Raw genomic sequence first — 57,671 nt, forward strand, 5'->3', positions numbered from 1 at the left:
CGATCCCAAACGGGCTATTGCAATTGCTCTAACTTTAGAGGGTCACTTACGGCCTGTGTCAAAAGATAAATTCAATCAGCCATTGGATAACGGAGCTGAAGACTTTTTAGCGATCAGACGAGCAGCCAGATTGCTGGCACTGGGGAATAGAGGGCAGGCTTTTTTTCCACCGGTCACTATAAATAAGACGCAGCTTGAAAAATTGCGCACGCTGACCAAAAAAGACTGCAGCGAGTTTGACCCTGAAATTCAAAATTATCAGCAGCAGGAGCTTTTAATAAAAATTGCGCAACATTGTGGAAATGGTTATTTAGAAGAGGAGGTCACTTATCATGTTGCTGGTGATGTTTTCAAAAAGTAAAGAGGGGGTGTAGTAGCTCCCCATTAAAATTTGCCTGTTTAAGTTTATTAAGTTATAGAAAATCATCATTTTTTTCTAGCCAAATCATAACCGTTTTTTTTGTATCTTCTACGACAGCAATTAATTGATGATAGAGTTTATCAAGTAATTCGCTGTTCCCAGCTTTTTGATAGCGCTCCAAGTATTGGCAAGCATATTTAAGACGTGAAGTGCCGCAATAGGCTGCTCCACCCTTTAATTTATGAGCAAGACTCTTAATATGCGTCCAGTCTTTATTTAAATAAGCGGTTTTTAGTTCTTCCAATTCTACGGGTAATTCTTTATTAACCATAGATTTTAAAATATCTTTTAAAATTACTGCATTACCCAAGGTACTAATACCGATTTCTGCATCAAGAAGAGGAAACTCATCAAGTTTGAATAAATCTTCCTCAGCTTGAGAGAAATCACTATTATTAACTGTGAGAATAGCTGGGGAATTTTTCTGGGGGGGTGAATATTTCTTGAGGATATTCTGCAATAAATTCATCTGTAGAGGCTTTGCGAATAAATCATTCATCCCTGCTTCCAGAGATTCAGTTTTGGCATCTTTAGAGGCATGAGCGGTTAATCCAACGATAGGCACAGCCGCAACATTATTTTCCTCTTCCCATCGTCTAATTTCTTTTGTAAGCTCATTGCCTGATATTCCTGGCAATCCAATGTCGGTGATGATTAAGTTAAATTTTTCTTTTTTTGCCAGTTGCAAAGCAGTTTCTCCATCGACTGCTTTAGTCACTTGGCAATTTTGTTGTAGACATAGAGTTTCGGCTATGCGTAAGGCAATGTTATTATCTTCCACGATTAAAAGGTTATAATGCGCATCAGGTGTCGTGTTTAATGGTAAATAAGTAGGGGCAGTGGGTTGTTGCTCATGATTTATTGACAACTTGTAATCTGCTTTGTTTACTGCTTCCTGAGAATTCTCTATCGGAATAAAAGGGATAGTAAAAATAAACTCTGTGCCGACATTTTCAATGGAGTTTACCTTAATAGAACCTCCTAGTAAGGCAATAAATTTTTCTACAATATGTAAACCTAAACCATGTCCTGTATAGTCTCCTTTGTATGAAGGAGATACGCGGTAAAAACGTTCAAATATCTTGGGTAGCAAAGCTTTGGGGATGCCTTTTCCGGTATCAGAAATATGACACTCAAGCCTATCAGGAATGCCAGAAATTTTTTTCACTCGAATAGTTATAGAGCCATTCTCGGTAAATTTTATTGCATTTCCCACGAGGTTTAGAATAATGCGGCTCAATTTAAAACGATCAGTTTGAATTTGCACAGGCACTTCCTGGTCAATCGTGAGATGACACTGAAGGTTTTTATGAAACAGGGTTGGTTTCTCAAGAAAAATAATATCTTCAATGGCTTCACGAAGGTCAAATACATCTTTATGAATGTCATCTTCTTTTGCTTGTTCTGCGGATACCAAGTCCAAAACCCCATTTAACAGTTTTAACAATTGCTGTCCACTTTCATAAATCCAACTTGCAAATTGTCTTTCTTCATGGGTTTGTACTTTGTTTTCCAAAAGCTGAGCCATGCCTATAATACCGGTCAAAGGAGTTCTAATATCATGGCTCATATTTGCTATAAAATTAGCTTTGGCAATTTCAGCTTTTTTTACACCAGTGACATCAACAGTAATACCTAGAAGACCAATAATTTCACCTAAATGATTTTTAAGGGGCATCTTGTTTACAAGAGTGTGGTAAACGCGGCCATTTTTATCAATTAATTTTTCTTCTAAATTTAAAATAGGTTCGCCTGTGGTAATAATTTTTTTGTCAGTAGCACGATAAGTATCAACTAATGCTTTGTCCCAACCAAAATCATAATCTGTTTTACCTATAGCGTGTTTTGCCGAAGGCAGTCCCATAATTTCTGCAGTGATGTCATTACAAAAGATGTAACGAAATTCTTTGTCTTTCCAATATACATAACAGGGCATTTGGCGAATCACATTTTCCAAACAACCTCGAATCTCATCCATATATTCTTGAGCTGAAAGTCTTTTGGCAAAAACTTGTCCGGTAACTTCACTAGCAGAACGAGTGAGAATCTCATACATTTCTTCTTGCTCAGTCACATCCTTATCAAAGAGGAAAAGAGACTGCTTTTTATCGACTTTACCACGTAAAAGCTCCCATTTTTTTTGTGCTTTTTAATTTTTATAGGTTCTTCATTAAGAGTAAAATTTTCCTGATCGATAAAAAGAGGAGGAAGTTTATGTTTTTCTAGAAGCTCGTTAAAAGAAACAGCTTCATTGATTTCTTGTTCTGTAAAGCCAAAAAGTTTTTTAGCGTAATTATTTATATAAGTGACCTTAAAATCTTTATTTAATACGATGAATGAATGCTTTAGTGCGTCATAAGCTTTACTTAAAATAACCATTTCTTTCTTAGACAACTTCATTGATGGTCCTTCACTATAGCGGCTCTAAAGACCACAATATTGTTGAATACATTTTACAATATGCTTGCTATTTTTAGCATTTAAAATAGTTTCGTGATTCGCATCTAGCAAATGGCAAGTAATTTTCCCCTTGTTGAAATTTGACCACCCATTTGAAGGATCATTGATAGACTTATAATCCTCAAAAAGATCACTTGCTTTAAATAATAGCATATCCTGATTGAGTGTTGTGGGTGTATGGGATAGCAGCAGCTGCATTCTTGCCCAGGCTAATTGAACCAAATTAGGAGGTAAATCCGGATGAGAAACACGTAATAGACTTTTAAAGTGAGATTCATCACTTTGTTTTGGTGAAAATGCAGCCCAACTATCAATAAGACCTAGCAAGTTAATTTGATTATTTTCTTTTTTTAATAGAGCAGCCACCTCATAAAGTAAACTGCCTCCAAATGAGTAGCCTAATAAATAATAGGGGCCATGAGGTTGAATAGATTTAATAGCAGCCAAGTAGGCTTTTGCCATCGATGGAATATCACTATAAAGTAAACAATCAGTGCTTATGCTTGGGTCTTGGAGTCCATAAATAGAAAGAGGAGGACTAAATGCTTTAGTTAAAGAATCAAAACAGTACACTAAACCACTTATGGGATGACAGACAAAAAGATTGGGTGTATTGGCTGTATGATTTAAGGGCACAAGAATATCTAGTGATTCTATATTATCTTGACCGGATATAATTTCACTCAATTGAGCAATAGTAGGTGTTTGATAAAGCTGAGTAACGGCTAACGAACGATGAAAAGTATGATTAATTTTTTCTATTAATTTCAAGGCTTTTAGTGAGTGTCCACCCAAATCAAAAAAATTATCGTGTATACCAATGCTCTCTATTCCTAGATCTTCCTGCCAGAGCTGAGCAAGCTGAGTTTCTATGAGGTTTCGAGGTTGGTGATAGTCATTGTCAATATTTAAATCAGTTCTTGATACTTTAATATCAGGGGATTCAAAAAGTTTATTATTTTCAGCTACCAGTGTTTTGTAGGTTGTTATATCAAAATTAGACACTGCAAGATTTGTGAAATTGGTTTGTAGAGCTTGCAAAAATAATCCCTTTCCTTGCTCGGGAGAAATATCATTACCACGATTAAACCAGTTCATATCACCAGAATGTTTAGTTTCCACTGCCATACCAACCTCTCGCCAGGTATTCCAGTTTAAACTTAAAACAAAATTGGAATTAAAATAATTACTTATAGCAAAGGTATCTAAACAAGAGTTTGCTGCACAATAATCGATTTGTCCTGGCTCTCCTGACAGCGCTGCGATAGAGGACATCAATACAACAAAATCCAGTGGCATATCGGCAAATGCTCTTATTAAATTGAAAGTTCCATGAATTTTGGGGTGTAAAACCTTATCGGCCATTTCTCGCGTTTTTAATTGAGCAAGTCCGCCCCCCGCAACGCCAGCACAATGAATTAGACCATGAATAGAGCCAAATTGGTCTTTGCATTGATTGATGATTTTAGATAAAGCCACATAATCAGTGATGTCTACCTGATAAAAATGCAAAGAAGCTCCTTTTTGCTGCAGTAGGCTAAAAGTTTTTACTTTTTGATGGAACTTATGAGTGGGATCAGCAAGCGCCTCCTTCCAAGCCGATTCTTGGGGTATAGGGGTTCTTGAAAGAAAAATAAGTGTAGGATGAGTAACGTGTTCCACTATAGCTTCACTGAGAGCTAAGCCTATTCCACCTAATCCCCCTGTTATTAGATAAACACCTTTATTTCTAAAACGATTGTAAATTAGTGTAGAGTCAGCTGGTGAATAAGATAAATTCCACTGGTAACCATTTCTATAAGCTGTAATTGTATCTTGCTTGAACCAGACATCACTCACTGACATATTTATTAAATAGAGTAAACAATAAGTTTCAAGAGAAGAATGATCGGTTGAGTTAATGTCAAATATTCTACAAGTAATTGAAGGGTGCTCTTGAGAAATCACACGACAGGCACCAATTACGCTGGCATTAAGTGGTGAAATGACTTCGGTTCCTAAAATGCGTTGTGTACCTTGCGTCAGAACTCCATAACGTAAGGGAATATGCTCTCCAATTATTTCAAGATAAGCTTGTGTTATATATAGCAAACTAAAAAAACTTAAATTTAACAGCGAATCTATATCTTTATTAGACAGTTCAATCGTTAAGGGCTGGCAGGAAATAGTATGGAAAATAATAGGATTCTCAAGTTCGGTTTTTAGCTTCTTAAATAATTTTAAATAATGATTTTTGACCGCGAAATTAATTTTAAATGTACGCGAATCGACTTCACTATAATTTTCTCCGGTCTCAACGACAAATAATTTGGCATTGTATCTCTTTAATAATGAGATTAATTGACTACTAGCCTCCGTTTTCTCATGAAATAGGATCCATGTGTGCTCACCTATTTTTCCGGCGTCAACTAACGGTTGATTAAGATAGGCTAATTGGTGCGCCCATACCTGTTTATACAGAGAAGGTAAATTGATAGTTTCACTGAATTTATCTGGTTTTATCCAATAACTTTGTCTTTGAAAAGAGTAAGTAGGTAGAGCAACACGCTGAAGTGGTTTATTATGATGCAATGCAAGCCAATTTATAACCATTCCTTCTTGCCATAATCTCCCTACAGCATGCAGTAATGTCTGTATATCTTCTGTTTTTCGATGATGGTTCGGTAAGGTTTGGATAACCGGTGAAGCTATCGTATTAGCTGTCATTTTAAGGAAAGTGCATAAACCGCGACCAGGTCCTACTTCTATAAAAAGGGAATGCTTATTTTGTAGCAGATTGCCGAAGCCTTCACTGAGTAAAACTGTATTACGTAAATGACGATACCAATAACAAGGATCCACGGCCTCTTCGGCTGTAAGCCAATTGCCGGTGACGTTTGAAATTATAGGTATAGCAGGTGGATTTAATGTGATGTTTCTAAAAATTTCCTTAAAAGGTATTTCGATGGTTTCCATCAAACTACTGTGAAAAGCGTGGCTAACCTTTAAACGCTGATAGGGAAGATCCAGTTGAGATAAATAATTCTCTAAAGTTTCGACAAATTCAGATTTACATGAGGCAACGCAGTGATTTGTTGCATTGTGCACAGCAAACTCAATTTCAGGAAGTTGCTTTTGAATATCTCTAAATTCATCGGCGCTGCACTCAATCGCTAACATTGCTCCTATTGGAGCACTAGACATCAAAAGTCCCCGTTCGCAAACTAAGGCAATAGCATCCTCATAAGAAAAAACACCAGCAAGAGTAGCAGCAACATACTCACCCAGGCTGTGCCCGATAAGAGCTTGCGGTTTAATACCCAATTCAATTAGTAGTTGAGCCAATGCATATTCAATAATAAATAGGGCAGGTTGAGCATATTGGGTTTGGTGTAGTCGTGGATCCTCAGGATTATTAAGAATGGTTTCCAAATCACAGTTAAGATAGGATTTAGCAATTTGAAAACCTTTTGTAACCAAGTCCCCGAATAAAGGAAATTCCTGCATTAGTTGAGCAGCCATTTGATGGTATTGCATTCCCTGTCCCGGAAACATAAATATGATGCTATGGGGAGGTTGCTCTGTATATTGATGTAATTTCGATTGAGAAAAACTCTTCTGAATCTCTGCAAACGTTTTGCCTACTGCTATACGTCGCCATTGAAAGTCTTCTCTTCCTGTTTGCAGGGTATAAGCCACTTTAGGAAGATAAGAGGGCAGGGTTGATTCGTCGTAGAGAGATAAATGCTTTAAAAACTTCTCCGTATTTTCTTCCAACGCAGCGGAAGTTTTTGCTGAAAGTATAAAGAGCTGGTCAGAGGTTGAGGCGATGGCTTTTTCTTTAGGAATATATTCTCCTAAAATCATATGAGTGTTTGTGCCGCCGACGCCGAATGCACTGACCCCTGCATGTCGTTTTGAAGAATTGGTTTTTTTCCATTCAATTGGTTGGGTATTGATGTAAAAGGGGCTGTTTTCCAGGGCAATATTGGGATTGGATTTTTGGAAATTTATCATCGGCGGTATTATGCGATGGTAGAGGCTTAAACTAACCTTGATTAGTCCGGCCATACCTGCTGCAACATCTGTGTGACCAATATTCCCTTTTACCGAGCCTAAGGCACAAAATTGAGTTTGATCTGTCTGTTCTTTATAAACGGTATTTAAAACGTTAAATTCAATTGCGTCACCGAGTGTTGTTGCTGTTCCATGGGCTTCAACAAAACTTACTTCTGCGGCACTAAGTTTGGCAGTCCCTAAAGCTTCACGAATACATGCCGATTGACCACTAGTACTTGGGGCTGTAAATCCAAGTTTATCTGCACCATCATTATTTATTCCTCTGCCTTTAATAACGGCATAAATAGTATCTTTATCAGCAATGGCATCTTTTAATCGTTTAAGGATGACGATCCCGACGCCATTGGAAAAGACAGTGCCATTTGCCATCTCGTCAAAAGGACGACATTTTCCATCAGGTGATTCAATACTTCCTTCAGTATAAAGATAACCATCTTCTTCTGGTACAACAATAGATACCGCACCAGCAATAGAAATGTCTGATTCTCCTGAAATTAAATCATGACAAGCTTCATTGACTGTTACTAATCCAGTAGAGCAAGCGGTATTTACATTAAGGCTTTTCCCTCTAAGATTAAGTCTGTAAGAAACTTGGGTGCTAAGCATACTGGATGAACTTGCTATTCGGCAGTGAAAACGATCATGCTCTTTGCGAAACCAATTATTTTTCAATAAATTTTCATGTAAATAAGTACTGTCTGCCATTCCAGCGAATACACTGATCGTTTTTGACTGTAGTTTTCCAGGAGCAATGCCTGCATGCTCCAATGCAGACCAGGTACACTCTAAGAAAATTCGCTGTTGAGGATCAGTGATACTGGCATCAACAGGATTAAAACCAAAAAAGTTGGCGTCAAATTTATCCACATCACCGAGTATTCCGCGAACAGGAATAAAATTTTTATTAGATGCTTTAGGGGAATGTAATCGGTCTGATGGAAACAAGGTCAAACAATCTTTTCCCTCAAGAATATTTTGCCAAAACTCATCAAGCGAGTTCGCTTGAGGGAATCGGCACGCCATGCCAATAATAGCTATATCGTGAGAGGTTGTCGCATGGATTTCTTTAACAATAGGCGTTTCGATATCTCCATCTAAAAATCGACTCAATTTATGAATGGTTGGATAGGAAATAATATGTGAAACTTGTAATTCGGAATTAAGCGTTTCATTAATTCTTGTACAGGCTTCAGCGATAAGTAGTGAATTGGCGCCAAGTTCAAACAAATTTTTGTTGACGTCTATTGTGTTGCGGTTTAAAAGCTCTTGCCAAATAGCTGTTATTTTTTCTTCAATCAAGCTTGAGGGTGCAGTATCCACATGAAGTGATAGATCAGTGTGATTTATCTGATCAAGCTTTGACTTGTCGACCTTCCCGACGGATGTAAGAGGCAGGTCCTCCACTAGCACATATTTGGCAGGGAGCATATAGATGGGAAGTTTATGGCTTAGATAGTCACGAATTTCATCGGCGTGAATAGTCTCGTTGATTGAGGATAGTACAATATAAGCGGTTAACATTTGATGAGAGCCACCACCAATCTCTACTCTAACAGCCGCAAGACTAATCAAAGGATGTTGCATGAGCTGATGTTCTATTTCATTAAGATGAATGCGAAAACCACCAATTTTAACTTGGTCATCATAACGGCCTAAAAATAATAAATCGCCAGAAGGTAGTTTGCGGACTCTGTCTCCGGTTTTATATAAACGACCGTAAGGAGACTCATGATCGTTAATAAATGGATTGGGAATAAATTTTTCCCCGTTGATCGTTGAGTTATGATAATGGATTGCCAAATTAATCCCACATATATAAAGTTCTCCCTCAGATGCAGGCATTTTATTGTCATCAAGAATGTAAACTTGAACATTTTCAATTGGCTTACCTATGCTTGCTAATCGTTCATCATCGATTGCCCATTCATGATTAATAATTTGTCGACAAGTAAAGGTAGTTGCCTCAGTAGGCCCATAACCATTAATCAGGGTGATAGGTAATTTTTGTTGTTTACGATAGTTACTTAATTTTTTTAAGAGCAGCGGATTGACTTGTTCCCCACCAAAAATCACTACCTCTACTTTATCCAAGGTATCCATTGCTGATTTAATGAGTTGGTGAAAAAAGCCCGTAGGTAAAAAAAGATAAGTAATCGAGCTGAAATTTAAAAAATTTTTTAACCGAGTATGATCCTTGCGAATAATATAGGGGATGATAACTAAGGTTGCTCCATTTAAAAGAGCACTCCAAATTTCAAAAGTACTCCCATCAAAAGCCGGATTACTGAATTGTGCGACGCGTTCGCCTTCTTTTACTTTGGCATAATTATCAATTTTGTTAAGATTAACAACGGCTTGGTGAGTAATAACAACACCCTTAGGTCTTCCTGTCGAGCCTGAGGTATACATCATGTAGAGTGGAGAGTTAGGAGACGAAGTAACTTCAGTGTTTAAACGAGGGTAACTAACCGATTCTAAATAAATGTGCTTAAGAAGACGTACAGCACAATTTCTCTGATTGACGCGATTAATGTATTGCTCGTTGGTAACAATTAAACTAGGTTTAGCATCATTTAATAGTTCTTCCAAACGAAGTTGAGGTGCCATTGAATCTAAAGGCAGATAAACAGCTCCGGCTTTAACAATCCCTAACATGCAGACGATGTAATCAACGCCAGGGTCTAATAAAATTCCTACAAATTCACCCGACTGCACCTTATTTTTTCGAAGCCATTGAGAAAATTGGTTTGCTTTTTCATTTAAAGCTTGGTAAGTGAGGGTGGTATCATCTTCATTGAGGGCGATATTATTGGGGTTTTTGTTGACTTGCTCTTCAAAGAGTTCGACCACAGTGTAAGCATAGGCTGCACTATTTATCATTGTAAAGTTCCATCAAATGAGTTATTTTTTAATGTTATCTTTCTATCGAATGAGAAAATATTAACAATTATACATCATAATTGGCTTATTAATTTAAAAATAAGCAATTTTTCTGTACAAAATGGTTCTCCCTAACAAAGTTGAAATGAAGGGATATTATGTTGGACAACGGATATGACTCATGAAGGGTTTCAATTAAAATCCCATAAGTACTTTCTTTTAAAAAGGATTTTAAACCCCATTTTCTCATAGAGAGACAATCCTGTTTCTGCTGCCTCTAAAAAGCACAACTCAATGCCTAGTTGCTTAATTTTGTCTAAGGCAAAAGAAAGCAGGTAAGTTCCATATCCTTTTCCTTGACAAGCAGGAAGAGTTCCAAAATCATCGATTCTTGCGAGTTTGCCATGAAAGGACAGGGTTAATGAGGAGACAGGCTGCTCTTTGAGATAAAGGGTAAGATGATGAAGTTGAGTTTTCTTTTCCAAAGCATATTCATGTGTTTTTTGATATAAAGAGGTTAATTCAACCGTTGAATGAAAAGCCTCGATGAGAGGTAATTTCCAGTCAGTTAATTGATTATCAGTTGTTTTTATAACTAATCTTTCGTCTGGACTAAAAGAGGGAACCTGATTTAAATCGATGCACATCGGAGTAGTGTTTTCGCTTTCTGCAAAATTAATCCCTTCCAAATAATTTTTCAAGGATTCTCCTGGATCAATTGCTGAGAAAACGGCTGCCCAAGGTAAGCTTTTTTTAATAAACAGTGAATTAATTTTTTTTAAAAAAAGTTCCACTTTATCAATAGGACGAGGTATAACTACAAGATTTAAACTGGCTACAGGAATATCGGTGATATACACCATCGCCTGATCAGCAACGTTAAAGCTCTCTTTGCTGATGGCACGAAAGAAATAATCTTCGGATTGATAAAAATAACGAATTAATTGAGAAGTCATAAAACTCGGTGAGATAATGAGTGAGTTGGCGGAGAGAGAGGGATTCGAACCCTCGATACGTTGCCGTATACACACTTTCCAGGCGTGCGCCTTCGACCGCTCGGCCATCTCTCCTCAAGCGCGAAGAATATACCGATATAGGGTGGAAATCAACCTAAGATCTTCATGTCAGGGTAAAATGTATCCACGCATTTTAATTTAATTGCGCTAAAAATGCGTTATCCTGCTTTCACTTGACAGAGCAAGATTATACCTATCTACAAAAATATAGCCAAATGGTATGATTATGAGCAAGTCAGAGGATTACGCTATCGCTAGTAAGCCATCCTATTTTTATCAATAAAGCAAAATTTTGTTTATACTTGTAGTATATTTTTTGATCACATGGATGGCTATGATTATAAAATCCTTGTTTTCTATAAGTAGTTTATTAATTTCATTGCCCGTCTTTGCATTTCCTTGTTTTTTAACAGTGGCCAAAGATACCTGCTGGACAAACTATGATGTTCAGGTCGTTGCCGTTGATGCCAGCACGAGTAATAAAATAGCCACTGTCGATATACCTAAAGGCAAATCCTGGGGGAGAGTTTCCTTTACATGTAGTCCTGCACAGCGCTTTTTCTATCAGGCGACCTATCAACCGGTGTTTTGGCAAAGTGAAGTAGGCAAAGTCTACACATCAATGCGCTACTGGTCATTGCCTGGAGCCATAGGACCAGGGGACACGGCCTGGAATATACCTATTTGTTTCCCGGCAAATTTTGCAGCCGTTCCTTTTCCTCCCGACGCTGAAGGTAATTGCAAGTGCGACTGGACAAATGTCCCGGCTATACCTCCACAATAATAACATTCTGTTACAATGGACTTTCCTTGGGTTCTGTGAACTTGTATTATCGTTTCCTTCTGAATTGAGAAGGCGCGACAAGATGGCCACTTTACGACAACAAATTGCTCAAATGTTGATTATAGGTTTTTCTGGCACCGTTATTAGTGAAACCAGCCCAATAAAGGAATGGCTAAGGGATAATAGTCTTGGAGGCGTTTTGCTATTTGATTATGACCTTATTCAACAGCGGCAAGGGAAAAATCTTGTTCATCGTGCGCAAATTCAACAATTAACGGAACAGCTCCAACAGGCGAATACGTCTTTAGGTAAAGAGACGCCACCGCTTTTTGTTGCGATTGATTATGAAGGTGGGGCTGTAGATCGTTTAAAGTATATTGAGGGTTGTACAAAAACAGTGAGCCCGGCAGAATTGGCCACATTCTCGCTCATAAATTTTCAAACTGAAGTACAAAAGATGGCAAGTACTCTTCAGGAGCTTGGATTTAATTTGAATTTTGCCCCTGTTGTTGATCTCGCTTTAAATCAGGAGCAGGGCATCATTGGTAAATTAAAACGAAGTTTTTCTGCTCGCCCTGAGCAAGTGGTAAACTTGGCAAGCCAATTTGTTGAAATCTTTGCCCAACATAAAATCACTTGTTGTTATAAACATTTTCCTGGTCATGGCAGTGCAGTGGGTGATACTCATGAGGGATTTGTTGATGTTACCGAGACATTTCAATTAAATGAATTGGAACCTTATCGTATTGTTTCTAGCAGGGATACTGATCCAGCCATGGTTATGACAGCTCATGTTGTTAATCGTCAATTAGATCCAAGCGGTCTGCCTGCTACTTTGTCCAAATGCATCTTAACGACTCTACTGCGACAAGAACTTGGTTTTAACGGTGTAATAATCAGTGATGATTTGCAAATGCATGCTATTTCCAAACATTATTCCATGGAGGAGGCGCTTTGTTTAACTATTAATGCTGGTGCAGATATGCTTATTTTTGCAAATCAATTAGGAAACGTTACACCTTATGAGATCATTGATCACATAGAAAAATTAGTTCATGCACGCAAAATTCTAAAAGACCGTATTGAAGAAGCTTATCAGCGAATTATTCGTTTAAAACAAAGGCAGTTGCATTTTAACGATGATAAGTCTTGACCTGAATGTTGAGTATGTTAAAATGTGTACTCAATGTGCAAAAAATTACCTAAAATGGTGGCTATGAACGACAATTTACAACTTTCTCACGCAGCTTTTTCCCACGCAGTTTTCTTTTCAATATGCTGCTGCTGCTGTTGTTGCTAATTTCTCGTTCTTCGTTTAAGTCACGTTAACTATTTTAAGGTACTTCTCATGTGCGCCCGACACTCTTCTCAAAAAAAGCAATGGCTAAATACTCCTTTTTTATACGCCATTATGATTGTTCTAGGCATTCTCAGTGGTTATTCTGATATTACGGTCTTAAAAATTTTCGGTTTATTTATTGCGGATGTTTTTATTAAAATTTTCAAGTGCATAAGTCTTCCCATTATTGCTTTGTCAATTATTGTCACCTTATCCAACTATCGTGCAGATGGAGTCATGCGAAAAGTCTGGAGCCGCGCAATGTCTTATACGCTGGGTACGACGTTGGTAGCAGCAGCAGTGAGTTGTGTTCTCTATATTCTTATTCATCCCGGTATGGTAAATGTCATCAACCAACATACTGCCACGCCAGAAACCAATCAACTTGGTTATTTTCAACATGTGGCTAACTTAATTCCTTCTTCTATCCTCTCCCCTTTTCTTGAGCATCAAGTCATGGGGGTATTATTGATGGGAATTGTGATTGGGATTGCCATTCGCTTTATTCCTGAAGCCGAAGCAAGACATACTATCACCCAATTTTTCCGCGGGGCTCATGGCTTATTCATGGTCATTACCGGTTGGGTCATTGCTATTATTCCTGTGGGTTTGTACGGCTTTATCGCAACAACCGTAGTGCAATTGCGTGAAGGGATGGCGATTAAAGGCATAGGAGAATATTTACTAATTATTGTGTTAGCGAATTTAATTCAAGGCTTTATTATTTTACCCTTGTGGCTTAAATCCCAGGGTATTAAGCCTTTTGCGGCTCTTAAAGGTATGCTTCCAGCATTATCAGTGGCCTTTTTTTCCAAGTCATCGGTAGGTACTTTGCCGATAACAATGGAAACCGCCGAGAAAAATTTAAATGTTAAGCCTGAAATTAGTCGTTTTGTACTGCCTCTTTGCACGAGCTTGAATATGAATGGTTGTGCCGCATTTATTTTTGCAACCGTTATTTACCTTATGCAAAATCATGGCATCGAAATCTCATTGCCTATGATGGGACTATGGGTTGTAATTTCAACAATTGCTGCAATAGGCAATGCTGGTGTTCCCATGGGATGCTTTTTCTTAAGTGCCAGTTTGTTGGCCAGTATGAATGTACCTATTACGTTATTAGGGATTATCTTACCCTTCTACAGCTTGATAGATATGCTAGAAACAGCCCTAAATGTCTGGTCTGATTCTTGTGTAGCCAAAGTAGTGAATGAAAAAGCTGAGACGGAGGAGGTTATTCACACAGGGGTGGTGGCTGGATGAGGCTATCCACGCCTTTATTTTGTCGAATTAATTAGAGAGTTGGTTAAACTAAGACCAACATTTTTTTTAAGCTTTAGATAAAATCTCTTCACAAATAATTTGGTAAATTAGAGTTAAATCTTCTAAATCTTTTAAAGACACGCATTCATTCACTTGATGAATGGTTGCATTAGTTGGGCCGAGCTCAATGACTTCTACACCGTAAGGAGCAATAAAACGACCATCTGAGGTGCCGCCACCAGTGGATAATTCTGGTGTTCTGTCAGTAACCTGTTGGATGGCTTTTACACAACTATCTAATAGTTGACCTTTTGCTGTTAGAAAAGGCTCACCATTTAATTGCCAATGAATATCAGGCTGTAATCTATAATGATGAAAACAATCCTCTACTGCTTTTTTTAAGCCATTTGCTGTTTGTTCTGTTGAAAAGCGAAAATTAAACTGAAGTGTTAACTCACCAGGGATAATATTGCCAGCCTGTCCCCCTGCATTGATATGGGTAATTTGTAAGGAGGTGGGAGGAAAATGCGCATTACCTTTATCCCAAACTCTTCCGGTTAATTCGGCCAACACGGGACTAATAGTATGAATAGGATTTTCAGCGAGATGAGGATAAGCTACATGTCCCTGTTTACCGTGTAAACTTAATCGACCTGTGAGCGACCCTCGGCGACCAATTTTAATCACATCGCCTAGAGATGAGCTACTGGAAGGTTCTCCTACAATACAAAACTTGGGCCTGACATTAAGCTTTATTAGTTCAGACATTATATAAGGGGTGCCAAGAGCAAAGTCGTCTCCTTCCTCCCCGCTGGTAATTAAAAACCCAAGACTTCCTGAAAATTTAGGGTGTTGATAGACAAAGCGTTCTGCCATAACCATCATCGCGGCAAGACTGCCTTTCATATCAGCCGTTCCTCGTCCGTAGAGCATTCCATCCTCTTCCTGTAGGAGGAATGGTTCCGTATGCCATTTGCTGGTTTCACCCACAGGAACAACATCGGTATGTCCGGCAAAAATCAGCAAAGGGTCAGTATTTCCAAGTTGGGCAAAAAAATTAGCAACAGGAGGGTTATCAAAGCGGTAGCATTGAAAGCCAAGTTGTTCAAAAAAACGAATCATATAATTCTGGCAGCCCCTGTCAAAAGGGGTAACGGAAGGAAAACCCACCAGTTTGGCAAGCAGTGATTTAACAGTATGCATGCTATTTAATATCTCTTAATAACTCATTAATACTGACTTTGGCACGTGTTTTCTCATCAACTTGTTTAACAATCACCGCACAATAAAGGCTATAGCGTCCTTCTTCGCCTGGCATGTTGCCGGGAACGACCACTGAGCCTGCAGGAATACGTCCATAACTAATGGTATCGGTTAACCGATTATAAATTTTTGTACTCTGCCCCAGAAACACACCCATGGATAGGACTGAGTCGCGCTCAACAATAACGCCTTCAACAACCTCCGAGCGTGCACCAATAAAGCAGTTATCCTCAATGATGGTAGGATTGGCTTGTAAAGGTTCCAGCACGCCGCCAATACCTGCACCACCGGATAAATGCACATTTTTACCGATTTGTGCGCAAGAACCAACGGTTGCCCAAGTGTCAACCATGACACCCTCATCAATATAGGCGCCAATATTCACATAAGAGGGCATCAAAACCGTATTTTTACCAATAAAAGCACCTCGTCTTACCATCGCATGAGGAACTACGCGCGCCCCAGTTTGTTCAAACTCATGGGTTTGGTAGGTTGAAAATTTAAGGGGGACTTTATCATAAAATTTGCAAAATCCGGCATCCATTATCTGGTTTGAATTTAATTTGAAGGAAAGAAGTACGGCTTTTTTGATCCATTGATGAACTACCCACTGCTCATTGATTTTTTCAGCAACACGATAATGTCCCTGATCTAATCCTTCGATTACCTCATCTACTGCTTCAATAATTTCTTTAGAGGCTGTATCGGGTGATAATTCCTGTCGTTGCTCAAAGCCAAGCTCAATTGTTGTTTGTAGTGAATTCATAGGTATTATTAGCAAATAAACTAGCAATCTAGTATAGCGAAACGAAGGCATTATAGAAATGGTATAGGATGCTTTAAAGCTTCGAGTTTTCACTGAGTGATATAGCGAGTATACTCCTTCACAATTTAAAGAATGGTGGGTGAACTATGCGTTTGTTAATTACGGGTGCTGCAGGTTTTATTGGTTTTCATTTGGCAAAATTCCGTCTGGAATGTGGCGATACCGTGATTGCTGTTGATAATCTTACTGATTATTATGATGTTCGTTTAAAACAAGCGCGTCTTGAGTTGCTACATAACTATCCCAATTTTCAATTTTATCCTGTAGATATTGCTGATGCAGCAGCCATCAATGAGGTATTTATTCAACATAGCCCTGAGCGAGTGGTAAATTTGGCAGCACAAGCAGGTGTCCGCTACTCCTTAACCAATCCTCATGCTTATATACAATCCAATGTGGTTGGATTTACCAATATTATTGAGGCTTGTCGTCATCATCATATTAAACATTTGGTTTATGCCTCTACAAGTTCTGTTTATGGAGCGAATGCTACTCAACCTTATAAAGAAACGGATGCAGTTAATCATCCTCTGACTATTTATGCCGCCACTAAAAAAGCAAATGAGTTGATAGCTCATTCCTATTCCCATCTCTATCAGCTACCCACTACAGGATTACGGTTTTTTACCGTGTATGGACCCTGGGGAAGACCTGATATGGCCTTTTTTTCCTTTACGCGTGATATTTTGGCAGGCAATCCTATTAAGGTTTACAATCATGGGCAAATGCAACGTGATTTCACTTATATTGATGATATTATCGCGGGTATTACTTTGGCCATTGATACACCGGCTGCTGCTGACGCCTCATGGTCTGCCGATGCTCCCAGTGCAGCGGGTAGTTATGCTCCTTATAAAATTTATAACATCGGGTGCGGCAATCCAGTAAATTTAATGGATTATATTGAGGCTATTGAAGAGGCTACAGGTAAAAAGGCAATCAAAGAGTTTATGCCAATGCAGGCAGGAGATGTCCTATCAACTCATGCGGATACTCAGCGGCTAAGAGAGGAGTTAGGGTATTTACCTAAAACAGATTTTCGAGAAGGCGTGGCCCGTTTTGTTCAATGGTATTTAGATTTTTACTGCTAGTTTAATCTTCAATGGCTACTTTATTTCTTATTCCACAGGATCAATTCTGTGAGGCTACATCAGCACAAGTCAGTCAAGTGCTTAAAATTGGCCCCTATGATTTTAGAGCTATTATTCTTGATACAGAAGGAATGGCTATTGCTCTGTACGCTAAAGAGAACTCGCTTTAAGTTTTGGTTTGGGCTTTGGAAAGTTAAGGTCAGTAAGCCCCGCTTGCAATCTTATTGCCCATTCACCTAGCGAGTTACTTGTTTCAACTTTTTTAATTTTAAAAAATTTATCTGATAAGCCACATTCTCTTTTCAAATGCTCTCTTAACGTGGCATTAATCCCCGCAAGAATGCATCTTTTTGCGCTACTTGCGCAGTTGTTATTCACTAGGGAGTAGCGTTTTGACTTCTCTTTCTCCATTGCTTCCAGTACAGCCCGCTCATTAATATGAAATGGCAAGCCACTGTCGCTTGTGGGTAATTCAATGGAGTGATTAGGATGCTTGCCTTTCGTTATTCGGAAAGTCTTAAAGCTGTTTTCCATCCGCTCTAAAAGCTCCTTTTTTTGCTTAATATCCGCTTGTAACTGTTTAAGATCATCCTGATTTTTACCATTCAGTTTGTTAAGGCACTGTTTTAAAGAATTTTCATAATAAGTAATACCTTTCGCTGTTATATCCAACTTATCCTGACATGCCTTCATTTCTTGGTCATAATTACTTTTAAGCAGAGTTAAATTATCTTCTAGTAAGCTTACTTGATGAGCTAATTGTTGTAGCGTATCACTTACCGCTCTCTGCTTTATTTCTACAGATTTTCTGTCTGTCTTTGTTTTTTCATCTGGATGAGTTAATTTCTCAAAATAGTTTAATTTTTTTTCAAGAAAATTAAATGTACTCAGGTTACTTTTAATGTGTTCTTTTACTGCTGCTATCTCTTGTTGTAGGGTGTTACAGTTGTTTTCAAAGGATGAGCTGATAATCTGCTTTTTTTCGAGAAGAGTGGCCATCTCCGTTGTTAATTGCTCAACTCTGTTTTGGAAGGTTGGATAATTAGCCAATTCCGCGGTTAATACTGTTTCCTGGACGGACAAGGAGAGAAGATGTTCCTTTAAAGCTTCAATTTCCAGTAAAGCAAAATCTTTTTTAACCTGGTGATGTCGAATAACCTTAATAGAATGAGGGCTATTTTCCCTCTTCATGTCACTCTGATGAGTAGCCAGCTTGCTTTCGACCCCTGTGGTTGGCTTGCGAAAATGGCATAGACTCATACAATCCTGTAGAAAATCCCGATCGGTGGGGGTGGTCTTTGGCCAAAAGCTGTGAGTATAGGAAATGGTACGAACAGGCTTTTGTGCGTAGCCTCTCTCTGTAGACTCAGGGAGTATACCAAAGGTTTTAGACATGATTAAATCATGAGGATTTTTTTCCACAGCAGAATAATATTCTGCAGTCTCATTTATCTCGAGTTGAAAATTTACATGTCCGACATTTTCTTCGCCACTTGCAAAAAAACCGGCTAAGATGCCGTGGTTACTTAATTTTTTGCCGAAAAGTTTTGTGGTGGATAGCCAAATATTAACTTCAATCATACAACAATTAAAAACAACACTAAAACTGGACTCTAACATCAGAATATTAAGGTATTCTTAAATTTGCTCATTTTTCATAAATTATTTTCTTTTTGTACATATGAAGGTACTAAATGAGAGATTTTCAGAGTTCTTTAGGTGAGCCAGTAAAGTAGATTTGATCAGCATTTCGATGATTATTGAGGCGGCGCATGAGGGGTGCGTGGGTCGAAAACGACCCCCATCGTTTAATAGCAACTAAAGTGATTCAGGCTTTAAAACTAGCGATTAAATTATCTTTTTCTTGCCAACTATTATTTAGCCAGACTCTAAATTCTTCCTGTACACTTTCATTTTCAACCAGGGAAGAATTAATAAATTGTTTAGGAATAGGGAGGTGTCTGACATGAACTTTAATTGCATTAATTCTTCGACATAAGAAATCCCATAAAGAATATTTATTTGAGTAAATAATAGTAACGTCCAGTAAACTGGTAAATTGCTGTCCCATTGCACTAATCACAAAACTGATACCACCTGCTTTCGGTTTTAATAAAAATTGATAGGGTGATTGCTGTTGTTTTCTTTTTTGTGAACTGAAGCGTGTTCCTTCAACAAAGCTCATAACGGCAGCTGGTGTATGCTTAAATAATTCAACAGCTTTACGAGTAGCTTGCAAATCTTTACCTTTTTTATGAGGTTTCTTCTCAAGGTACGCCTTTGAGTAGCGTTTCATAAAAGGACATCCCATGGCCCACCAGGCAAATCCTAAAAAAGGTATCCATTTTAATTGGTCTTTAATAAAAAATTTTAATACTGGAGTTTTGCGGTTAAAAAGCCGCTGTAAAACCACAATATCAAGCCAACTTTGATGATTAGCGATGACTAAATACCAGTTTTTACGATGGAGCCCCTCCAGTCCATTAACTTCCCAGACAATTTTTTGCGTGCGATTAATATAGGCATTATTGATGGTATTCCACAAACTGGCAATTGAATCCACGCATTTTGTGCATAAAATTTTCCAGCGGCGATTGGGGAAAAATTTTAATATCCCTATGAAAAGAATGGGGATAAAACCCAGAAAAGTAGTGAGAACCAGTATAATTATGGCGGCGATTCCATAAAACTGGCCCCCAGAGGCTTTTGCATTCTCCACTATTTTCTCCATTTAAAACGAATAGACATTATTCCTAATAAACCTGTTTACCACAAAAAGTTAAGTTCTCAGAGGAGCATCTTAATTCTAGGCTTTTAATGCATAGCTTAAGTCAGCGATTAAATCATCGATATGTTCGATACCAACAGAAAGTCTGATAAAGCCATCTTCAATCCCTAATACTTTTCGAGTTTCAGGTGGAACAGAAGCGTGCGTCATTATAGCAGGGTGTTCAATCAAGCTTTCTACACCACCTAAGCTTTCTGCCAGAGTAAATAACTCGCAGCGTGATAAAAATCGCGTGGCTGTTTCCAAAGCGCCTTTGACTACCATGGAAATCATACCGCCAAACGCATGCATTTGCTCTTGTGCTAATTGATGTTGAGGATGACTGGCCAAACCGGGATAAATAACTTTTGAGATACCAGGGTGTTTTTCAAGCCATTGCGCCAGAGCATTGGCATTTTCACAATGGCGTTGCATTCTTACAGAGAGGGTCTTTAAACTTCTTAATACCAGAAAACTGTCAAAAGGTCCGGCTATTCCACCACAAGAATTCTGCAAAAAAGCCAGTTTTTCACTTAAAGCTGGACTATCGCCAACAACAACTACACCACCTACAACATCGGAATGACCATTTAAATACTTGGTCGCTGAATGTAAAACGAGATCAAAGCCAAGTTCAATTGGGCGCTGAATCCACGGAGTAGCAAAAGTATTATCCGCAACTGAAATCAGATTGTGACGCCTGGCGACTGATGAAATTTCACGTAAATTGGCTAATTTTAACATGGGATTGGAGGGAGTTTCCACCCAAATCATTTTGGTTTGAGGACGAATTGCTGCCTCTATTTTGTTGATATCTTTCATATCAACAAAAGAAAAGGACAAATTAGATGTGCGCGTTTTCACTTTATCGAATAGTCTGAAAGTTCCGCCATAAAGATCATCCGTTGCAATGACATGATCTCCTGCATCTAAAAGATCAATGACCGTATTTATGGCCGCCATACCTGAGGCGAAGGCAAAACCTTTTTGACCAGACTCAAGACTGGCTACACAATCTTCATAGGCTTTACGAGTTGGATTATGCGTTCTAGAATACTCGTAACCCTGGTGCACGCCAGGCGCTACCTGGCGATAAGTTGAAGTGGCATAAATTGGGGTCATTACTGCACCAGTGCTGGGATCAGGTTGTTGTCCAGCATGAATTGCACGTGTGTCAAAATGAGTTTTGTCCATGGATTCCCCTCTTAAGTTGCATGTCCGGCAAAAAGTACAAGAGCAGTGTATAATATTCTAATAAAATGCGTTGAATAATTACTTGTACAGGTTTTTAATAAAAAAACGCTATGAAAGCGTCATTCTAGTGAGGGATTAATGCGTAGGCAAGAAATTAGTTATGAAAAAGTTGCCTCTGCGGCTGAATCTGTAAGACAGCAGGGGAAGGAGCCCTCCCTAACCAATATTTGTGAAGAATTGGGGATTATTTCTTTTACCCCTGAGTTGTCCTCACTGCTGGAAAAATGGTATCACAATCAACCGGAGTTTCAGCGTTCAGTCAATGCTCCGCTTTCTAAGAACATTAAAATTGAAACCAGTGAGATACTTGAGAAAAATGTAGAGCTGGAAAAATCGCTCTCTTTGCTGCGAGCCACTTTGGAGTCTACGGCCGATGGCATTATGATGGTAAACGGCAAAGGTCAGGTTGTCGATTGGAATCAGAAATTTGTTGAAATGTGGCGTATTCCTTCTTATATGCTTGAATCAGGTACAGAAAGTATAGGATTTGAATATATTCTAGAGCAGTTGAGTAATCCCGCAGCAGTTATTGCAGATGTTCAATACCTTTATGAAAATCCGGAATGGCAAGGAGAGCTACCCTTACTGCACTTTAAAGATGGTCGAATATTTGAGCGTTATACTCAACCGCAACGTGTTGGCTCAGAGATTGTAGGTCGGGTCTACAGCTTTCGCGATGTGACTCAAAAAATGATGGCAGACGATGAATTACGTATTCGTGAAAGAGCAATTGAGGCCAGTACTCATGGTGTAGCTATAATTGATATCACTAAAAAAGATCAACCCATCATATACGTCAACAAGGCCTTCGAACGCATCACAGGATACAACCAAAAACAAATTATAGGACAAAGCATTTCACAAATTATTGGCTCTAAAATTGATCAGGTTAACCAAAAGCGAGTTGAATTGGCCATTCGGGAGCAGCGAGAGGAAACGGTTGAACTTGAAAGCTATCGACGTAATGGTGAGATGTATTGGTCTGAATTAAGTGTTGCGCCAGTCAGTGATTCTTTCGGAAAAATCAGACATTTTATAGGAATTATAAATGATATTACTCAGCGTCGCGAAATGGAAAAACAGCTGGTCAGACAGGCCACGCACGATTCGCTAACAGAGTTACCCAATCGTGTGCTTTTAATGGATAGGGTCGAGCAAGCGATCCTACAGGCCAAAAAGAAGAAATCCCTGCTAGGCTTTCTCTTTCTGGACTTAGATCGATTCAAAATGACTAATGATACATTGGGGCACAGTATTGGCGATAAATTACTACAGGCTGTTGCTAATCGTTTACTAATTGCTACGAATGATTATGACACGGTGGCTCGATTAGGGGGTGATGAGTTTGTTATTCTTTTACCTGAGCTGAGTTCAGAAGTACAGGCTCAGCAGATGGCTCAAGAAATTTTACATTTAATCGAAAAACCATTTCAGATTGATCAACATAGTCTCAAAATAACTGGCAGTATAGGAATTAGTTATTATCCAAAGGATGGACTGGACTATGAATCTTTAATGAAAAATGCTGATTTATCAATGTATCATGCCAAAGACAGCGGCCGTAACAGCTATCGTGTTTTTGAGCAGGAAATGAATAAACGCGTTATCAATCACATGCAATTGAATAACGCTTTACATGACGCAATGAAAAAAAATGAGCTCTATCTGGTTTATCAGCCGTTGATTAATTTAAAAAAACGTCGAGTCGTCGGATTTGAAGCCTTGCTACGTTGGAACAGCCATTTATTGGGACAAGTCTCTCCTGCTGATTTTATTGGTATGGCGGAGGAAAATGGTTTAATTATTGATATTGGTAAATGGGTATTAGAGCAGGCTTGTACCCAGCTGTTGGCATGGCATCGCCAGGGACTGAAAGATTTATCTATTGCTGTTAATATTTCAGGAAGACAATTTAGACAGAGTCAATTACCAGAAGTGATTGGTGGTGTTTTGGAAAAAACAGGCTTATCGGCAAAATATCTAGAACTTGAGTTAACAGAAAGTCTTTTGGTAGATGATATCGAGCATGCTGTAGAAACAATGTATCAATTAAAAGATATGGGCATGAAGCTGGTAATTGATGATTTCGGTACAGGTTATTCCAGTTTATCTTACCTCAAGCAATTTCCTGTGGATAAATTAAAAATAGATCGTTCTTTTATAAGTGAGTTGGTCAACAAAGAAAATGACGCCGCTATTGCAAGGGCTATTATTAACCTTGGGCACAGCTTAAACCTGGAGGTATTGGCAGAGGGAGTAGAAACCGAGATTCAGAAGAATTTTGTTGTTCAGCACGGCTGCGACTATGCACAAGGCTATTATTTTAAACCACCTGCGACACCCGAAGCTTTAAAAGAATTTTTAAAACGTTATCCGAAGTACTAATAATTTCCCGCTTATCATCAACTTCCTGCGCTTATACGCGGTACGTCCGCAGTCTACAACGATATCTTAACAATTAATCACCTGTTTTGCTTAACCCTCTCTCAACGAGAAGCCAGGGGTGTAGGCAGAAATGGGATCAAGGGCGAAGGTGTCACAGTATAATTACTATTTCAACTTGAACAGCAGAATACCGCAAGAGGCTTGTACGCAAGAGGATAGATTTTCCTCATCAGTTGCCCCTCTTCAGGGCCGGTATGATTTTTGCTGGGAATTAATGGAATAGTTCGAAATTTAATAAAAGAACTTCTTTCTTACATTTGGAGCGTTTTGGTATGCATTAATTTACGCCAAGGTCGATGTCTTTAAATACTAGCTTATCACTTTGCCTAATATAAGTGATGGAAAATTAAGGATAGTAAATCTTGGGATAGATGAGGCTAAGAGTAACTGGTTTCATTGACTGAGATGGCAATGGAGAGAATGATGAAAAGCGTGACCGTTATTGGCGCTGGTTTGGCTGGAACCTTGGTGTCGCTTTATATGGCCAGGCGGGGTTATGAAGTTGATATTTTTGAATCAAGACCTGATATTCGAATAGAAAAACTAGATCGGGGTCGTTCAATTAACCTTGCGTTATCTTGTCGCGGCATTACCGGATTAGCTGGCGTAGATTTAATGCCTGAAGTTGAGAAAATAATGGTACCCATGCGAGCAAGAGCAATTCATGAGGCTAATGGTGAAATTAAATTTCAGCCGTTTGGTCGTCACCACAGTGAATATATCAATGCTATCCATCGTAGTGAGTTAAATGCCCTGTTACTTAATGCTGCGGAAAAAAATCCACGGATTCATTTACATTTTGATATGAAATTAGTAAATCTTGATGTAATGGACAAAAAATTAGTACTTTACAATAAAAATCAAGAATATATCACCAAACCTTATGAGGTGGTCATTGGTGCCGATGGGGCTGGTTCTTCTGTTCGCGAAGAATTAGTTAAAAAAAATCTGGTGCGAGCTTCGAGACATTTTCTACCCCATGGTTATAAAGAATTGTCCATTTCGCGCAGTAATTCCTCTGAGTTTATACCAGAGCATTTGCACCTTTGGCCCAGAGATTCGTTTATGCTTCTGGGCAACCCTAACCGTGATAATTCCATTACAGGAACATTGTTTTTATCTCTTCAAGGCAAGAACAGCTTTGCTGAGCTTGGTAACGAAATGGCTATTCACTCTTTCTTTAAAAAAGAATTTCCAGATGCCTACGAAGCAATGCCTGATTTAATTGGGGAGTTTTTTAATCATCCAACCGGCAACTTAAGTACAGTTAGATGCTCACCCTGGTATGTTAGTAATCATTGTTTATTAATAGGTGATGCCGCGCATGGTATTGTGCCTTTCTTTGGCCAAGGAATGAATAGTTCTTTTGAGGATTGCCGCATTTTAAACGAGCTTTTGGACAATTATCAGGATAATTGGCAGCAAGTAATGCCAGCTTTTTTTACAGCGCGCAAGGTAAATACGGATGCTGTAGCAGAAATGTCAATGGACAATTATCATGAAATACAAACGGATATACGGGATGAACAATTTAATTTGAAGAAACAACTGGAGCAAGAATTAATGCATCGTTATCCAGGGCGATATATTTCAAAACATGTTTTGGTAATGTTTACCAATACACCTTATGCCACAGCCAAGGCATATGGAGAACTACAGCAGGAGGTTTTAGATAAAATATGTGAAAAAGTGAGATCAATAAATGAGATAGATTGGGAAAAGGTGAATAAAATAATGAGGCAATATGACAAAAATTTGGCGAATTTAAACTCAAAAATAAAAAATTCTTTAACATAAGCGATTAAATTGGCCAAAAAATTGTCATTTACCCTGTTTTCGGAGACAGTTTTTTGTCGCTTTCCGAGGTTTACCCCTGCCCATAAGGAAAAAACAGCGTCTTTTTGATGTTTTTTGAGTCAAAGAGTAGAAAATATTGGCACGCCGAGTGCAATACCTAGTGTGAGTAAAAATTTTATTATGCCTCGGAGGCAACGATTATGAAAACTATACAATCCTATATTGACTCCAAACAACAAGAATTTATGAATCATCCCTTTTTTGAAGTCTTGGCTGAATTAGATAATCTAGAGGAAATCAGTTATTTTGTCCCTGAATTAACTTTTTGGGCGATGACCTTCCAGGACATTTTACGTTTAAATGAAGAAAGAGTCACAGATCCTTATTTGAAAAAGGTAGCTCGTCACCATCGATTGGAAGATGCCGGTCATGAGAAATGGTTCTTGCATGATAAAAAATATTTAGGCAAGGTTTCTCACAATGATTCTTGTAACAAAGATGATGTAGCGTGGCTATATAGCAAGGAGTCTCAACTAACACGCGATGCTGCTTACGCTATTATGTCTGAAATTTATAAAGCGGAAGACGAAATTATAAACATCGCTTTATTGTTAACATTAGAATCATCAGGGCATGTATTCTTTGAAAAAGTAGTTAAACAAGTAAAGAAAACAGGTGCGGATAAAAATCTTAAATACTTCTCAAGTTCACACCTTGAAGTAGAAATGGCACATGCACTTTTTGAAGCAGAAATGGAACGCAAACTGTTCGAATGGCCTGTACCTGTTAATATACGGCGTGAAGCATTAAAAATGATTGATCGCTGCTACGATGCCTTCAATAAAATGTTCGATGGATTGATTCTTGCATGTAACAAACGACTGCAATTGGCTAAAGAAAGGAATAAAAATGCAGCAAATGCATTGGAGTATGCAGCAGATAAAGCAGTGTGAGAAAGAAATAGGTGAAGCGATGCTCAGTGATGAGTATTCGCTTTCCTTTTTTGCACAAGATTTTGGCAAGATTATGCATTCATCTCCAACTGCAGTGTGTATTCCGTCATCTCTGGAAAAATTACAACTTCTATTAAGCTTCGCTTACCAAAATTATCTTCCACTAACGCTCAGAGGAAATGGCTTAAGCCAGTGCGGTCAATCGCTAACAATAGAGGGGGGGTAAGTGTTCAGCTGGAAAAATTAAATGGTGTTGGTGAACATGAAGGCGATTCCATTTGGATAGAAGCCAATGCAACCTGGGCCGATTTATTGACTAAATCATTACAGAAATCCCAAAGTCCTTATGTTATTCCTTATAATTGTCATTTATCAGTAGGGGGAGTGCTCTCAGCTGGAGGAATAGGGGCATCGTCTTTTAGATTTGGGAGTGTAACTTCCCATGTGAAAGCGCTGGAAGTAATGACGACAGACGGAAAAGTAGACGTTGTCGATTCTCGCTCTGATCTATTCCGCGCCTGTTTATCAGGACAAGGACGTTTTGCTGTGATTACCAAAGCTTGTATTAATCTACGACAATGTGCAAAAAATGTCAGAACCTTTTTTCTAGTTTATCTTGATAAGGAACGATGGTTACAGGACATCCAGGAAGCTAAAAAAGAAGCTGATTATTTAGAAACTTTTTGTTCCCCTGCTGTTCAAGGCGCAAAATTAACTGACGCAGGAAGGCGTTTACCTTTTGCACACTGGCTTTATGCGTTGCACATCAGCAAGGAGTTTGATAATAAAGCTCCAACACTGGATGATATTAACCCAACCTTAAAGCCCTGGAAACTTCTTCACACTCAGGATGAAGCAATAGAATCTTACTTGCATCGCCATGATTCTCGTTTCGAAGCCATGAAAACGACCGGGCAATGGGATCTTTTGCATCCTTGGTATGAATGCTTTATTTCGCAACAGTTATTAAACACTTCTCTGGATGAAATTCTGCCTCATCTGCCGCTTTACTATGCTACTGTGCTACAAGTTGTACCTATTGTAAATCAATCTGAGGCAGGATTTTTAATGTTTCCAAAGGGCAAGCAAATTTATGCTGTAATGATTTTAACGCCGGGAGTAAATTGTCAATTACTTCCAGGATGTCTACAAACCATATACTTTCTGGATTCTTTATTCCTTGACCAGGGTGGAAAGCGTTATCTTTCAGGGTACCTGGGTGAGAATTTGGAGCCCCAGTATTGGGAAAATCATTTTGGCTCCTCTTATGATGCCTGGTTAAATCTTAAAAAAAAATATGATCCACGGAGGATTCTGCAGTCTTCTTTACACCCGTTGTAATCATTGACTAAAGGATTATTAACTGCCCAATCGAGGTTTATTGGTATGCACGGACTCGTCCTGCTCTGTTTTTTCAATTTGGGTATCCTTGGGGCCGAGATTAAACTCTTGAGCATCAAGTTCCTCTACTGTATCAATTGGACTACCTTTTTGGGTATCAAGAAAGAGCTCTTTGATTCTTGTTGCATTATCTACCGGCGCATGCGGATTCGTAACTTCAGACTGTTTTTTTATCTCATGCCATTTGGATTTAGGTAATTCTTTAGACATAGCATTCTTCAAAAAAAGTTTACATAGTCCAATTATACAACATATAGGTTATAAATTGAATCTTCTTTTTCTAGGGCTATCTTTTCGTTCCACTTATGGTAATTTATCCTACTTATTTTTTAGGTTTAAATTTCATCAAGGTAAAGAGTGAATTGGTTTTATAGCTGTCCTGGTAAATGAAGCCTGCAGGTTCAATGGATTTTTGCCATTCAGCCAAATTTCGTTGTCTGCCTCCCAAAAGTACCATCATAACAATATCCATTGTTTTATTCGGATGAGGTGATTCACATTCAGGAAGGATCTGTTCGGCGATGAAAAGTGTGGCATTTTCAGGCATTTGCTGATGTAAATTGCTTAAAATTTGTTGCATTAAATCATCATCGAAATCATGTAAAACACCTTTAAAAATATAGGCATCAGCAGAAGGGATAGCTTGCAGAAAATCCCCGGCAATGCGTTTAATTTGCGCTGGAAAGTCATTCTTGTCCAGTTGGTTAATGACATGTGGTGTATCAAATAGAGTAACTCTTAGTTGAGGGTATTTTTGCGAGATTATTTTTATTAAACCACCTCTGCCACCACCCATATCAATTAAATGTGAAAAAGAAGAAAAATCAACCGCGTTGGCAATGGTGCTATCATCGTAGGAGGATAACTTTGCCATCCCTTTGTCAAAATTCATTTGCTTCTCGGGGTATTTGCCTAAAAAGCTAAAAAAATCTTCCCCATGTTGAAGCAAGAAGGCAGGCTGTCCTTTTTTTAAGCTAACATCCAAACAAGAAAAAGCTTGCCACCAACTGTCATCAACCATGCACAAAACATCGCGAATGGAGTGTGGATCATCATCTCGAAGAGGCAGAGATAGCTCAGTAAGTGCACAGGTATCACCTTCGTAACGAAAAATTTTATAGGCACTAAGAAATCTTAGTATTCTTTGCAATAATTCAGGTACAGTACCTGTCAATTCAGCCAATGTTTTAATTTTAATAGGTTCTAAAGACATATGATTAGCTATACCAAGTTTTGCAACAGCATGAATAGCGCGCGAGACTACATACCAACGTGACATTGTCGCTAGTTGTACATAAGGTGGTTCTTGATCTATTTGCATCGTTTATTCCTTTAATTGTTAGCCAGGGTAAATGCCTACTAAACTTGCAATATTCCTTAATTTTCTGTGATGATAGAACGTTGACTATTTGATACAGGCAAAAATCGTGCTAATGTGCAGTATCTTATGAAAAATACTAAACTTTCTTTTGCTTATAACAATCCCAAATTGTTAATCACTATCGTTTTATTTTTTCTTATCTTTTTTTTATTTTTATGGGAAATGATTAATTTTTTTCAATCAGACAGACAACTCACTGTAGCAACAACCTATAGAAAAAAACCTGCACAAGAAACGTTACATAGTCGCTCCCCTATATTCACCGTACCCTTATTTGGTGAGTATGTACCAGCTAACTTGGCGGATGCTGATATCAAAGAATCTATGCTTGATGCTGAAATAGTTGGTATTATGTATGATAGTAAAGAGGAGTATTCCCAAGTTATTATTAAAACTGGAGGAGGGCAGGAAAAAGTTTACTCTATTGGAGATTCCTTGCCTGGTGGTGCCATTATTAAACGGATTTCACCTGATGGAATTGTTGTGTTGCATAATGGTGCGCTTGAGAGTTTAAGTTTACCTAAAAATGAATTAATCTTCGAAGCTCCAGCAAAGCCGCTAATTGAGGAATAAATATGCGTTTTTCCCTTCGCATCGCTCTGATCATTATATTAGCTCTCGCTGAGTTTGCCTGTGTAGCTCGTTCAAATCTGATAGAGGGTATCAAGAGTTTTCGTGTGCAAGATTATCGACAGGCATTTGTCCGTTTAAAACCTGAAGCAAAAAAAGGGAATCGCGACGCACAATATGCAATAGGATATATGTATTATTATGGACAGGGTGTAGTCGAAAACCGTAAAAAAGCTTGGTATTGGATTAATAAAGCAGCGCAGGCGGGACAGCCTGAGGCCGTTGCTGCCCTTACAATTCTGCAGCAACAACCGCAAAGCATCTGGCCTTAGTTCATTTCAGCCGAGACAGGGGTCTTATATCATTGCATCAATAATCAAAGAGAAGATATAACAGCAATAAATTAAAATCAGAATACCACCATGCCATCGTGCCATTCTTTGTTTATTGCGATAATTCATCCATAAGAGAATAACTACTGTAATAAACATGACGGGGATATCACGCCATAACAGTGTGGTGCTTACGGGAGCTGGGTGAATAATTCCTGGAAAAATCATTACAGTGAGCAGATTAAATATATTCGCTCCTAAAATATTTCCCACAGCAATATCGTCTGCTCCTTTTGTAACCGCAATAATTGAGGTAACCAGCTCTGGTAAACTTGTGCCTATAGAAATGAGGGTCAAGCCTATAATCAGATCACTTACTCCCAGCATATGTCCAAGTACAAGGCTGCTATTGATTAAATATTTTGAGCTGATGGGAAGTACAATTAAGCCCAGTAAAAAGCTTAAGACATGAGATTTAATTGAATGCTTACCCAGAGCTGCTTGTTGGAATGCCAGGGTTAATTGTTTTTGAGGACGTTGCTGACGGGTAACTACGATAAAATAACCGAGGATTGCCAAACATATTAATAGTAACAGGCAACCATCTAAAATGCCTAAATAGCCATCAAGGATCAAAGAATAGGAAAAAAGCATCACCAAAAACAGCAGGGGATATTCTCGACGCATTAAAGTAGATTGTATGCGAATAGGCTTTACAAGCGTGGTTAAGCCTAAGACCAGCCCGATATTCGCTATGTTTGTGCCAATGGCATTCCCTAGTGTTATCTCCGTAAGACCTTCTATTGAAGCTGTGATGGCAATTACTATTTCTGGAGCGGAAGTTCCTAAAGCAACAAGTGTAAAGCCGACCAGTAGTGGTGATAAGCGATAGTATGCTGCAATGCCTGCCGCCCCTGTGACTAATTGATTTGCTGCCCACAACAAAGCAATAAGACTAATTAATATAAGTAAAATGATCATATCAGCTCTCGAGAAGATTAAGAACTTATATTACGCAGCGTCGCCTTTGGTAAATCGATTAAAATCACGCCGTGTGTAATATGAGTTAAGAATTGATAATACTGTATTTATCGGCGAACACAACAAGCTTTTTTGTTCAAAAACTTTTCATATTGCTTGTAATATGGTATTATTTGCAGTTCTTTAGCTTCATCATAAAAGGAATTAGGGATAAAAGTCATTAGGAGAAGCTGTAAACGAAGCGAGTAATCTCTCTTCTATCACAATCTGGTTTCCGGCAGGAGCAGTTTGCCGGCTACTTCAAAAGACAAAATATTATGTTGAGCAAGCAACGTCATCTTTTTAAAAATGCTGCTTTCAGGCATTTTACATTAAGTTGTATGTTAGCCATGTTCGGGAATGGCTTAACTTACATCGTTATGGTGTGGGCACTGATACGATTTGATACGTCAGTTGTTTCTACAGCTATTCTTATGACTTGCTTTTGGCTACCTAATGTTTTGCTAGGACCATTCATGGGTGTCCTTGCTGATCGTTATAATCGTAAATGGGTGCTTTTGGCGACAGTGGGATTACGCGCCATTTGCCTGTTCGGTTTTGCGCTAATTGCTTACCACAATTATATTAATCCCTTTGCTATTTATTGTCTTGCCACCTTAATAGGAACATTGCTTGCCGCCTATATTCCTGCGGCCATGGCCTTTATTCGTGAAATTATTGTAGAGGAGGAAGAACTACTTTATGCCAATGCTATGCTGGATACTGCTTATGAGGTTGGAGCCGCGTTAGGTATGGGGAGTGCCGGTCTTATTTTGGCACAAACATCCTTTGCTACTTGTTTTGCTATTAATAGTGCTTGTTATTTATTGGCGGCGTTGTTTCTTCTGGCTATTCCTTATCAAAAGCAAAGGAAAACCAAAGAAGTTATAGAATCCTTTTTCACTCAATTTATTGAAGGAGGTCGCTATATTCTTCAACGTACACCCATATTGTTTATTTATTTGGTTCAGGGATTATTTTTTATTTCTTACATGACTGCTCCAGTTTTGCTGGCTCCCTTTGCCAAATCCATATTGCATAGTAATGTTGCTCAATTTGGCTGGCTGGAAGCCGCTCTGTCAGGTGGAATTATTTTTGGTGGCTTTATAAGTCCTTGGCTTGCGACACTTTTCTCACTGGCAAAAGTTATTTTTGGTCAAGTAATGCTAGGTATTGTGTCATTTTATTTATTCAGTCATACCCAAAATACAGAATCAGCAATTTTGTATCACTTTTTTATTGGTTTTTCTTTTTCTTCATGGGCTTTATTAACCACTCTGGCTCAAGAAATGACTGACTTAAATTATCAAGGAAGAGTCCAATCGTTGTTTAATAGTTTGTCCGGAGCTATTATTATTTTCTTTTATTATGCTCTGGTCCATTGGAAAGATATTCCCGTGACAAAATTATATTCTGCTGAAATTATCTTGCTCTGCCTAGCTGGTATTATTTTAATAATAATGGCAATAGGCAAGCGTCAAGTTGCTGAACCCAGGGTTTCTTGAAAACGTTTAATAATGATTGCAACTGGCTTTGCTAGTCCAAGACGAGTAACTTCACTGGGGTTAAACCATTTTCCAGCTGTCTCACGCACACTATTTTTTGTCGCTACAGTATGGACACTGAGCGCCTTAATACCTAGATGGAAATGGCTAAAGGAATGTTTCAGACGAAGCAATTCCTTAATTTCTAAGCAATTAAATTGATAGGTTTGTTTAATATAGGCTTCAGGGCAGCGGTCTATTTCTGTACTGGGAATACACCATAAGCCTCCCCAAAGACCAACGGGAGGTCTTTTTTCAAGAAAAATTTCATTTTCTTCATTATGAAGCAATAGGAACTGCTCCTCTCTATATGGTAAAATTTTTTTTATTTTTTTATGAGGGTATTGACTGACTTGATTTTGAAGTCTAGCAAGACAAGTGGCATGCAATGGACAATGAGTACAATCTGGGGTTCTAGTGGTACAGCAGATGGCACCTAAATCCATGATCGCCTGAGTATAATCTGCACAACGTTGCTTTGGCATGCATTGATTTGCCAGTCGCCAAAGTGCCTTTTTAGTGGCAGTCTGCTCTGGCCACCCTCCAATCATAAAATAACGACATAACACACGCTTTACATTGCCGTCTAAAATTGCGGCTGGTAAATTGAACGCTTGAGAGGCAATCGCTGCAGCAGTTGATTCACCTATACCGGGTAAAACGACCAAGTCCTCAACACGCCACGGAAAAACTCCTTGATGTTGCTCACAAATAACTTTAGCAGTTTTATGCAAATTACGTGCTCGGCTATAGTAACCTAATCCTGACCACAAGGCTAAAACCTCATCTTCTGTCGCATTAGCTAACTGCCATAAGTCAGGAAAATTTTCTATAAAGCGATTGAAATAAGGGATGACGGTTTTAACCTGGGTTTGCTGTAACATAATTTCAGAAACCCAGACTCTATAGGGAGTGCGAGGGTTTTGCCACGGCAAATCTTTGCGTCCAAACTGATCAAACCATGCTAACAGTGGCTGACTAAACTGTTCATGAAGTTGCTTAATCATTCTTGTTGGTTAAGAGCGTCTTAATTTGTTTATGAATTGCTTTAACAGGCTTTGCCAGTGCTTCTTTCAACCAAAATTGGGAAAGGATCGGATTAATAATTTTTAAATCGGGTAAAACAGTAGGGGCTACCAAGTTACCCTTTATTAAAAGTGGAAAATTTCCTCCTAATAGTTGTTGAATTTTATCCACTTCAGGATCAGTCAGACTTACCTTGGCCTGTAAGTGGCTGTCGAGGTTATTATCTTTCAAATTTAACTCCCCGCTTCCCTTCAGTTGGAGTCGGTCCGTTTGCAAGACCAGCGAATTGCTGAGCAGTTTTTCATTCTGAAGCGTATACTCGATAGTAAGTAATTTAAAATTAGTATGGCCTTTAAAAAAAGCAGGATTATCAAATTGACTTAGTTGCAGAACATCAGTGACCTCATTCTTTTTGCCACTAAGTAGTTTATTAATTTTAGTACTGGTTTCATCAATAACTTTATTTAGATTAACAGATTCAACCACGCCGTCTTTGATAGTCAAGCTTCCTTTACCCAAGACCGTTTCCAGCCAATTTTGATTCATATTTGCCAAAGCGTGAATAGAGAAATCAACACTACCTTTAAACAGTCGCTTTTTTACCAAATCATGAATAAGTTTACTGCCATTCAGATTAGTTGCTGTTTGATTGAAGGTGAGCTTTTTTGTTGCAAAATCATAACTTAAGTCACCGACTGATTCGCCATGGTACATCGTTAAAGTGAGTGGATTTAGCAGCAAAACGCCACTTTTTGTTTTTACAGTGGAACGAATTTTGTTTATCTTGAACTGATCCACCTTTAGATCCTGCATCATAAGTTGGCCAGCCAAGGGAGTAGTTTGAAAAGCGGTTAATGGATTATCAATCATTCCCAGGGATAAAGCAGTATTACCTTTAAAATTAATATGGCCTTGAACTAAAGATTTACCGTTTGCGGTAATAGTTAGTTGCGATTTAAATTGAAGAGGAAAGGACTGCTTTTTTAGATTAAAACGTTCGGCACCAATTTGAGAATTGGCTAGCTTAATAATCTGGTGATTTTTTTGTAACAGAATTTCACCATGCGTTAAGAGTATATTTTCTATTGCAAATTGCTCTGCAATATGTCCAGTTTTTTTAGGAGGCGATCCGAGCGTTTTTTTCACTATTGATGATTTTGCATCGGGATTGATAATAATTTGAAAGCCATTTACATTAAGTTCACTAAAAACCAATTTACCACGCAAGAGTGGGGTTATTTTTAGATTAAAAAGTACATTCTCCAATCGTACAGAATATCGATTTTGCCCATCATGATTGCCAATTTGCATCCTGGTAATTTTTATTCCAGGTCTTGGAAATAACTGCCATGAAATATCGCCTTCTATCTGGCTTTGTTGATTAGTTAAGCTTGTTAATTGAGTGCTGACATAGTCTTTAACTACTTCTGGACTGATGGATTTGGCTAGAGTCCATAAAATGAGGGTAGCAACTAGCACAAAGACAGCTAAGAAAACAAATAATTTTTTTAGAAGTTTCATGTCTGGAGTAAAACGAAAATGGCAAGCATATAGTATAACTGTGTCAAGTTCAATGAATACTGTGTCAAGATCAGGGCAAATAATTTTATTTTTATCTAAAAAATATAATTTTCTGCTTGTTATTATTTTTAATTTGAACTAATCTGATAGTCTTCCCTGAAAAAAAGTGGAAAGAAAAAAGACGTTGATTTTGCTTTTTAGTTGTACTCAGGATGAGTCGATAAAATCAAGGAGAGCGTCATGCAACCAAGTAAATGGGAAATTATAATTCTCAAGCCTACTCCAGTATTCTTATCATTCCTTGCTTCACAGTTACCCGAGATTGAGTTACCAGAACTACGTTTATTACAAACTGATAACACAGCTTATGTTATTGAAAAGAAAAGAAATGATGAAGAGACTTTAAATGAAATAGAGCGTCATTTTACCACCATGTTCAGGCATGAAATATGTCGTTGGCTTGGGGAAAATGCACGAAATGAAATCGAAGGAAGTTTTCTTGATTTTTTATGTTGCTTTAAATTTGAACTGCATTCTCACATTGTCCTTATGGAGTCCTCAATTGAAGAGGGTAAGCAGTTGCTGCGAGTAAGGCCCCGTTCTGTATTGTTAAAGTGGATGAAAGCTGCAGTTGATGATCAAAGTGATCTAATTAGTGTATTGGAAAAGGTGAATTTATCTCATTTGGCTGAAAACGCGACAGTGGTTGTAAAAAATTTTAGTAAGTTAAGCCAAATAAAACCTTTCCTTCAACATTATTATGAGCCCATTTTTGAAGCAGAAATGATGCGTATGTGTAATAACGTCGAAGAATGGCCTGTCATTGACTCCTACCAGGCATTCAGTCGTTATTTCGCTATAGACATACATACTCAATTGATTCATTTGTCTTAAGGAGAGTTGGCTATGGAACCTGTAACTATAGCGATCATTTGTGTGACTGCTTTTGGAGTGGTTGCTGTTCTGTCCGCGTTTATACGGCAGTTGTTACTAAGTCGGGATAAAAATTTAAACGACCAGGCACAGCAAATTGCACTTGCACAAGAAGTAAAGGAACTGGAAAACCTGCGGAATGAGATGGCAAATAATAAACGCTTTGACTCTCATTACCAGGTGCTCGGTTCCAATAAAGAGGCTATTCAATATCTTGATCAGAAAATTGAAGATATTCTTAAAAAGAAAGCAGATTTAATAGAGCGTTATTCCAAAATTGCAGTAAAAGAATCAACGGCTATTATTGGAGGAGAGCAGTCAGCTGAGCGAAAAGCGATCTGTGATAAGCTTAAACAGGAAATTGATAATGAATTGGGGTTCTATAATAATGAGCTTGAACAATTACAAAAGCGGCGCGATTCTTTATGGGATACTCATTCGGAATTAAAAGATTATCTTTTAGAGCAGGAGAAAAAACGTAATAGACATCTTGATGCAATTTATCAACGTCACTCAGGTTTACTGGAAAAAATTTATCTGCGGCATAATAAAAACAGTGAGACCATTGCTGTAAAATCAATTGAAGCTGGGACGCAAACGTTTAAGGCATTAATTTTAACTCCCATTACAATGTTAATGCAGTATTTTAAACCCTCCAGCAATATTGATGATGAACAGGCTAAAGATGAAATAGATTCAAGAGAAGATGTATCTGATGCGGAAGATGATATTAATGGTAAAGATGATGAAATTGATAATGCTCCAACGGATGAAGAAAATACGAACGATAGCAACGCAAAGCCTGAATTTGCTGTATAAATCCTAATTACACTCCTTAACCTTGATGTAAGCAAGGCAAACATCAAGGTTAAGCGAAATAAATTTAATCCAAAATGTCCTCAAACTACCACTGGTTAATTATCCCCGATAGCACCGTATGAAATGCTTAATTGAGCTAAATAATACAATATTGCGTGTTTAATTCAGAATAAATTTTGCACTATTGAGTTGAAAATCTCTAATTTGTTCATACCTTCTTGAGAGGTCATTTATTTTGGAGATGCTTTTTATTTGTCTACTTACACCAAAATAAGGCATAATGGGCAAAATTTAATTCTCTGGTCAACATTAAAGGTGACAATAGGTAATTACTGCGGCCAGAGTAGTCAAAACAGTTGTCTGGAGCAATAAGTATGGAGTTTGATAATGAGATATAGAGGGTTGGCTTTATTTTTCTTTTGTACGACCGCGGTGATGTTTCCTTCTTACAGTACCACATTAGATGAATTACTTCCTAATGAAAGAAATACTGTAGAAATTTTTCAAAAATTTTCACCCAAGGTTGTCTATGTACATCGTTTGGCGACAGTGCTTAATCATTCTTATGAACGGATGCAAGTCCTTGCTGGAGCTGGTTCAGGCATTATTTGGGATGCTCAAGGTCATATTGTAACCAACTTCCATGTAATCAATGGTGCTGACAACTTAACCGTCAGCATTGGCAAACTTACAGTTCCTGCCAAGGTTATAGGGGCAGAGCCTCGAAAAGATATTGCTGTCCTTGCGATTAAATCACCTAAGGCTTTGGAGCTGCTAAAATCCTATACTCCTTTTGAGTTGGCACCTACTAATGAGCTGTTAGTTGGTCAAAAAACTATTGCGATTGGGAACCCTTTTGGATTGGATCATAGTTTGACTGTAGGGGTCATTTCAGCTTTAGGTCGACAAGTACCTGGTGCAGGTGGTGTCACTATTCGAGATATGATTCAAACGGATACCTCCATTAATCCCGGTAATTCTGGTGGCCCTTTATTAGATAGTAAAGGACGTCTTATTGGCTTGAATACAGCCATCTACTCCAATTCAGGATCTTCTGCCGGAGTTGGGTTTGCTGTTCCTGCAGATGATATTGCTCGCATTGTTCCCCAATTAATTAAACATGGGCGTGTGGTTTTGTCAGGCGTTGGCATTCAGGTTGTTGAACCTCATATAGCCAAACGCTTGGGAATTGATAAAGGTTTATTGGTGGCCGATGTACTGCCTCATACACCCGCTGCACAAGCAAAACTGCGTGGTACTTTACGTGACAGTTGGGGACGTATTCATCTCGGTGATGTGATTGTTGCTATCAATGGCCATCCGGTAAAAAATTACGATGCTTTTTATAATATTCTTGTTGATATTAAAGTTGGGGATCAAATTACCTTAACTATCTTAAGGAATGGCAAGGAGCTTAACTTTAAGATGAAAACCATTGACATTGCCGCTTATTAATCATTTTTACTCTCTGTAGGCAAGCAATTCATATTGTTTGCCTACAGAGAGCATGTATCCATTAAACGCCATATTCACGCTGATAGATCTTTAAACGCTCTACGTGTTCAAGTTGCCCGTTTGCCTGTAAGTAGGCTATCAAATCAAAAAGAGTAATAATTGAAAAGACCTGAATACCCTGGGCTTTAATTTCTGCCAGAGTAGATTGATTAGCTAGTCCACGTTCGCAGCGATCAAGCGCAATTATTACGCCAGTTAACTTGCCTCCATGTTTTTGAATTAATGTTTGTGCTTCGCGAAAAGCTGTACCGGCGGTAATGACATCATCCACTATAATTGTTTTACCCTGTAATGGTGCACCTATAAGTTGTCCTCCTTCACCATGATCTTTTACTTCTTTGCGATTAAACGTCACAGTGATATTAACTCCTGATTCTGCCAAGGCAATAGCAGTGCTGGTAGCTAAAGGGAGTCCTTTATAGGCAGGGCCGAAAAGATGTTGAAAATCGATTTGATGATGAAGTAGCGTTTTGGCATAAAACTGACCTAATTGACGTAAGGCATCGCCTTGATAAAACAATCCCGCATTAAAAAAATAGGGGCTTTGTCGGCCAGACTTCAGTGTAAAATCCCCAAACTTTAATACGTGATGCTCAAGTGCCAAGCGAATAAAAGATTCTTTAAATTGATTCATGGAATATCCTAATGTTAAACAAGATAAAAACATTCTACAAAATTTTAAAACGAATAGATTCTCTTTATAGCAGTATTAAATGTTTTTTAAAAAAATCGTTAACAATCAACAAAAAACTGCTATTCTAAAGAAATGTTAGTTTTACTAACGTAAAAGCATTCCTTGTAGCTCAAAATCCAGTTTTTTTGCAGTATTTATTGCATTAATGCCTGCAATTTGAACCAAGTGAGTGCTGATTGTTTAATCTACTAAGGCTGTTGAAATTTCGCCAGCTTGATTGATTGCAAACATTACAGTGAAGACTGTAGAAATAGCAACAGACTGGTAGTAGATAGTTTTAGACGAAAGGGGATAGTGAATGTCGCAAAGAGAAAATGGCCATGTTAAGTGGTTCAATGAAAAAAAAGGATTTGGTTTTATCGTCAACGAACAAGGTGATGACATATTTGTTCATTACAAAGATATTCAAGGTGTAGGATTTAAAACACTACATGAAAACGATCCTGTAACCTATGTGCTTGATAAAGGCCCTAAGGGATTTAAAGCTCAGGAAGTAGTGGTTGTTACTGAAGAATAAATACAATGAATAACTAATAAAAGTTATATTGGATAGTGGAGAGAGACCATTAGGTTGTGAATCCGCATTATCCTCGTTTCGCGAAAGAATAGAAATGTGAAGAACCGCACTGGGAACATTATCTGGGCTTTCGCGAATGATTATAGATGCAGTTAAGTAGCTGATAAAACGGTAAGTTATGGTCATGTCGAGGCAATTAGTATCGCGCGCAGTGAAAGTCCCTTATAGAGAACTCCCGATGTTTAAGTGAGAATCGCTCTCGGATTGCTCAAAATTAATTTATCTTCGTTACAGGCGAGGAGGATGAACATTACTTTATATAAAGGAGACAAAGCATTATTTTGCCCTGGCCATTAATGATAGTTAATTCTTGACCTGTACCCGGTAGAATCGTTATCATCCAAACCACATAACTATAACTTGTGTAAAATTAGCACACTCGGTGGTGATGCATTTTATACTTGAGATCAAAGTTGATTAATGGATAACCTAATTACTATTCATCTACATCACTTCAGGAGAGATTGGAATGGAATCTAATCAAAAAGTTGCAGTGATTACTGGCGCAGCAAGCGGAATAGGGTTAGCTCTTGCTCAGGCTTGTGTACAACGCGGTATTCATGTGGTTATGGCGGATAACGCCGTTACTACTTTATGTGATAAGGTCGAACAGCTTAGCAATTTAGGACAGGCTGAGGTTTTAGGCGTAGTTTGTGATGTAACAAAGGCTGAAAGCCTGCGGCATCTGGCCAAACAGGCCTATGAATATTTTAATCGCATAGATTGGCTATTCAATAATGCAGGTATTAGCGGTCATCTGGCTCCCATATGGGAATTGACCCCGGAACATATTCACAGAGTAATGGATGTTAATCTGTATGGTATAATTCATGGTATCCAGGCTTTTTTACCTTTCATGTTTAAACAATCTCATCGGGCCCACATAATAAATATGGCCAGCCTTTATGGTTTATGCAGCGGTTCGCAAATGTCTGCCTATGCAATGTCTAAACATGCCATTGTAGCTTTATCAGAATCACTGTATTTTGATCTGAAGCGTTTAGAAAAACCAGTTGATGTATCCGTAGTGTGTCCTTCATTTGCTAACACACAGTTACTTAAAAATTCTACCCCTTTACATACGGATGCATTGCATCATATGGTGGCTGAACTTGTTGCACGAAGCAGACCTGCTGAAGATGTGGCTTCTCATATTCTACGAGAGGTAGAAAATAAAACATTTTATATTCTTCCGGACAAAGAAGTGAAAGATTATTGCGAGCAGCGTACACAGGCTATCGTTAACCAAACTGAACCTTATCCACACAGCCTGGAGAAAATTATCGCTTCACTAAGTAAAAGGGCGATGGTTGATGTACAAACTGAGTAACATTGAAGTTATGTAACCTGAAGGAGCACAGGATGAGAATTTATATTATTGCCTTGTTATTGTCTTGTATAACAGCAATGGGATGGAGTGCTGAATATAAAGTATTCTGGCGTTGTGGTGATAACCATTTGGAAGCACTTGATCCTCATACCAATAATGATCGAAAGGTAAATTTATTCCTTAATTATTTTAATGAAGGAACAAAAGAGCTTGTTTCAGCACCTATTAATTTAAAAAGTTTAACTCAATTACCCGCTGATTTTAACCATCAAAATTTTTTAGCCTTAAGTGAAGGAAATCAAGTTTTTATGAATTGCATCGGACAGGTAATCTTACGTCCTCATGATATGCAAGGTACGGTAGTTTTTGATGTGCTTCGAAATGCCTATAGTTGTCCTTTTATTCCTAAAAGTTGCAATGGGTAATATTTTAATTTAAGGAACAGTCTTGACTAAGATAGCCATCATATTGAATAAAAGTGCCAAGAATGCTGCGCAGATAGATAATTATCTGACAGCCTTTAACAAAGAAAAAATCGATTATCATTGCTATCGAGTGGCACCTGAAAATTTAGAATCCCAAATTAAGCATTGTTTGACTGACTATTCACTGCTGCTGGTTGGCGGTGGCGATGGTACTATTCGCAGTGCTGCTCAATGGTGTGCGAACAGTTCTACAATTTTAGGTGTTTTGCCGCTTGGCACTATGAACCATTTTGCCAAAGAATTGCAGCTTCCATTAACAGTAAATGACTTGGTATCTGCTTTAAAACAACCAAAATTTATAAAAATTGATCTTGCTGAAGTAAATGGTAAGGTATTTATTAATAATTCTTCAATTGGATTTTACCCACGACTTGCAAAAAAAAGAGATTTTTATGCGAAACACTATCCAAAATGGATAAGCTATATACCCAGTTTTTTGGAAGCACTTCGTTATCATGAAACATTCTCTATTACGGTAAAAAGTAAAGAAGTGGACTTTTCCATCCATACCTCATTTTTTATGATTTCAAATAATTTATACTCTTATCAATTTCCGGCGACTATAAGTCGAGATAATTTTGACCAAAAAATATTAGGCATTTATTTTTTAAAGCGTGGTAAGTTAAGTTTGTCCAAAGTGATTGATCACTTATTTCGAAAAATAAATAATTTTAAAATATTGGCCTCAAAAACTCCTATTAAAATAGAGATAGAGAAAAAACCCAGGATTAATATTTCTTTAGACGGGGACACGGTTACTATGGAGACACCTTTAATTTATCGTTGTCTTCCGGATTCACTGCAATTGTTAACATTAGCATGAAAATAGCTCATATTTCAGACTTGCATTTTGGCATGCATCAACCACAAATAGTTGATGCTTTTTTGAAAGATGCCATGACATTGCAGCCTCAATTGATAATAATATCGGGTGATCTGACTCAGCGTGCAAAAAATTATCAATTTGAGCTTTTGCAATCTTTTCTTGAGGAGTTACCTGGCACTATTCTTGTTGTTCCTGGTAACCATGATGTGCCACTTTATAATGTGTTAGCGCGTTTAATCAATCCTTTTAAAGCATACAACCATTATGTGAAGGAGCAATTCAAAGCGGAGTTTGTTAACGAGGAGGTAGCAATTTTAGGTGCTAACAGTGTTAATCCTTTCAAAGTGAAAGAGGGAAGGCTTACACCAGAAGCTTTGGAAATAATTAATAACTTTTTTACAGTAGAAGGCAAGAGTCTAAATATTTTATTTTTTCATCATAATTTTGACCATATTGTGGGCCTGCACAAACCTCTGGAAAATGAGGAGCAATTTTTAAAGTATTTAAAAGAAAGCAACATAGATATTGTTTGTACAGGCCATCTTCATTATGCCAATGTAGGTTTAATCAAGAAAAATAATGGCAAGACCTGTTTGGTTTTGCATGCTGGAACATTGCTATGTAGCAGGCGAAAAGATGAGATGAACAGTTATTTTATGATGCATGTGAATGCCGAAGAATGCTCTATCGATTGGCGTGTGTTTAAAAATAATCAATTTGAGCTTCATAAAAATTATACAATGAAGCTCAGTCAAGAGGTTAAGCTGGAGTAGAGTCAACAGATTAATAAATTTATCCATATAAACTATTCACTTAGCCAATCACGAGCTGGCAGGAAATCCGTGTAAAGCTTCTCTTCAGGACTGCCTTTTTCAGGCTGCCAATTATAGTGCCAGTGTACTTCCGGAGGGAGAGACATTAAAATAGACTCTGTTCGACCCCCTGATTGCAAACCAAACAAAGTGCCACGATCATAAACAAGGTTAAATTCTACATAGCGGCCACGTCGATAGAGTTGAAATGCTTTTTCTCTTAAGCCGTACGCCATGTCTTTTCTTTTTTTAACAATAGGCTCGTAAGCTTTGATAAAATGATCACCAATACTTTTCATAAGAGCAAAACTGTTGTCAAAACCCCCTTCACTAAAATCATCAAAAAATAACCCGCCCACCCCTCTGGCCTCTTGGCGATGCTTCAGATAAAAATAGTGATCACACCAGCTTTTAAAACGGGGATAAATCTCAACTCCGAAAGGTTCGCATGCATTACGTGCTATCTGATGCCAGTGTTTGCAATCTTCAATAAATCCATAATAAGGCGTCAAATCAAATCCACCACCAAACCACCACACGGATTCGCTATTCTCCTTTTTGGCGACAAAAAAACGAACATTGGCATGAGAAGTAGGCACATAAGGATTATCAGGATGAATTACCAGTGACACCCCCAAGGCTTCAAATTTACAGCCTGCCAATTCTTCACGGTGTGCTGTGGCTGAAGCGGGAAGTCCATCTCCTGTGACATGAGAAAAATTAACCCCAGCTTTTGCAAACACTTTCCCTCCCGCAAGAACACGGGTGATTCCTCCACCGCCTTGAGGCCTAATCCAGTTATCCTCCAAAAATTGGTGGTGAGTATCCAGGTCTTCAAGCGTTTTACAAATTGTATCCTGCAAATTTAAAAGATAGGATTTAACCAAGTCGATTGCATTTGTGGGTAATTCGTTGAATTTTTTCATCATGTACTCCTGATTCGTGAGACAATCGACAATGCTGCCTCAGCGATAAACTAATTTTACTGTTTTGATAACGCTAAATACAATGATGGGCTTGTGAGATTATCAACTCCCCATACCCTAAGTTGTCAAACACAGGTTCAAGTGTGTTTTCTGCTTGCAATTTTTAAATCTATCAACGTCTGCCCATGCTTAAAGTACAGTTAGGAGCTAATTATTATTGGCATGCCATTTGCTTTATAGGAACTAATAGTACAAAGGGAGTTTTATATGGCGTTTGATTTGGATAATTATTTTGGAATTCATGCTAAGGCATTGGTGCTTCGTGAGCAGCGTGCTACGCAACTTGCGATGAACATGGCAAATGTAAATACCCCTAATTACAAAGCAAAAGACATTGATTTTAAAAATGTCCTATCGCAAGCGATGGTTGGCGCATCTCAAGAAATGACTGTTGATAAGCCTAATCATATTATTGGTCAGAATGATTTTGCGGGACAGCTTAAATATCGCAACCCCAGTCATGTAACCCTCGATGGAAATACTGTAGACAAGAATCTGGAAGCCACTGAATTTGCACGAAACGCCTTGTCTTATCAAGCCAGTTTAACTTTTCTGGATAGCAAGATTAAATCCATGATCACTGCGCTAAAAGGGGAGTAGTTATGTCTTTAAATAGTATATTTGATATTGCAGGCTCTGCGCTTGTAGCTGAAACAACTCGGTTAACGACAAGTACCAGTAATATGAGTAATGCGAATGTCGTTACAGGTGATCCAGACGATACTTATAAAGCGCAATATCCTGTTTTTAAAACCGTTCAAGATGAAGCGCAATTATGGATGGATAATCAGATTAAAGCAGGAGTGGAAGTCAGTGCTATTTATGAAAGTGAAGCTGAAGCGATTAAGCAATATGATCCTAACAATCCGCTTGCAGATGCTAAGGGATATGTCTATGCACCCAATATTAATTATGTTGCTGAAATAGCAAATATTATTTCTGCCTCTAAAGCCTATCAGATGGATCTGGAAATAGTAGGTACTTCAAAGCAATTAATACAGCGTACTTTACAACTCGGACAGTAATGAGGTAATCAACAATGACAATGAATTCAGTAAATGGAGCAAACTCTCTGATGGGTCCGACGGCACCCACACCAAAGAAAAGTTTGGGACAGAGTGATTTTTTGCGGCTTATGATTGCACAAGTACAACATCAAGATCCTTTGGAACCACAGACTAATGGTGATTTTCTTTCTCAGTTAGCCCAATTTAGTACCAACGACGGGATTACCAAAATGCAAGAATCAATTCAAAATCTGGCATCTTCTCTGCAGTCTAATCAGGCTCTTCAAGCTTCAGCATTGGTAGGACGCAAGGTATTGGTCAATAGCAATATTATAAGTCTTGGACAGGAAGATGCAGCAAAGGTAGCGGTAGATGTTCCGGCGACTGTCGATAATTTAACGGCTGCGATTTACTCTGAATCAGGCGAGTTAATTCGCACAATTCCTTTGGGGCAACGCAGTGTAGGACTTTTTGAGTTCAGCTGGGATGGACTTAATCAAAAAGGTGAAAGAGCCCCCGCTGGAAAATATACTGTTAAAGTCAATGGTGTCTATTCCGGTAAAGAAGTCGCTTTAAAAACTATGACAGCGGCTAATGTAGATAGCGTTAGCCTTGGGCAAAATGGTGAAGGCGTTAAGCTTAACGTTGCCGGTATTGGTTCAGTCTCGTTGAATGATGTCAAACAGATTACTGGATAGTCTAATTACAGGATTATAAACTATTAATAATGACAGAGTATAATCTGCCATTACCTTAAGCTGAATTTTCAGGCCTTGAGGATTACTGCAGGAGGCAATCATGGTATTTGGAACAGCACTTAGTGGTATTCAGGCAGCCAGTAAAGATTTGGATGTAATCGGCAATAATATTGCTAATGCGCCCACTATAGGATTTAAGAGTTCGCGAGCAGAATTTGCAGATGTCTATGCCACAGGAACCTATGGGGGTGGTAATAATGCTATTGGCAGTGGCGTACGTTTGTCGCGGGTGCAACAAAATTTTGGACAAGGTAATTTTTCCTTCACTAACAATAGTCTCGACCTTGCGGTTAGCGGTTCGGGCTTCTTTATTTTAAATGACCAAGGTTCAAATCTTTATACCCGAGCAGGCTCATTTGGGCTGGATAACGAGGGTTTTATTGTTAATGCCAATAACCAATATTTAACAGGACTTCTTGCTGATGCCGACGGTAATATTACCAATGTGTCAGGTAATCTACAAATTAACACAGCAAATATAAATCCTAAAGCCACTACCACAGTATCAAGCGGAGTAAATTTGTATGCCAAAAGTACACCACCTACAGTTGACTGGTCAGGAGGGGCAACACCGGCTCAAGATACTTATAATAATGCAACCTCAACAACGATATATGATAGTTTAGGGAATTCACATGTTCTGTCTATGTACTTTATTCACGCAGATGCGTCTGCTGGGGCAGGTGATCCCAATGCGGCTACACCACCTGGTACGCAAAATCAATGGTATGTTGCGTTTCAACTTGATAATCAAAATTTACCAGCGGGTGCGGGTGCTAATACGGCTACCTTATTTCGAGTGAATTTTAACAGCGATGGCACCTTTAACAGTGCTTTAGATACTGCTAATAATCCATTACCTAATAACTTGATTCCGCTTTCAATGGCATTGTCAAATGGGGCTGATCCATTAAGTTTTAATATTGATTTTTCAGATAGTACGCAATTTGGTAGTCCTTTTGCAGTGCAATCGAATGTACAGAATGGCTATACCACCGGACGCTTGGATGGCTTGGATATTGACGAAGAAGGCGTTTTATTTGGACGCTATACCAATGGGCAATCACGAGTTATGGGGCAAATACAGCTCGCTAATTTTGCCAATCCTGATGGTTTACAATCAATGGGTAATACTAATTGGGCTGAAACTTCTGCATCTGGTCAGGCCTTAGTCAGCAATCCTGGTACAGCCAGTCTAGGTTTGATTCAATCTGGTGCATTGGAAGAGTCAAATGTTGATTTAACCGGGGAACTCGTAAAATTAATTGGAGCCCAAAGAAATTTCCAGGCAAATGCGCAAACTATCCGCACTGCTGATGCAGTAACCCAAACCATTATTAATATTCGTTAATAAGCTTTACGCTTATTTCCACCTTTATGTGTGGGATTCAACGAGAAGCTGAACTTGTGTAATCAAGCCTATTTGCTTTGCAGTAGGTTGGGTTCGTTTTTCGACCCAACAAATCCCATGCGCAGGTTCCAGAAAACTATCTGGTTGTTGAATACAGCTAAAACACAACAAGTAGATATTCATTATAACCACTTCTGATCTTGCACGATTCTCCTTCGCTTTCCTTCTGACCTAGTGAAATGATACATTAAAAGAGTAAGTGCCAAAAAAGAGGTGAAGAATGGAACCTGTACTCTATAATGCCATGCATGGCTCGCAGACTAATTTTAAAAAACAAGCTGTTAGCGCTAATAATTTAGCCAATATTAATACACCAGGATTTAAAGCAGACATTGCTCAATTTGAATCAATGTATGTTTCAGGCTCGGTGGAGACAGCGGAAGCATTTGTTGTTGAGGGTGAAAATGCTACCAATTTTACTGATGGGGAATTAATAACCACAGGACGCGATCTTGATGTGGCCATTCAGGGTGGCGGTTGGTTTGCGGTGCAGGATGCTGATGGTAAAGAAGCTTACACGCGTGCAGGAGATTTTCATTTGACTGAAAACGGGATGTTGGTCACGGCCGCAAATAGACCTGTTTTAGGTGATGGTGGACCTATTTCTATTCCTCCAGCACAACGTATTGAGATAGGAAACGATGGTACTATTTCTATTGTGCCTTTAGAGGGTGCTCCGGATGCGTTAGCAGTGATAGAGCGATTGAAACTGGTAAAACCTGATCTTAAGAATTTAGTAAAGGGGCTTGATGGGTTAATGAAGCTAAGACAAGGTGGCGTTGCACCCCCTGATGCCTCTGTTATGGTGGTAAAGGGAGCGCTTGAGGGAAGTAATGTGAATGCAGTAGAAGAAATGGTTAAGTCAATTTCCACTAGCAAAGAATTTGATGCGCAAATGAAAGTGATGCAGATAGCTGATGAGAATTCACAAAAGTTGGCACAACTATTGCAATTGTGATTTAAAAGCCTAATAAAATAAGAACAAGGAACGGCTATGGAACCAGCATTATGGGTTAGTAAAACCGGGCTTGATGCACAAGATAAAAATATCGCTAACATCGCCAATAATTTGGCGAACGTCAATACTACTGGCTTTAAAAAGGGAAGGGCCGTCTTTGAAGATTTAATTTATCAGAACTTACGACAAGCGGGAGCTCAGTCTACTCAAAACACAGAAATACCTACTGGTATTAATATGGGTACAGGGGTTCACATGGTAGCTACCCAGAAAATGTTTAATCAGGGTAGCATTCAAAACACCCAAAACCCTCTGGATGTTGCTATTCAGGGGCGGGGTTTTCTAAAAGTATTGATGCCTGATGGCACAGAGGCTTTCACTCGCGATGGCACCCTGCAAAGTGATGCACAGGGGCAAATTGTTACAGCGAATGGTTATGTTATACAGCCACCCATTACAATTCCTGAGCAAACTCTAAGTCTTACGATTGGTACTGATGGTACCGTAATGGCTTTGGTAGCGGGTAACAATGTGCCTACGCAGATAGGAACTCTGGAACTAACGGACTTTATTAATCCTGCTGGTTTACAACCTATTGGCCAGAATCTCTTTTTAGAAACGGTCGCAAGCGGCCCCGCGCAAACTGATAACCCTGGTAATTCAGGATTGGGAACTTTATTACAAGGTTCATTAGAAGCTTCCAATGTAAACGTTGTTGAGGAATTGGTAAATATGATTCAGGCCCAACGAAGTTACGAAATTACTGCGAAAGGCATTCAAACTGTAGATAATATGTTGCAATACTTGACGCAAACCGTGTAATAGGGATGTGGACAATGAGGTTTCAACGATTTTTATTGGGGCTGGGAATTATTTGCCAATTAGCAGGATGTGAGGCTTTATTTCCGCCTTATCCAGGTACGCAGCCCGACTATGCACCCACTTATCCCACAGGACCTGATCCAAAGCAAACCCGTCACATTAATGGTGCCATCTATAATGCGGAAACAGCACTGCCACTTTTTGAAACGCCTCGCGCAAGACATCCAGGTGATATTGTGACTGTGGTGTTGATTGAAAAAACTGATGCTCAAAAACGAGCCATTACGCGTCAACGCAAAAATGATAAGGTAGAAATATTTAATGCTAGTTTTGCAGGTCGACCTATTGCTTTAGGGGGTGGGTATAGCATGGATTTTGATCTCGATGCCAAGCGTAAATTTGAAGGTGAAGGGCAGTCTGTACAAAATAATAAGTTGGCCGGCAGTATTTCAGTGACAGTAGCCAAAGTTCTTTCCAATGGCAATATGGTGGTTCAAGGTGAAAAATGGATTCACATCAATCAGGGTAGTGAATTTGTACGATTGTCCGGAATAATTCGACCACAGGATATTAGACCTGATAATACAATTACTTCAGACAGAATTGCCAATGCAAGAATTGCTTATGGTGGTACAGGACAGATTAACAATACCAATGCTCAAGGCTGGTTTTCACGCTTTATTTGGGGACCTCTATTTCCTGTATGATAATTATGAGGATGGTGTAAATCAATGCGTAAAGGTATCGCAGTTTTTTTATTAGGACTGACTTTCTGGCTGGCAGTAGCCGCCAGCTATGCCGAACGCATTAAAGATATTGCGACTTTGGCTGGAGTAAGAACAAACCAATTGGTGGGATACGGGCTTGTTGTCGGTCTGGATGGAACAGGTGATCGCACAGGAACGCGCTTTACAGAACAAAGTTTTACCAACATGCTGGTGCAGTTAGGGATTAATATTCCGCCCGGAACCAAGCTAAATTCAAAAAATATTGCAGCGGTAATGGTAACTGCCAATTTAAGTACTTTTATGAAAAAGGGGCAGACACTGGATGTGAATGTCTCTTCCATCGGAGACTCCAAAAGTCTGCGTGGTGGTACCTTGTTGATGACACCTTTGAAAGGCGCTGATGGTCGTGTTTATGCCATGGCCCAAGGTAACATTACGGTGGTCGCTTTAGGAGTAAGCGGTGAGGATGGCTCAAGCGTGACAATCAATGTTCCTAGTGGGGGACGCATTGCGAATGGGGCCACAGTTGAAGTCGATATTCCCAATCCCTTCTATTTTTCAAGAACCCTGACCTACAATCTACATAATCCAGATTTTACAACGGCAAAACGGATGAGTGATGCCATTAATGAGCTTATGGGGCCTGGTACGGCGCACCCCATTGATGCAGCATCTGTGGAGGTAACCGCACCCAAAACAGCCGCTCATCGTGTTGATTATGTGTCTGTACTTGAAAATATTGAATTTACACCAGGAGAGGCAGAGGCAAAAATTATTATTAATCCACGTACAGGGACGGTGGTTATTGGCCAAAAAGTGCTGGTTAAACCTTCTGCTGTGTCTCATGGCAATTTGGTAGTGACCATCAGCGAGAATCCTATTGTGAGTCAGCCTAATCCTTTTGCGACCGGTCGTACTGTGGTTGTGCCTGATACACAAATTAATGTGGAGCAAAAAAATAATCGTACTTTTCTGTTTGCTCCAGGAGCATCACTGAAAGATCTTGTTAAAGCAATAAACGCGGTTGGGGCTACTCCAGCTGATTTGGTTGCAATCCTTGAGGCTTTGAAACAAGTTGGCGCACTCAATGCAACGATAATCATTATTTAACCAGGATGGTTGATATGGCAATTGATGGCATCGCTGTAGGTGATTTTAAGAATTTGCAACATCTAAAACAACAGGCTCAGACCGATGAGCAAAAGGCGTTGCCTGCAGTCGCCAAGCAATTTGAGGCAATTTTTTTACAAGCCATGCTTAAGAGTATGCGAATGGGAGGACAATATTTTCTGGATGATTCCAGTCCTTTTAAAAGCGATACGGCCTCTACCTTTCAAGACATGCTTGATGGACAGTATGCCAGCAATATTGCCAATGGTCAGGGTATAGGTCTGGCTTCAATTCTTGAAAAACAGTTAGGGCAGGTGGCTCAAACTCCTACTGACAAGACTGCAAAATCGGTTGAGCAATCACTGTTAGCATCGCGTATTACTTCATTAGACAATCATGCGGGGCGGGAAAATAATCCAAAAACAGCGGCGACTATTGATGAATTTGTAAAATCCATTTGGCCTTATGCCCGACAAGCGGCTAACTTGTTAGGGCTTGATCCCAAAATTCTAATGGCGCAAGCAGCGTTAGAAACTGGCTGGGGACAGTTTGTAACGCGAGACAGTGATGGTAGTAGCAGTAATAATTTATTTAATATTAAAGCAACATCTTCTTCTGAAGATAAGGTTGAGACTAAAACAACGGAATATATTGCCGATACACCTATTAAGATGAACGCCAGTTTTCGGAAATATCCGTCGATTGCACATAGTTTTAATGATTATGTGGCATTAATTCAAGGCAATAGTCGCTATGAGGCTGCTTTGGCAAATACTAATGATGCTCAGCGCTATGTCGATGAATTACACCGAGCAGGTTATGCTACTGATCCTAACTATGCTTCTAAGATAATGGCAATTTATCATGGAGATGAGTTACAGCAAGCACTAGAGCGAAATGGCTTTTCAATGGAATAACGCTTGGATTGAATTGGAAGGGAGTATGAAGCATGTCAGGGATTTTAAATATTGCGGCATCAAGTCTTAGTGCATTCCAACGCGCACTGGAAGTTGTAGGCAATAATATTGCCAATGTAAATACCCGAGGTTATTCAAGACAAACCACTCAATTTACTCCAACTCCTTCCCATCGTTATGCAGGCTCTTTTATTGGAACCGGTGTGACAGTTTCTGGAATTAAACGTAATAATGACCAGTTTGCCACCCGCCAGATTAGAGAAACGCTGACTACTAAAACAGAGTACGACACATTTTATCAGCAAGCCTTGCAAATTGATAAGCTTTTATCTCAGGAAGGAACGAGCATTTCAGCAAGTTTGCAACAATTTTTTAATGCTCTGGCACAGTTAAATGAAGCACCTGATAGTATTGCCTCACGTGGTGTGGCATTGAAACAGAGTGAACTGTTAGTTGATCAGTTTAATTCTTTGCAATACCGTCTGGATGAGTATCAGCAAAACAACACCCTACAAATAAAAGAGGCTATTGACAACATTAATCAAATTACCGCGAACATCGCTGAAGTCAATCGACAGATAAGCGGTATGCGTGACTCTCCAGAGTTACTCGATAAACGGGATGAGCTGTTACGGGAATTATCTCAATATGTCGCGGTCACTGTTATTGATCAGGGTGATACTGGAATTAGTGTCGCTATCGGCAGCGGTGAAATGCTCGTAATGGGAACGGAGCATCGCGAACTTGCCATTGCCTTAAACACCACAGGTCAATTTGGGACAAAGATTACTATAGACAATGGTGCAGGACAAACAGAAGTAACCCAGAATTTACATTCAGGAATGCTTGGAGGATTTTTAAATTTTGAGGAAGAGATTATTGGTCAAGCCAGTCAATTATTGGGGCAAATGGCAATGGGTCTTGCTGCACGATTTAATGCTCAGCATCGTTTGGGCATGGATATGAATAGTCAGCTCGGTAAAGATTTCTTTACCGACTTTAATTCGCTATCCTTGCAACTGGCGCGATCAGTGCCTTCTTCTAATAACTCAGGCTCTGCTGTTTTGTCCGTTACTATATCAGATGTTGCACAAACGAAGCTAAGTGATTATGAGCTATTAGTCACTAATACTGCTACTAATGAGATAAGACTAATTCGTAAATCAGATGGTCAATCAACGACACTAAATTGGACAGATACACCACCAACCCCTCCAGCAGGACAAATTGTTATCGATGGAATGACCATTACTGTTGATAACATGAGTAATTTAAACAATGATGATCGGTTTGCGCTTACACCTACTCGTGGCGCTGCACGCGATCTTAAATTGGCTCTTAACGATGTGCGCGAAATTGCTTTCGCTTCTCCCGTACGTATACAAACTTCTTTGACAAATACAGGCAATGGCCGTATTGCTTTAGGAGAAATAGTTAATACCACAATGGTTGATAAAGAATTTCGCATTGACTTTATTTCAGATACTCAATACAACCTGGTTGATGTGACCGATGGTGTCACGACGGGTCCTTTTGTCTTTACACCGAATACTGACAATGTCGTTCTCATTCCTGATGCGGTTACACCTTCTTATTCCATTGTGCTGTCTGGATTTCCAAAATCAGGCGACAGCTTTTCTTCCTCCTACAACAGTGGTGGGATAGGGGACAATAGAAATGGTTTACAATTAAATGCGCTGCAACGGGATAAAATATTTGAAGGGAATACTGAAAGTTTATTTGATAGATATTCTAATTTAATTGCACAAGTAGGTGGTAAGACCTATCAGGCTAAACTTCGCAGCGATGCTGCCGATATATTACATCAACAAGCTGAAGAGTTTCGCGAGAGTAAAAGTGGGGTTAATTTAGATGAAGAAGCTATTAATTTATTACGTTTTCAACAGGCTTACCAGGCAGCAAGTCAGGTTATGGCCATTTCAGGTCAGATGATGGATATATTATTTGCCGTGATGAGGTGATTATGCGCATTTCAACCAATCAAATTTTTATGCGAGGCCTCAATAATATGCTGGCCCAACAAGTTGAAACGTTAAAATTGCAGCAACAAATGTCTTCGCAAAAGAAATTGCAATCCCCTTCAGATGATCCTATCACTGCTGCAAAAATCGATTTGATGAAGCAACGTATAAATAGCACGGAGCGGCTGCAAAAGAACCGTGATGCGGCTTTGAGTGCTTTAAGTCATGAAGAAAGTACGCTTAGTAATGTTGTTAATGTGCTTCAACGTGTTCGTGAGATTCAGGTTCAGGCTGGAAATACATCATTGTCAGAGGCTGATCGCAAGGCTTTAGGTGAGGAAGCACATAGCTTACTAGGACAGTTACAGGGCTTGGCTAATACTCAGGATAGTAATGGTTATTTTTTATTTAGTGGTGGAAAAACTGCTACGCAAGCAATCACCCGAGATGTCAATGGCCAATTTATTTATAACGGTGATGAAACGCAGCGGTTTCAGGCTATTAGCGGTGGATTGAATGTTGCTGTTAATGATAATGGTTCTGATTTGTTTATGCGTATTTTGAATGGAAACGGTTATTTCACCGTAAGCCAAACAGCAACACCCAATACAGGCAGTGCTGCTGTGAATTCAGGAACAGTGGTTGATGTTGCTGCGTATGTTCCAGACGACTATACGATGCAATTTGTTTTAAATTCCGCCAATGAGTTAGTGGTTATGGTTAGCGGAGTGAATAGTGGTTCAGTGATTCCACCAAGCGGTGTTCCTGATGATGCCCCTCTTTATCAGGAAGGTGCTACAGTGACATTTAACGGCATTCAGATAACGGTTACTGGAAAACCCGATGTTGGAGATGCGTTTAGTATTCAACCGTCCCAAAATGAATCCGTTTTTTCAACCGTGGACAGAATGGTTATTAACCTGAATCGCTCATTTTTAACCGCAGCTGATAAAGCAGTGGTAGAGACAGAAAATCATCAACTTCTTGATCAACTGGATGCTGCTCTTGATAACATTCTGGCTTTTCAGGCACAGGTAGGCGCTCGCTTGAACCAATTAGACATTGCAGAGCAAGTCAATGGTGATGTTTTGCAAACAAGCCAGGAAACATTGTCTTCGCTTGAAGATATTAATCTTGCTGAAGTTGCAGTGAAACTCGAGCTTCAACAAGTTTATTTACAGGCCGCCCAGCAAACTTTCGCAAAAATTCAAGGTTTGAGTTTATTTGACTATATTTAGTAATGTCTTCTACCGCGAGCTATCATACCAGATCTTAATAAATACTCTGAAAAAGATTTGTTATTTTCTAACGATAACGCTAGACTTGCTAACGATAAGTCCCGGTGGCACAGCTGGATAGCGCAGCCCCCTCCTAAGGGGCAGGTCGGAGGTTCGAATCCTCTCCGGGACGCCAATGGTACCTGGGGTTCATTCCGAAGACATCGGTTACAAATTATACCGGAGACATAGGTAACACTTTAGGCCCAAAAGGATTGGGTAAAGGTTCCAATTTACATTAGGTGAGTATAGGGTTACTAATCGTGTCACTTGATCATTTGCTATGGCAGTTACCGCATATACACGGCTTTTAAGGGTGGTATTGTTTCTTACATTTTTTGAACCAGGTCGGAGCAATGTGCGCGCCAACCTGGTACAGTTGCTATAATAACGGGGAAGCAAACGCTTGAGTCAGTTGCGTTAAAATTTCAGGTTGACGTGCGCCATAACTGATAATGAAAAATTTGTTGCGAGCGGGAATTAAAGGAGAAGTCTGTAGGGATGCGATCTCTTTTTTTAAAGTTTCTATTTTCGCAGTTTGATTTGTCCCTGTATCGAGACCGTCAGTGAATAATCAAATATTATTATGTTGAGTGGATTCCTTCAGTCTCTCTAATTGTTCTAGAGCGGTTGTAAAAAGGTTGGTCATTCCATCAGCCTTTAAGCAATATACTTCCATACATAGTTCATCAAAATCCTCTTTTCGATAACTACCAACCTTTTTTGTATTATCAACAAATTGGGTAATATTAATAATGGCATTAGGCTGAAATTGAAACAAGGCCTCAGCAAATTTTATTACACTCTTTCGCACTGTAGGCAAACGCTCTTCTTCTTCCATACTGCTGCTAGTATCCAATATAAAATAATACGTCGGTGGTGTCAGAGCATTGGGAACAAAAAAGTATGGAGTTACTTCTACCGTGTCGTTATTTAGCTTTTTTTCGGCATAGAAAACTTTTTTATTTTCAAACAAATCTGAATGAGCCAATAATAAAGGGGATGTTCCATCAATAAAAATAAGTTCTTGCTTGTGATCCTTTAGAAACTCTTTAATATTAAATTTTATTTTCTCCGCTTCAATATAGTTCAGAGAACCAAATAAGGGCGCATAGGCAGGAGATGGAAGTTGAATTTCGATATACTCTTGTTCATCATCCATTATGTAATCAGTCCTGTCATTTGCAAAACATTAAACACGGCTAGACAAGAGCTTTGGTGAGTTTCGACCATTGCGCTATCAGCACAAGTACTCTTGCGAATACTATCAGCAATTAATTCGGCAAGCGTTGTCGGTGTGATGAGAGGTTTTACTGAATTTTTTTCTAAAAAAGTACTTGCAGATTTTTTGCCAGACTCTCAGTTTCTTTGGTGGTTGGTGCCTTAAAACAACGCGTTCATCCATGCAATTTATTTGAGTGTTGTCTAAGTTAAGGCTCATCGCCTGCAATAGTTCAATCATATTCTTTGTACGTAAGGCATTATTTGCAAGATGCTTCATAAAGCTCCTCTTTTGTTAAAATAACTTCAAATTAGCGCAGCGCAGGATAATACTCATACAGAGATAAAAAATATAGAATGGTGATCTTTAGTGGTAACAGGTTTAAATTTTATCCGATTTTTGTAAATACTTTGGAATACATACGATGCATTTATAATTGAGCAACTAGCCTTACTTTGGACGATTTATAAACACAATTCCAACTATTAACCTTATATGATGTTTGACAAGGTATGCACAGATTTATCCACAGATTTTGTGGATAAAATGGTTGAAGCATTTTTCTTCTATAAATAATAAAAATCCTTGTCAGCAAAGGATTTTAGTGAGTATCTAAAGGAAGAATCGGTAAGTTAAAGGGAAAGATTAAAATAAATATCCACAAGATGTGGTGAGAATGAAAAACAGAACTATGAATAGACATACTAACAAATAAATTCTAAAAAAACAGTCTTGACGTTCATGTATTTTTAGAAAATTATTTTTCTCTCAAGCAATCTAATCTAAAAAAGAACCTTTTGATTTATGCAAAACTTGCTCTGCTCGAAATGAATACCTATTAAAGGCTTAGTTTCACTATGTCGTAAGGTGTCGGATAAGTTAACGTGACGTTTTAGACTATTTTTTAATTTTCAAAGGCAGGTTTTGTTAAGTTCAAAGGCAGGTTTTGTTAAGTTCAATCGTCAATTGGTTAAATATTGTTCGATAAATTTAATTTTATCTTAATAATTCCATAATACAATTGTATGAATTTTTATCTATGGAACTATTTATGAAAAAATCACAATCAACGAGCCCTAGTCAGGAAGA

51 protein-coding genes and 2 tRNA genes (2 of these 53 only partly in view) are annotated in these 57,671 nt (G+C 38.7%); 35 read left to right on the forward strand and 18 right to left on the reverse strand.

Annotated features, from left to right (window positions below):
- On the forward strand, window positions 1-361 hold the end of the coding sequence (locus clem_RS04830; protein ID WP_094090589.1) for a hypothetical protein. The gene continues 1,577 nt to the left of window position 1, outside the view; only the last 361 of its 1,938 coding nucleotides appear in the window; the start codon falls outside the window, past its left edge; it ends in the stop codon at window positions 359-361.
- 52 nt (window positions 362-413) lie between these two features.
- Here the strand turns inward: clem_RS04830 and clem_RS04835 are convergent, their stop codons facing one another.
- The 5 genes from clem_RS04835 to clem_RS04855 all read right to left on the reverse strand — a co-directional run bounded on the left by clem_RS04835 (window position 414) and on the right by clem_RS04855 (window position 10,890).
- The gene (locus tag clem_RS04835) at window positions 414-2,495 is read right to left on the reverse strand and encodes a PAS domain-containing sensor histidine kinase (protein WP_094090590.1); all 2,082 of its coding nucleotides are present in this window, start codon (window positions 2,493-2,495) and stop codon (window positions 414-416) included.
- The gene (locus tag clem_RS04840) at window positions 2,492-2,821 is read right to left on the reverse strand and encodes a PAS domain-containing protein (RefSeq protein ID WP_094090591.1); all 330 of its coding nucleotides are present in this window, start codon (window positions 2,819-2,821) and stop codon (window positions 2,492-2,494) included. The genes clem_RS04835 and clem_RS04840 overlap by 4 nt, the downstream gene beginning before the upstream one ends.
- A 24-nt stretch (window positions 2,822-2,845) precedes the next feature.
- The gene (locus clem_RS04845) at window positions 2,846-9,820 is read right to left on the reverse strand and encodes a type I polyketide synthase (RefSeq protein WP_094090592.1); all 6,975 of its coding nucleotides are present in this window, start codon (window positions 9,818-9,820) and stop codon (window positions 2,846-2,848) included.
- A 191-nt stretch (window positions 9,821-10,011) separates the two neighbouring features.
- Window positions 10,012-10,776 (reverse strand): GNAT family N-acetyltransferase, encoded by a 765-nt coding sequence (locus tag clem_RS04850; protein ID WP_094090593.1) that lies wholly within the window; start codon window positions 10,774-10,776, stop codon window positions 10,012-10,014.
- Window positions 10,777-10,802: 26 nt separating this feature from the next.
- Window positions 10,803-10,890, reverse strand: a tRNA-Ser gene (locus clem_RS04855).
- A gap of 280 nt (window positions 10,891-11,170) precedes the next feature.
- On the opposite strand from clem_RS04855, the gene clem_RS04860 reads away from it, so the two are divergent.
- The 3 genes from clem_RS04860 (at window position 11,171) to clem_RS04870 (ending at window position 14,222) form a co-directional block, all read left to right on the forward strand.
- Window positions 11,171-11,620, forward strand: a complete 450-nt coding sequence (locus clem_RS04860; protein WP_094090594.1) for a hypothetical protein — start codon at window positions 11,171-11,173, stop codon at window positions 11,618-11,620.
- Between the two features lie 82 nt (window positions 11,621-11,702).
- Window positions 11,703-12,773, forward strand: a complete 1,071-nt coding sequence (locus clem_RS04865) for a glycoside hydrolase family 3 N-terminal domain-containing protein (protein WP_094090595.1) — start codon at window positions 11,703-11,705, stop codon at window positions 12,771-12,773.
- A 195-nt stretch (window positions 12,774-12,968) separates the two neighbouring features.
- Window positions 12,969-14,222, forward strand: coding sequence for a dicarboxylate/amino acid:cation symporter (locus tag clem_RS04870; RefSeq protein WP_094090596.1), 1,254 nt, complete (start codon window positions 12,969-12,971; stop codon window positions 14,220-14,222).
- Window positions 14,223-14,288: 66 nt separating this feature from the next.
- On the opposite strand, the gene dapE is transcribed toward clem_RS04870, so the two are convergent.
- Complete coding sequence (gene dapE / locus clem_RS04875; RefSeq protein WP_094090597.1) at window positions 14,289-15,425, reverse strand: succinyl-diaminopimelate desuccinylase; 1,137 nt, start codon at window positions 15,423-15,425, stop codon at window positions 14,289-14,291.
- Window position 15,426: 1 nt separating this feature from the next.
- Window positions 15,427-16,251 (reverse strand): 2,3,4,5-tetrahydropyridine-2,6-dicarboxylate N-succinyltransferase, encoded by an 825-nt coding sequence (dapD, locus tag clem_RS04880; protein ID WP_094092271.1) that lies wholly within the window; start codon window positions 16,249-16,251, stop codon window positions 15,427-15,429.
- Between the two features lie 146 nt (window positions 16,252-16,397).
- Here dapD and clem_RS04885 point away from each other — a divergent pair, with 146 nt between their 5' ends.
- Both clem_RS04885 and clem_RS14775 read left to right on the forward strand, forming a co-directional pair.
- Window positions 16,398-17,402, forward strand: coding sequence for an NAD-dependent epimerase (locus clem_RS04885; protein ID WP_094090598.1), 1,005 nt, complete (start codon window positions 16,398-16,400; stop codon window positions 17,400-17,402).
- A gap of 11 nt (window positions 17,403-17,413) precedes the next feature.
- Window positions 17,414-17,572, forward strand: coding sequence for a hypothetical protein (locus tag clem_RS14775; RefSeq protein WP_157698182.1), 159 nt, complete (start codon window positions 17,414-17,416; stop codon window positions 17,570-17,572).
- Here clem_RS14775 and clem_RS04890 read toward each other — a convergent pair.
- From clem_RS04890 to clem_RS04900, 3 genes are all read right to left on the reverse strand, one after another.
- On the reverse strand, window positions 17,553-19,022 hold the full coding sequence (locus clem_RS04890) for a hypothetical protein (protein ID WP_094090599.1): 1,470 nt from the start codon (window positions 19,020-19,022) through the stop codon (window positions 17,553-17,555). The genes clem_RS14775 and clem_RS04890 overlap by 20 nt on opposite strands.
- A gap of 208 nt (window positions 19,023-19,230) precedes the next feature.
- Window positions 19,231-20,121, reverse strand: coding sequence for an acyltransferase (locus clem_RS04895; RefSeq protein ID WP_094090600.1), 891 nt, complete (start codon window positions 20,119-20,121; stop codon window positions 19,231-19,233).
- An 87-nt stretch (window positions 20,122-20,208) separates the two neighbouring features.
- Window positions 20,209-21,363, reverse strand: coding sequence for a cystathionine gamma-synthase (locus clem_RS04900; RefSeq protein WP_094090601.1), 1,155 nt, complete (start codon window positions 21,361-21,363; stop codon window positions 20,209-20,211).
- A gap of 138 nt (window positions 21,364-21,501) precedes the next feature.
- Here clem_RS04900 and clem_RS04905 point away from each other — a divergent pair, with 138 nt between their 5' ends.
- The 5 genes from clem_RS04905 (at window position 21,502) to clem_RS04920 (ending at window position 27,959) form a co-directional block, all read left to right on the forward strand.
- Window positions 21,502-23,808 carry an EAL domain-containing protein gene (locus tag clem_RS04905; protein WP_094090602.1) on the forward strand — a complete coding sequence of 769 codons (2,307 nt, stop codon included), beginning with the start codon at window positions 21,502-21,504 and terminating at the stop codon, window positions 23,806-23,808.
- 483 nt (window positions 23,809-24,291) lie between these two features.
- Entirely contained in the window at window positions 24,292-25,665 is a 1,374-nt protein-coding gene (locus tag clem_RS04910) for an FAD-dependent oxidoreductase (RefSeq protein ID WP_094090603.1), read from the forward strand.
- A 200-nt stretch (window positions 25,666-25,865) separates the two neighbouring features.
- Window positions 25,866-26,618 (forward strand): hypothetical protein, encoded by a 753-nt coding sequence (locus tag clem_RS04915; RefSeq protein WP_094090604.1) that lies wholly within the window; start codon window positions 25,866-25,868, stop codon window positions 26,616-26,618.
- Complete coding sequence (locus clem_RS15070; RefSeq protein WP_232505567.1) at window positions 26,575-26,844, forward strand: hypothetical protein; 270 nt, start codon at window positions 26,575-26,577, stop codon at window positions 26,842-26,844. Before clem_RS04915 ends, clem_RS15070 begins: the two co-directional genes overlap by 44 nt.
- Entirely contained in the window at window positions 26,811-27,959 is a 1,149-nt protein-coding gene (locus clem_RS04920; RefSeq protein ID WP_232505568.1) for an FAD-binding protein, read from the forward strand. Before clem_RS15070 ends, clem_RS04920 begins: the two co-directional genes overlap by 34 nt.
- 18 nt (window positions 27,960-27,977) lie before the next feature.
- Here the strand turns inward: clem_RS04920 and clem_RS04925 are convergent, their stop codons facing one another.
- Both clem_RS04925 and clem_RS04930 read right to left on the reverse strand, forming a co-directional pair.
- Window positions 27,978-28,229: a hypothetical protein gene (locus tag clem_RS04925; protein WP_094090605.1), complete on the reverse strand. Its 252-nt coding sequence runs from the start codon at window positions 28,227-28,229 to the stop codon at window positions 27,978-27,980.
- 112 nt (window positions 28,230-28,341) lie between these two features.
- On the reverse strand, window positions 28,342-29,340 hold the full coding sequence (locus tag clem_RS04930) for a methyltransferase (RefSeq protein WP_094090606.1): 999 nt from the start codon (window positions 29,338-29,340) through the stop codon (window positions 28,342-28,344).
- A 126-nt stretch (window positions 29,341-29,466) separates the two neighbouring features.
- Between clem_RS04930 and clem_RS04935 the strand changes: the two genes are divergently transcribed.
- Window positions 29,467-29,973: a type II secretion system protein N gene (locus clem_RS04935; protein WP_094090607.1), complete on the forward strand. Its 507-nt coding sequence runs from the start codon at window positions 29,467-29,469 to the stop codon at window positions 29,971-29,973.
- Between the two features lie 2 nt (window positions 29,974-29,975).
- A complete protein-coding gene (locus clem_RS04940; RefSeq protein ID WP_094090608.1) occupies window positions 29,976-30,302 on the forward strand; it encodes a tetratricopeptide repeat protein in 327 nt (108 codons plus the stop codon).
- A gap of 24 nt (window positions 30,303-30,326) precedes the next feature.
- Here clem_RS04940 and clem_RS04945 read toward each other — a convergent pair whose 3' ends face one another.
- Complete coding sequence (locus clem_RS04945; protein WP_094090609.1) at window positions 30,327-31,283, reverse strand: calcium/sodium antiporter; 957 nt, start codon at window positions 31,281-31,283, stop codon at window positions 30,327-30,329.
- A gap of 317 nt (window positions 31,284-31,600) precedes the next feature.
- Here clem_RS04945 and clem_RS04950 point away from each other — a divergent pair, with 317 nt between their 5' ends.
- On the forward strand, window positions 31,601-32,827 hold the full coding sequence (locus clem_RS04950) for an MFS transporter (protein ID WP_094090610.1): 1,227 nt from the start codon (window positions 31,601-31,603) through the stop codon (window positions 32,825-32,827).
- On the opposite strand, the gene mutY is transcribed toward clem_RS04950, so the two are convergent.
- Both mutY and clem_RS04960 read right to left on the reverse strand, forming a co-directional pair.
- Window positions 32,800-33,873, reverse strand: a complete 1,074-nt coding sequence (gene mutY / locus clem_RS04955) for an A/G-specific adenine glycosylase (protein WP_094090611.1) — start codon at window positions 33,871-33,873, stop codon at window positions 32,800-32,802. The genes clem_RS04950 and mutY overlap by 28 nt on opposite strands.
- Entirely contained in the window at window positions 33,866-35,413 is a 1,548-nt protein-coding gene (locus tag clem_RS04960; protein WP_094090612.1) for an AsmA family protein, read from the reverse strand. The genes mutY and clem_RS04960 overlap by 8 nt, the downstream gene beginning before the upstream one ends.
- A gap of 240 nt (window positions 35,414-35,653) precedes the next feature.
- On the opposite strand from clem_RS04960, the gene clem_RS04965 reads away from it, so the two are divergent.
- From clem_RS04965 to clem_RS04975, 3 genes are all read left to right on the forward strand, one after another.
- Window positions 35,654-36,307, forward strand: coding sequence for a hypothetical protein (locus clem_RS04965; RefSeq protein WP_094090613.1), 654 nt, complete (start codon window positions 35,654-35,656; stop codon window positions 36,305-36,307).
- Between the two features lie 12 nt (window positions 36,308-36,319).
- Entirely contained in the window at window positions 36,320-37,165 is an 846-nt protein-coding gene (locus clem_RS04970) for a hypothetical protein (RefSeq protein WP_094090614.1), read from the forward strand.
- Between the two features lie 435 nt (window positions 37,166-37,600).
- Window positions 37,601-38,620 (forward strand): S1C family serine protease, encoded by a 1,020-nt coding sequence (locus clem_RS04975; protein WP_408606889.1) that lies wholly within the window; start codon window positions 37,601-37,603, stop codon window positions 38,618-38,620.
- Window positions 38,621-38,681: 61 nt separating this feature from the next.
- Here clem_RS04975 and pyrE read toward each other — a convergent pair whose 3' ends face one another.
- Window positions 38,682-39,314 (reverse strand): orotate phosphoribosyltransferase, encoded by a 633-nt coding sequence (gene pyrE, locus clem_RS04980; protein WP_094090616.1) that lies wholly within the window; start codon window positions 39,312-39,314, stop codon window positions 38,682-38,684.
- Window positions 39,315-39,672: 358 nt separating this feature from the next.
- Here pyrE and clem_RS04985 point away from each other — a divergent pair, with 358 nt between their 5' ends.
- The 5 genes from clem_RS04985 (at window position 39,673) to clem_RS05005 (ending at window position 43,365) form a co-directional block, all read left to right on the forward strand.
- Window positions 39,673-39,891 carry a cold-shock protein gene (locus clem_RS04985; RefSeq protein WP_058448525.1) on the forward strand — a complete coding sequence of 73 codons (219 nt, stop codon included), beginning with the start codon at window positions 39,673-39,675 and terminating at the stop codon, window positions 39,889-39,891.
- Between the two features lie 529 nt (window positions 39,892-40,420).
- Entirely contained in the window at window positions 40,421-41,281 is an 861-nt protein-coding gene (locus clem_RS04990; protein ID WP_094090617.1) for an SDR family NAD(P)-dependent oxidoreductase, read from the forward strand.
- Between the two features lie 32 nt (window positions 41,282-41,313).
- Window positions 41,314-41,706 carry a hypothetical protein gene (locus tag clem_RS04995; RefSeq protein ID WP_094090618.1) on the forward strand — a complete coding sequence of 131 codons (393 nt, stop codon included), beginning with the start codon at window positions 41,314-41,316 and terminating at the stop codon, window positions 41,704-41,706.
- A 22-nt stretch (window positions 41,707-41,728) separates the two neighbouring features.
- Window positions 41,729-42,589, forward strand: a complete 861-nt coding sequence (locus tag clem_RS05000) for a diacylglycerol/lipid kinase family protein (protein ID WP_094090619.1) — start codon at window positions 41,729-41,731, stop codon at window positions 42,587-42,589.
- The gene (locus clem_RS05005; protein WP_094090620.1) at window positions 42,586-43,365 is read left to right on the forward strand and encodes a metallophosphoesterase family protein; all 780 of its coding nucleotides are present in this window, start codon (window positions 42,586-42,588) and stop codon (window positions 43,363-43,365) included. Before clem_RS05000 ends, clem_RS05005 begins: the two co-directional genes overlap by 4 nt.
- Before the next feature lie 32 nt (window positions 43,366-43,397).
- Here the strand turns inward: clem_RS05005 and hemF are convergent, their stop codons facing one another.
- The gene (gene hemF / locus clem_RS05010; RefSeq protein ID WP_094090621.1) at window positions 43,398-44,330 is read right to left on the reverse strand and encodes an oxygen-dependent coproporphyrinogen oxidase; all 933 of its coding nucleotides are present in this window, start codon (window positions 44,328-44,330) and stop codon (window positions 43,398-43,400) included.
- Window positions 44,331-44,597: 267 nt separating this feature from the next.
- On the opposite strand from hemF, the gene flgB reads away from it, so the two are divergent.
- The 12 genes from flgB (at window position 44,598) to clem_RS05070 (ending at window position 55,496) form a co-directional block, all read left to right on the forward strand.
- Window positions 44,598-44,990: a flagellar basal body rod protein FlgB gene (flgB, locus tag clem_RS05015; RefSeq protein ID WP_094090622.1), complete on the forward strand. Its 393-nt coding sequence runs from the start codon at window positions 44,598-44,600 to the stop codon at window positions 44,988-44,990.
- Window positions 44,991-44,992: 2 nt separating this feature from the next.
- Entirely contained in the window at window positions 44,993-45,415 is a 423-nt protein-coding gene (flgC, locus tag clem_RS05020) for a flagellar basal body rod protein FlgC (RefSeq protein ID WP_094090623.1), read from the forward strand.
- Window positions 45,416-45,429: 14 nt separating this feature from the next.
- Window positions 45,430-46,095, forward strand: coding sequence for a flagellar hook assembly protein FlgD (locus clem_RS05025; protein WP_094090624.1), 666 nt, complete (start codon window positions 45,430-45,432; stop codon window positions 46,093-46,095).
- Window positions 46,096-46,195: 100 nt separating this feature from the next.
- Entirely contained in the window at window positions 46,196-47,506 is a 1,311-nt protein-coding gene (gene flgE / locus clem_RS05030) for a flagellar hook protein FlgE (RefSeq protein ID WP_094090625.1), read from the forward strand.
- Window positions 47,507-47,786: 280 nt separating this feature from the next.
- Window positions 47,787-48,524: a flagellar basal-body rod protein FlgF gene (gene flgF, locus clem_RS05035; RefSeq protein ID WP_094090626.1), complete on the forward strand. Its 738-nt coding sequence runs from the start codon at window positions 47,787-47,789 to the stop codon at window positions 48,522-48,524.
- 36 nt (window positions 48,525-48,560) lie between these two features.
- Complete coding sequence (gene flgG, locus clem_RS05040) at window positions 48,561-49,346, forward strand: flagellar basal-body rod protein FlgG (RefSeq protein WP_094090627.1); 786 nt, start codon at window positions 48,561-48,563, stop codon at window positions 49,344-49,346.
- Window positions 49,347-49,360: 14 nt separating this feature from the next.
- Complete coding sequence (locus tag clem_RS05045) at window positions 49,361-50,053, forward strand: flagellar basal body L-ring protein FlgH (protein ID WP_094090628.1); 693 nt, start codon at window positions 49,361-49,363, stop codon at window positions 50,051-50,053.
- Window positions 50,054-50,077: 24 nt separating this feature from the next.
- The gene (locus clem_RS05050; protein ID WP_094090629.1) at window positions 50,078-51,184 is read left to right on the forward strand and encodes a flagellar basal body P-ring protein FlgI; all 1,107 of its coding nucleotides are present in this window, start codon (window positions 50,078-50,080) and stop codon (window positions 51,182-51,184) included.
- 14 nt (window positions 51,185-51,198) lie between these two features.
- Window positions 51,199-52,101 carry a flagellar assembly peptidoglycan hydrolase FlgJ gene (flgJ, locus tag clem_RS05055; RefSeq protein WP_094090630.1) on the forward strand — a complete coding sequence of 301 codons (903 nt, stop codon included), beginning with the start codon at window positions 51,199-51,201 and terminating at the stop codon, window positions 52,099-52,101.
- A gap of 32 nt (window positions 52,102-52,133) precedes the next feature.
- Entirely contained in the window at window positions 52,134-54,083 is a 1,950-nt protein-coding gene (gene flgK / locus clem_RS05060; protein ID WP_094090631.1) for a flagellar hook-associated protein FlgK, read from the forward strand.
- Window positions 54,084-54,085: 2 nt separating this feature from the next.
- A complete protein-coding gene (gene flgL / locus clem_RS05065) occupies window positions 54,086-55,321 on the forward strand; it encodes a flagellar hook-associated protein FlgL (protein ID WP_094090632.1) in 1,236 nt (411 codons plus the stop codon).
- A 98-nt stretch (window positions 55,322-55,419) separates the two neighbouring features.
- Window positions 55,420-55,496: transfer RNA gene (locus tag clem_RS05070), tRNA-Arg, on the forward strand.
- A gap of 438 nt (window positions 55,497-55,934) precedes the next feature.
- Here clem_RS05070 and clem_RS05075 read toward each other — a convergent pair.
- Window positions 55,935-56,522: a vWA domain-containing protein gene (locus clem_RS05075; protein WP_094090633.1), complete on the reverse strand. Its 588-nt coding sequence runs from the start codon at window positions 56,520-56,522 to the stop codon at window positions 55,935-55,937.
- Window positions 56,523-57,633: 1,111 nt separating this feature from the next.
- Between clem_RS05075 and clem_RS05085 the strand changes: the two genes are divergently transcribed.
- Window positions 57,634-57,671 carry the start of a hypothetical protein gene (locus clem_RS05085; protein WP_094090635.1) on the forward strand. It continues 508 nt past the right edge of the window, so only the first 38 of its 546 coding nucleotides appear in the window; the start codon lies at window positions 57,634-57,636; its stop codon lies beyond the right edge, outside the window.

The sequence above is a fragment of the Legionella clemsonensis genome (genome assembly GCF_002240035.1).
GTDB lineage: Bacteria > Pseudomonadota > Gammaproteobacteria > Legionellales > Legionellaceae > Tatlockia > Tatlockia clemsonensis.

Coding starts and splice junctions, on each gene's coding strand:
- clem_RS04870 (WP_094090596.1), top strand. CDS start 12,969: ATGTGCGCCCGACACTCTTCTCAAAAAAAGCAATGGCTAAATACTCCT.
- clem_RS04940 (WP_094090608.1), top strand. CDS start 29,976: ATGCGTTTTTCCCTTCGCATCGCTCTGATCATTATATTAGCTCTCGCT.
- clem_RS04975 (WP_408606889.1), top strand. CDS start 37,601: ATGTTTCCTTCTTACAGTACCACATTAGATGAATTACTTCCTAATGAA.
- dapD (WP_094092271.1), bottom strand. CDS start 16,251: ATGAATTCACTACAAACAACAATTGAGCTTGGCTTTGAGCAACGACAG.
- dapE (WP_094090597.1), bottom strand. CDS start 15,425: ATGCATACTGTTAAATCACTGCTTGCCAAACTGGTGGGTTTTCCTTCC.
- pyrE (WP_094090616.1), bottom strand. CDS start 39,314: ATGAATCAATTTAAAGAATCTTTTATTCGCTTGGCACTTGAGCATCAC.
- clem_RS04905 (WP_094090602.1), top strand. CDS start 21,502: ATGCGTAGGCAAGAAATTAGTTATGAAAAAGTTGCCTCTGCGGCTGAA.
- clem_RS05075 (WP_094090633.1), bottom strand. CDS start 56,522: ATGGATGATGAACAAGAGTATATCGAAATTCAACTTCCATCTCCTGCC.
- flgE (WP_094090625.1), top strand. CDS start 46,196: ATGGTATTTGGAACAGCACTTAGTGGTATTCAGGCAGCCAGTAAAGAT.
- clem_RS04960 (WP_094090612.1), bottom strand. CDS start 35,413: ATGAAACTTCTAAAAAAATTATTTGTTTTCTTAGCTGTCTTTGTGCTA.
- clem_RS05045 (WP_094090628.1), top strand. CDS start 49,361: ATGAGGTTTCAACGATTTTTATTGGGGCTGGGAATTATTTGCCAATTA.
- clem_RS04850 (WP_094090593.1), bottom strand. CDS start 10,776: ATGACTTCTCAATTAATTCGTTATTTTTATCAATCCGAAGATTATTTC.
- clem_RS04885 (WP_094090598.1), top strand. CDS start 16,398: ATGCGTTTGTTAATTACGGGTGCTGCAGGTTTTATTGGTTTTCATTTG.
- flgK (WP_094090631.1), top strand. CDS start 52,134: ATGTCAGGGATTTTAAATATTGCGGCATCAAGTCTTAGTGCATTCCAA.
- clem_RS04900 (WP_094090601.1), bottom strand. CDS start 21,363: ATGGACAAAACTCATTTTGACACACGTGCAATTCATGCTGGACAACAA.
- clem_RS04985 (WP_058448525.1), top strand. CDS start 39,673: ATGTCGCAAAGAGAAAATGGCCATGTTAAGTGGTTCAATGAAAAAAAA.
- clem_RS04915 (WP_094090604.1), top strand. CDS start 25,866: ATGAAAACTATACAATCCTATATTGACTCCAAACAACAAGAATTTATG.
- clem_RS04860 (WP_094090594.1), top strand. CDS start 11,171: ATGATTATAAAATCCTTGTTTTCTATAAGTAGTTTATTAATTTCATTG.
- clem_RS04910 (WP_094090603.1), top strand. CDS start 24,292: ATGAAAAGCGTGACCGTTATTGGCGCTGGTTTGGCTGGAACCTTGGTG.
- clem_RS04965 (WP_094090613.1), top strand. CDS start 35,654: ATGCAACCAAGTAAATGGGAAATTATAATTCTCAAGCCTACTCCAGTA.
- clem_RS04970 (WP_094090614.1), top strand. CDS start 36,320: ATGGAACCTGTAACTATAGCGATCATTTGTGTGACTGCTTTTGGAGTG.
- clem_RS04845 (WP_094090592.1), bottom strand. CDS start 9,820: ATGATAAATAGTGCAGCCTATGCTTACACTGTGGTCGAACTCTTTGAA.
- flgJ (WP_094090630.1), top strand. CDS start 51,199: ATGGCAATTGATGGCATCGCTGTAGGTGATTTTAAGAATTTGCAACAT.
- clem_RS04865 (WP_094090595.1), top strand. CDS start 11,703: ATGGCCACTTTACGACAACAAATTGCTCAAATGTTGATTATAGGTTTT.
- clem_RS04950 (WP_094090610.1), top strand. CDS start 31,601: ATGTTGAGCAAGCAACGTCATCTTTTTAAAAATGCTGCTTTCAGGCAT.
- clem_RS04945 (WP_094090609.1), bottom strand. CDS start 31,283: ATGATCATTTTACTTATATTAATTAGTCTTATTGCTTTGTTGTGGGCA.
- clem_RS04995 (WP_094090618.1), top strand. CDS start 41,314: ATGAGAATTTATATTATTGCCTTGTTATTGTCTTGTATAACAGCAATG.
- clem_RS05050 (WP_094090629.1), top strand. CDS start 50,078: ATGCGTAAAGGTATCGCAGTTTTTTTATTAGGACTGACTTTCTGGCTG.
- flgF (WP_094090626.1), top strand. CDS start 47,787: ATGGAACCTGTACTCTATAATGCCATGCATGGCTCGCAGACTAATTTT.
- clem_RS04925 (WP_094090605.1), bottom strand. CDS start 28,229: ATGTCTAAAGAATTACCTAAATCCAAATGGCATGAGATAAAAAAACAG.
- clem_RS04935 (WP_094090607.1), top strand. CDS start 29,467: ATGAAAAATACTAAACTTTCTTTTGCTTATAACAATCCCAAATTGTTA.
- clem_RS14775 (WP_157698182.1), top strand. CDS start 17,414: ATGGCTACTTTATTTCTTATTCCACAGGATCAATTCTGTGAGGCTACA.
- clem_RS05005 (WP_094090620.1), top strand. CDS start 42,586: ATGAAAATAGCTCATATTTCAGACTTGCATTTTGGCATGCATCAACCA.
- clem_RS04990 (WP_094090617.1), top strand. CDS start 40,421: ATGGAATCTAATCAAAAAGTTGCAGTGATTACTGGCGCAGCAAGCGGA.
- flgC (WP_094090623.1), top strand. CDS start 44,993: ATGTCTTTAAATAGTATATTTGATATTGCAGGCTCTGCGCTTGTAGCT.
- clem_RS04840 (WP_094090591.1), bottom strand. CDS start 2,821: ATGAAGTTGTCTAAGAAAGAAATGGTTATTTTAAGTAAAGCTTATGAC.
- clem_RS04890 (WP_094090599.1), bottom strand. CDS start 19,022: ATGTTAGAGTCCAGTTTTAGTGTTGTTTTTAATTGTTGTATGATTGAA.
- clem_RS15070 (WP_232505567.1), top strand. CDS start 26,575: ATGCAGCAAATGCATTGGAGTATGCAGCAGATAAAGCAGTGTGAGAAA.
- clem_RS04930 (WP_094090606.1), bottom strand. CDS start 29,340: ATGCAAATAGATCAAGAACCACCTTATGTACAACTAGCGACAATGTCA.
- mutY (WP_094090611.1), bottom strand. CDS start 33,873: ATGATTAAGCAACTTCATGAACAGTTTAGTCAGCCACTGTTAGCATGG.
- flgL (WP_094090632.1), top strand. CDS start 54,086: ATGCGCATTTCAACCAATCAAATTTTTATGCGAGGCCTCAATAATATG.
- clem_RS05025 (WP_094090624.1), top strand. CDS start 45,430: ATGACAATGAATTCAGTAAATGGAGCAAACTCTCTGATGGGTCCGACG.
- hemF (WP_094090621.1), bottom strand. CDS start 44,330: ATGAAAAAATTCAACGAATTACCCACAAATGCAATCGACTTGGTTAAA.
- flgG (WP_094090627.1), top strand. CDS start 48,561: ATGGAACCAGCATTATGGGTTAGTAAAACCGGGCTTGATGCACAAGAT.
- flgB (WP_094090622.1), top strand. CDS start 44,598: ATGGCGTTTGATTTGGATAATTATTTTGGAATTCATGCTAAGGCATTG.